This is a genomic window from Bacillus sp. SH7-1 (assembly GCF_008042405.1).
Classification (GTDB): domain Bacteria; phylum Bacillota; class Bacilli; order Bacillales; family Bacillaceae_G; genus Bacillus_A; species Bacillus_A thuringiensis_N.
Genome location: NZ_QNUD01000009.1, coordinates 1 through 57,671 on the forward strand (window position 1 = coordinate 1; position 57,671 = coordinate 57,671).

Genomic DNA, 57,671 nt, shown 5'->3' on the forward strand with positions numbered 1-57,671 from the left:
ACGGGTGCTACCGGCGCTACTGGTGTAGGAGTTACTGGACCTACTGGACCTAGCTTCCCTGTAGCAACAATTGTTGTAACAAACAACATTCAACAAACAGTACTACAATTTAATAACTTCATCTTCAGTACTGCAATTAACGTAAACAATATTATCTTTAATGGCACAGATACAGTTACAGTTATCAACGGTGGTATTTATGTAATTAGCGTATCTATTTCTACAACTGCACCAGGATGTGCACCACTCGGAGTAGGAATATCAATAAATGGAGCAGTCGCAACTGACAACTTCTCTTCAAATCTAATAGGCGACTCGCTTTCATTTACTACAATCGAAACGTTAAGAGCTGGCGCAAACATTTCTGTCCAATCTACTCTTAATGAGATCACGATCCCTGCCACAGGAAACACTAACATTCGTCTAACTGTATTTAGAATCGCTTAAATTTCACTATTTATTGTTTATGGCAAATAAAAAAAGAGCGAGAAACTCGCTCTTTTTTTGTTATGTACAATAATTCATTACTACTCTAATTCAATTGAAACATTTTTTTGTGGAACGAATGTAGAAATTGCATGTTTATAAATAAGCTGTTGCTTACCTTCTGTTTCCAGTAGGACTGTAAAATTATCAAATCCTTTAATTAATCCACGAAGCTGGAAACCATTTAATAAGTACAGCGTAACAAACGTATTCTCTTTACGGAGTTGATTTAAAAACTGATCTTGAATATTGATTGATTGCTTCATGTCGAATCCTCCTCTTTTTCTCTACTTACTATTATTCGACTTTAGTTGTAACTTTCCTTCTATGTATCGTAAAATTTCTGACGTTTTTTCACCGTCTGTAACATCAAACCATGTGACATCCATCTTATTACGGAACCACGTTAATTGACGCTTTGCATAACGACGTGAATTCGTCTTTAATTGTGATACCGCTTCTTCTAAAGAGACACGATCCTCAAAATAATCATATATCTCTTTATACCCAATTGCTTGAATAGATTGACAATCTCGTATCCCTCTATTATACAATCCTTCTACTTCTTCTAATAAACCTTGGTCCATCATTATATCAACTCGTAAGTTAATGCGATCGTATAGCATTTCTCGATCCATTGTCAAGCCAATCAAGGAAACATCGTATAACAACTCGTTTTCTTGTTTTTCAAGTTGATCACTCATTTTTTCACCCGTCGTGTGGAAAATTTCTAACGCTCTAATGACACGGCGTACATTATTTGTATGAATACGCTCAGCGCTTTCTGGGTCTACTTCTTGTAATTTCTTATGTACATATTCCACACCACGTTCTAATGCTAACTTTTCCATTTGTTCTCGGTATATAGCATCACCAGCATCATCCGTAAACTGATAATCGAATAAAACAGATTGTATATACAAACCAGTTCCACCAACGATAATTGGCAATTTACCACGCTCTGTAATCTCTCGAATATGCTTACGAACACGTTCTTGAAATTCGGCAACTGAAAATGACTCTTCTGGATTTTTTATATCGACCATATAATGTGGAATTCCGTCCATCTCTTCTTTCGTCACCTTTGCGGTTCCAATATCCATCGTACGATAAATCTGCATGGAATCTCCACTTATAATTTCACCATTTAACGCTTTGGCAAGATCAATACTTAACTTCGTCTTCCCAACAGCAGTTGGTCCAATGATGACAGCAACTTTTTCACGTTGCACTTCTCCCATATCATTCAACTCTCTTTATGTAATGTACTCCATCTATTGATTATATCCAATCTTACCAATTTTAACGACATGATTGCAAGTTCTTTCATTACGGTACATGAAATTATAAATAAAAAAAGAACATAGTTTGTCCAATTCCGCATATACATGATTAAAAATACCTCCGAGAGGATGAGTTAACTATGAAACAATCCACTATCAATTTTTCATCTTTGACAAAAGACCTCATTTTAGCTACTGCTACAAAAGAACAAAATTGTTCACAGGAAGAATTATACTTCGCCTTAAATTGTTTACTACGTTCTTTTCATTCTACTCTTCAAGAAACAACATTACATCCAGAAAATAAAGATACAGAGTATATACAAAACCAATTTTGCAGTGCCTATAAAATTATTACAGGTAAAACGATTTATCCTTTTCAATAATCCATAAAAGGCGGTTGCTTACATACTTTCAAGCAACCGCCTTTTATATTAATACATATACACTACTCTATAACTTTCACTTTAACAGATTTGCGCCCCCAGCTATTAGCACTACCATCTGAACCAACTAGAACATCAATACGATTTCCTTTAATCGCACCACCAGTATCTCCAGCAATCGCTTCTCCGTATCCTTCTACCCATACTTTTGATCCAAGCGGAATTACTCTAGGGTCAACAGCAATTACTTTCATATTTGGATTCGCTGTTAAATCATGCCCCATTGCAGTTAATACACGACCACCATACGAACCATTCTCACTCGGATCTGCTGTATACGCTGTCGCCTCTACTGTTATTTCACGTCCACCAGCAGGTGCACTTGTTCCATTAGATTTTGCAACTTGTTTCGTAGTTGACTGCTGTTTTGCCACTGATTTACTTGATTCTACATTCTTAACAGACTCTTTGTTCTTAACTACTTTATTATTTTTAACCGGCGTATTTACTCTTACCGGCGCTTCTTCTTGCGTTACAACTTCTTTCTTTTCAATCACTGGTGCCGTTCCTGTTAAAAATGGTACGTGAACATATCCAACTTTTCCATTGTAGTCGAATTGTAACCATTCATTTTGAACCTGATTTGTCGTTTCAATTACATCATCTTTATTCAGTTTACCAAGAATTTCAGAGTCAGTATTCGCTCCGGCACGAACATTTAACACACCTGCCGTTACATAATATGTACTTTTTGTAAATTCAGCACTTACAAACGCTTCTTTACCATTTACTTTAATTTTTGTCCATCCATTTTCTGTATTTATAACGTCTAATTTATTTCCATTTAACATTTTACCTACAAGCTTTGACTCTACAGTTGGGTTTTCTCTAACATTTAATACGTCTGTTGTTACAATCGTTTCTGCTTTCGCAGAACCTGCAAAAATCCCAAGACCAAAAACTGCCGCCGTTGCTATACCTAATAATTTTTTCATGAATAGCCTCCATTTGCTTTGTTTTCGTATTTTCATTATAGCAACGGATTTTTAAGATTTTTAGAAAACACACAATTACAAACCATTCGTAATATACGATTAATGAGTTGTAACATAAATTTCCATATTAATAAATTACATTTCCAATAGAATCCCCAATAGTTTTCATATATTTTCCACATACAAGCACCAGAATTTTTTTCCAAAAAAAATTACAGTATTACTTTTTTGTTACAAAAAAACCAGATTTCATTACATCTTTTACCAAAATCCATCATTCTCCAATTATTATCCTCTTTTTTTGTAATAAAAAGGAGCAGCTAATAAAAGCCACCCCCCTTTCATGCGTTATTTAACTTTCTTTTTCCAAATTCCCATCATAAGAGCAGAAACTACTGCCCCTATCAGTATCGAGAAAATATACAACACTGGTTTATTTACTAATGCGATAACAAACAATCCACCATGCGGTGCCGGTAATGTAATTTGGAATAACATAGATAATGCACCTGCAATACTTGAACCAACAACACAACTTACTATTACTCGAACCGGATCTGCAGCTGCAAATGGAATCGCACCTTCTGTAATAAACGATGCTCCCATAATATAATTTGTTAAACCAGATTTACGCTCCGCTTCTGTAAACTTCGATTTAAAGAATGTAGTGGCTAATGCAATTGCTAGCGGCGGTACCATACCACCAGCCATAACCGCTGAGTGCACCCCAAAGTTCTGTGCTTCTATTGCAGCAATACCAAATGTAAATGCTGCTTTATTAATTGGACCACCCATATCAATTGCCATCATTGCACCTAAAATAAGACCTAGTAATATAGCATTTGTACCGTTCAAACCATTTAACCATCCTGTTAACATTTCATTCAATGCTACTACAGGTGGAATTACTACTTTTTGCATAACAACTCCTGTAATCAATAATCCAAAGACTGGATATAACAAAACAGGTTTAATTCCTTCTAACTGTACTGGTAACCCTGAAAATAATTTTTTTAATCCTAAAACAACATATCCGGCTAAGAAACCAGCAATTAATCCACCTAAAAATCCAGCATTCGCATGTGCCGCTAAAAATCCTCCGACAACACCAGGCATAAAACCAGGACGATCAGCAATAGAACTCGCAATAAATCCAGCTAAAATTGGTACAAGGAATAAAAATGCCCCTGTTCCCCCTCCTCCAATAGACATGAACAATTCAGCTAAAGGACCTTCCGCCTTTATACCACCAAACGAAAATGCTAGCGCTATTAAAATCCCGCCACCAACAACGAATGGAAGCATATTACTTACGCCGTTCATTAAATGCTTATAAATTCCTAATCCTTTATCTTTCTCCGTATTTTCTGCCTTTCCATCCTCTTTTACACCTTTAAAGATTGGCGCATCTTGTTTTACAGCTCGATTAAGAAGCGTTTCCGTTTTTCTAATCCCATCAGCGACTGGCACTTGAATAACATGCTTCCCAGCAAAACGGTTCATTTCTACTTGTTTATCTGCCGCAACAATTATAGCCGTCGCGCGTTCAATATCCTCTTTCGTTAAACCGTTTTTTATACCTGTTGATCCATTCGTTTCAACTTTAATTGCAATTCCTAGCTCTGCTGCTTTTGCTTTCAAGCTATCCGCAGCCATATATGTGTGAGCGATTCCAGTTGGACACGCTGTAACAGCTAATACGTACGGTTCATTCCCTTCTGGTTTTGCAACTTCAACCTCTTCTTCTTTTTCATTTTCTTTTTCATCAAATAAGCGAAGAAGTTCCTCCTCATCCTTTGCTTCTAATAATTGCTTACGAAAACCCTCATCCATTAATAATGTAGAAAGACGAGACAATGTTTCTAAATGGGTATTATTTGCCCCTTCGCTTGCAGCAATCATAAAGAATAAATGCGCAGGCTGTCCGTCAAGCGATTCATAGTTGATACCGCTTACACTTCTACCAAAACAAATCGCTGGTTGCTTAACAGCTTTTGTTTTCGCATGAGGTATAGCAATCCCTTCACCAATACCCGTTGTACTTTGTGACTCCCGCTTTAAAATAGCTTCTTTAAATTCAACTTTACTATTTAAACGATTTGCCTCGTCTAATTTCTCAACTAATTCATCTATGACAGCTTCTTTATTTGAAGCTGTCAAATTCATAATAACTGTATCCCTTTTTAATAGTTCTGTAATTTTCATATGTTGCTTCCCCCTATCGCTTAGTTACAATTACTTGCGACAATAATTCTTCTACTGTTTCCTTTTCACATAAATCTGCTGAAAATGCTGTTGCACTCCCTGTCGCAACACCATATTGAAATGCCTTTTCAATATCTTTTGTTTGTTCATATTTACCTACAAACCCCGCAACGAGAGAATCACCGGCTCCAACTGAATTAATTACAACACCTTTTGGAATAGTTGCTTCATATATACCTTCTGCCATAAATAATAAAGCTCCATCTCCGGCCATTGATACGATAACATGCTCTACACCTTGCTCAACTAATTTTCTTCCATACGGTAAAATATCTTCTACTGTGGAAATCTCTACTCCAAATAACTCACCAAGTTCATGATGATTTGGCTTTATTAAAAATGGTTTATTTTTAACTACATGCTGCAGTGCACTACCACTTGCATCTACTACTACACGAATGCCTTTTTCAGCTCCAAAAGCTGCGATTGATTCATAAAAAGTAGTGGGGATAGACGCCGGTACACTTCCAGCTAGTACAACACAATCTCCCTTTTGCATACTTTCAATTTGTTTCATTAATTGTTCAAATTGCTCATTTGTCACACTTGGTCCTTGCCCATTTAATTCTGTTTCTTCTTTCCCTTTTATTTTCACATTAATTCGAGTATCGTCATTTACTTGAATGAAGTTTGTTATTACCCCTTCATCATGTAATACATCTTTAATAAATTGACCGGTAAATCCACCAGTAAATCCAAGCGCTACATTTTCAACACCTAAACGATGAAGAACGCGAGAAACATTAATACCTTTCCCTCCAGGAAACTTCATATCTTTCTCCGCTCTATTTACTGCTCCTAAATCGAAAGAACTAACTTGCACTACATAATCAATAGATGGGTTTAAAGTAACTGTATAGATCATTGTTTATCAGCCTCAATTACATTGGTTTGTCTTTTATATTTTTCTAAATCAATTTCTAAATAGTTTGTAATAATATTTGCCTCTTCAACATTAGCAATTTTCGCAAATGCAACTTCTGAAAACTTGCTTTCATCAATTAAGAAATATCCTTCGTTTGCCAATGTTAATGCCATTTGCTTTAAAAGTGCTTCTTCTGGATCTGGAGTTGTAAAACCAAGCTGTTCATGTACACCATTCGCCCCTAAAAAACATTTATCAAAACGATATTTCTGCATACTTTCCTGTGCCATTGCGCCAATTAAAGCTTTCGTCCTACTCTTCATCATCCCGCCTAGTAAATATGCACGAATATTATTTTCAACTAAAGCTTCAATATGCATAAGTCCATTCGTAACGACAGTAACATCTTTATTTATTAAAAATGGAATCATTTCAAATGTTGTACTTCCTGCATCTAAATAAATACAATCACCTTGTTCAACTATGTTAGCCGCATACTTCGCAATTTGTTGTTTTATTTGAATGTTTTTGGATGATTTTTCAACCATCGTTGGCTCCTGTCCTTTTCCTGTTAAAACAGCGGCACCACCATGAACTCTTTTTAATAACCTTTGCTTTTCCAATTGTGCTAAATCACGACGAATTGTTGATTCAGAGCTTTCTGTTCTTTCTACTAATTGTTGTAACTTAACAACCTTCTGCTCTTTTACAAGTTGTAATATCATTTGATGACGTTCAGGAGTTAACATTTTATTCACCTCTTCTTTGATTACAGTATAATGAAAATGATCACAAAAATCAACCACAAACATTCAAAAATAATCAAAACCGGTCAAAAACAGTTATAGAAAACAAAAAAGAAACCCATTTGATATAACAATCAAATGGGTTTCTTTTCTCGATTCGCTTATAAAGAAGCTTTATATATGCTTAAAACATCATCTTTATTTAATTTTTTAAAGTTACCAAATTCACCATAAGCCATCGCTTTATCCGCCATTAAATCAATTTCATTTTCTCCAATAGCGTAATCAGATAATGTTACTGGTGCCTCAATTGAAGTCCAAAATTGACGTAACGCCTCAATTCCTTCTAACGCAACTTCTCGATCAGTCTTTCCATCTGTTTCTACATCAAATACGCGAATAGCAAACTGTTTAAAACGACTTACATTTTCATCTAAAACATGCTTCATCCAGTTCGGGAATAGAATTGCTAAGCCGCCTCCATGCGGTATATCATGAACAGCTGAAACTGCATGCTCAATATTATGAGTCGCCCAATCTCCTTTTACTCCCATCGCTAAAATACCGTTTAACGCCATAGTACCGCAATATAAAATAGTTTCTCTATGCTCATAATTTTCTAGATCACTTAAAAGCTTAGGAGCTGTCTCAATTACTGTTTTTAAAACAGATTCACAATAACGATCTTGTAGTTCTGTATTTGTTCCATGATGGAAATATTGTTCTAATACGTGCGACATAATATCTACCATACCGTAAATTGTTTGATCTTTCGGTACAGAAGCAGTATGAATTGGATCTAAAATGGAAAACTGTGGGAAGGTAACTGGGCTACCCCAGCCATATTTTTCATTCGTTTCCCAGTTTGTAATTACAGAACCAGCATTCATTTCAGATCCTGTTGCTGCAAGAGTAAGCACAGTACCAAATGGTAATGCCTCACTAGCAAATGTTTTTTTCGTTACAATATCCCACACATCTCCATCGTACTTACTACCAGCTGCAATTGCCTTCGTACAGTCGATTACACTTCCTCCACCAACTGCTAAAATAAATTCAACACCATTATCTTTACAAATTTGAATTCCTTTCTTTACAGTTGATACACGTGGATTTGGTTCAACACCTGTCAATTCAAATACTTCTGCATTTATATCCTTTAAAATAGAAATTACATTATCATAAATACCGTTTCTTTTAATGCTGCCTCCCCCGTATACGAGAAGAACTTTTTTACCGAACTGTGGAATTTCAGTTTTTAACTGTTCTAATTGACCTTTACCGAAAATAAGTTTCGTTGGATTACGAAATACAAAATTTTGCATATTCCTTTACCATCCCTTCTATATGAAAAGCAACTATACTTTTGTATAACATATTTTTTTCATTTCACAAAAATATTTGCTCAATAAAAAAATCCCAGCCTACTGGCTGAGATTTTTTTATTGGTAATAAGGTGAAATCATTAAGTAAACAATAACACCAGATAAACTTACATATAACCAGATCGGCATCGTCCAACGTACAATTTTACGATGACGTGTTAATTGATTTGTAAAACCAAATACAAGTGCAAACAATGCAAGTGGTACAATAATTGCTGCTAGGATAATATGTGTAATTAAAATAATGAAATACACATATTTAATAAATCCTTCTCCGCCAAAATGTGTTGCTGGCGCTAAGTAATGATACGATAAATACGAAACACAAAATAGCAATGTCGTTGTAAATGCTGCTAGGATGAAACCACGGTGCATTTTCACATTCTTCTTAATAATAGAGTATAAAGCTGCTAATAAGAATACGAACGTAAAGCTATTAAAAATTGCGTTTAACATTGGTAAAATCGTTACATCAAAATGTAATTCTCCTTCATAGCCAACAGGTCCAAAGAACAAAAATAAAATAATCGCATTTACAATTACAGAAAGCGTTATCACAATAGGAGCATAGCTTTTCTGATTTGTTGATTGATCTACCAAAATGGTCACTCCTTCTTCCTTCAAATATGTATACTTAACCTCACTATTTTAACATACTATTCACAGTGTAAATGTGACAATAGTTTGACACAGCAAGACAAAACAAAGAAAAAATCCTTCTTAATAAAACTTCTTAAGAAGGATTTTATCGCTTTATTATTCAAATAGCAACGCGATTAGTTTTTGTTAAAAAATGTATCGCTATATGCTTGAAAAATTTCAGACACTTGATATCCCATTAATGAAATTGCTGTTAATGAAAAGAAACCAATCATAAGAAATCGAAACCACATATAAATCTCCTCCTTGTATTTAGCTTAAAAAACATTCGCTATATTACAAGTTGAGTGGCACTCTTCATCGTCACTTTCCTTTTTCTTTACAATTGCTGTAATAAATCGAATCATAAAGAAAGCTACAAAAGGAAATTGTTCGTAATTTACCTTGGCATAGTTCAGCAACGGCTCGCGTTGCACATCGAACGGGGATGAGAATGAATAGAACATACCTTGCTCTTCCATATATACAATTATAATTTTCATACAAAATACTATTCCTAGAAACGAAACAATATCTTGCCATTCTGTCGTATATAACAGGTTATACAGCTCTAATACGTACTCTTCCATCGTCATCCCCCCTTCCTTTTTTATCATTTTGCTCGCCTTCGTATAAAAAGTCAAGAAAAAAGTTTATATTCACTATGACAATAGTAATTACTCTTTTCTTTACTTATATATGAATCTTTTCTATCAATGATTGGATGTAGCATTTCTTAGAAAACAAGAAATTAGAATCGAACAGATTCCTCATTCTTATTTTTAGTATTCAACACTGTACTATTTTTATTTCTATTAAAAATAAAATAAGAAATGATTATAAGAACCGTAACAAGCGTCGTCAAAAGTGCTTGCGAACGTAAAGATTCAATTGCAAGCATCGCAACTAAAACTGCTATAATAGCCGCGATTGTAACATACGTCACATACGGGAAGAACCACATTTTCACTTTCAAATTTTGTTGTTCTACTCTTCCCATTTTTTTACGAATCTTTAAATGCGAAACAGCTATAACGAGATAAACGAGTAACGCAATCCCGCCAGATGCATTCACTAAAAACAAAAATACTTTATCTGGAGATATGTAACTGAAAACAACTCCAATATAAGCGAAGAACGTTCCGAATAAAACTGCCCGGACTGGAACACCACTACTGTTCAATTTCAAAAATGCCTTTGGAGCATCTCCTCTTTCTGCCATAGAAAAAAGCATTCTTGAGTTTGTATATAAACCCGAATTTAAACAAGAAAGTACGGCTGTTAAAACGATAAAATTCATAATTTGCGCTGCTGCCGGTATTCCAATATGTTCAAGTACCGCTACAAATGGACTTTTTAGTATGTTCGCTGAATTCCATGGAAGAAGTGTAACAACTACAGCAATAGATCCAATGAAAAATACGAGAATACGCCAAATCACGCTATTTGTTGCTGTTTTGACTGCTTTTACAGGTTCAGCAGATTCACCAGCTGCTACTGCAACAATCTCAGATCCCATAAATGAAAATATTACGACAGTAATTCCAAGTAGCACCGAACTTATACCGTTTGGCATAAATCCTCCTTGTCCTACTAAATTGGAAGTGCCAGGTGCTTCCGTTCCTGGTACAAATCCTAAAATAACAGCTAGTCCAAGACAAAGGAACAAAACAATACTTATTACTTTGATAAAAGAAAACCAATATTCAAACTCTCCAAATGATTTCACCGAAAAAACATTCGTCAATGTTAATAAAATCGTTAATATTAGGCTTAATAACCAGAGTGGGATTTCTGGAATCCAGTATTGAATAATACCAGCACCTGCTGTAGCTTCTATTGCAATAACAATTACCCAAAAAAACCAATATAGCCACCCGATTGTATAACCTGCCCATGGACCAATTGCTTCTCTTGCATATGTTGCAAATGAACCACTTGTCGGGTTAATAGCTGCCATTTCTCCTAACATTCTCATAACGAAAATAACTAGTAAACCTGCTAAAGCATATGAAACAATAGAACCCGGTCCTGCAGAATGCACAACCGCACCACTTCCAACAAACAAACCAGCTCCTATTACGCCACCAATTGAAATCATTGTAATATGGCGTATTTTGAGGTCTTTCTTAAGATTTTTTTCCAACTCTTGTACATCCCCTTCCAAACGTAATTTTGAAATTTATGTAAGAGTATTATGCGAAAAACCTTGTCCTATACTTTAAAATATATCAAAATATTCTGAATTTAACAATTGTAATGCAAACTCCTACAGAAATTATTACATTAGGTTTAATAATTTTCCATATACAATTGTTGAGAAAATTATAGTCACCTTACAAAAGAATGAATTTTCAGATATTATTAAACAAACAAGATTATACATCTAGACAACTTTTTGTATAGGAGTGTTGATATGTTAAACAAGTTCAAATTCATTTGTTGTACGTTAGTAATTTTTTTACTGCTACCACTAGCCCCCTTTCAAGCACAAGCAGCAAACAATTTAGGATCAAAACTACTCGTTGGATACTGGCATAACTTTGATAACGGTACTGGCATTATTAAATTAAGAGACGTTTCACCAAAATGGGATGTAATCAATGTATCTTTTGGGGAAACTGGTGGTGATCGTTCTACTGTTGAATTTTCTCCTGTGTATGGTACAGATGCAGAATTCAAATCAGATATTTCTTATTTAAAAAGTAAAGGAAAGAAAGTAGTTCTTTCAATAGGTGGACAGAATGGGGTCGTTTTACTTCCTGACAATGCCGCTAAGCAACGTTTTATTAATTCCATACAATCTCTGATCGATAAATACGCTTTTGATGGAATAGATATTGACCTTGAATCAGGTATTTACTTAAACGGAAATGACACTAATTTCAAAAACCCAACTACTCCTCAAATCGTAAACCTTATTTCAGCTATTCGAACAATCTCAGACCATTATGGTCCAGATTTTCTATTAAGCATGGCTCCTGAAACAGCTTATGTTCAAGGCGGTTATAGCGCATACGGAAGCATCTGGGGTGCATATTTACCAATTATTTACGGAGTGAAAGATAAACTAACATACATTCACGTTCAACACTACAATGCTGGTAGTGGCATTGGAATGGACGGTAATAACTACAATCAAGGTACTGCAGACTACGAAGTCGCTATGGCAGATATGCTCTTACATGGTTTTCCAGTAGGGGGTAATGCAAATAACATTTTCCCAGCCCTTCGTTCGGATCAAGTAATGATCGGACTCCCTGCAGCACCAGCGGCAGCTCCAAGTGGCGGATATATTTCTCCAACTGAAATGAAAAAAGCTTTAGATTATATCATTAAAGGCATTCCTTTCGGAGGAAAGTATAAACTTTCAAATCAAAGTGGCTATCCTGCCTTCCGCGGTCTAATGTCTTGGTCTATTAATTGGGATGCAAAAAACAACTTTGAATTCTCTAGTAACTATAGAACATATTTTGATGCTATTCCCTTGCAAAAATAATAAAAAAACAACAATAGGTTTTATATGACCTATTGTTGTTTTTTATTTATGTAAATTACTTTTTCACTTCTACATGATGAAGAGATTCTTTTCCATATCTTACATAACTATTTACAAGGCTTAAAAGTAATTTACCACCAATTAACATCGCGCGTTCATCAAAATCAAATTGATGATGTGGAATTGAATACATTAGTTACTATTTTGCTTCAATACAAATACTGAAAGTTCAGGTACACTCCAAAATCTAACAGGCATTCGAGTTGTCCCAATACCACGATTTACGTATAAATGTAATGGCTTATTCTTTCCTTCTAATTCATACATACCTTCAACATGACTTTCAGCTAGTTTTGTAGTAATTAATGGACCTATAAAAGGAATTTGAACTTGTCCTCCGTGACTATGTCCTGACATTTGAAAATCAACCGGATAACGAGCTACTTTATCTACAACATCCGGCTCATGTACTAATAGCATATTGAAATCTTGTTGCCTTACATGTTTTAAAGTCGAGTCTATTTGCGGCTTACCTAATAAGAAATCATCCAAACCTGATATTGTAATATATTTGCCGTTTTCCGCTTTAATTTTCTGCACTTCATTGACTAACACAGCGAAACCAGCTTCCTCCATATATTTTTTATAAAATAAACTACCTCCACCGCCCCTGTCATGATTCCCAAACACTGCATATTTCCCTAAGGGCGCATGTATTTTCTGTAAAATATTTTTCGCTTCTTCTCTTTCTGCTTTATACGATCCAAACTTATCTATTAAATCCCCTGTGAAAACTACTAGATCTGGACTTAATGCATTCATCTTCTCCACCAAATTTCCTAGTTGTTTCAATGTGAATTCTGGCCCTAAATGTACATCTGAGAACTGCAATATTTTTTTATTATTAAACTCTTTAGGAATTGTAGAAGCTTCTATTTCATGCCACGTAACTGTTACTAGTTTTCGTTCTATTTCTGTCGCATAGAAATACAAACTTACTGAGATCATTATTATACTTATAAAACTAATAATACATATCTTAACCATTGATTTTTTTGGTTCTTTTTTCACATGATGCGTATTCATGTTCTCACCTCTAGAAATACTTTAAAGCCTTATTGTTACATTAATGTGACAACACGAACAATGTTAGTTATATCCAATTCCATCCCTACTCACTTTGACAAATTTATACAGAAGTCATAACATATTTTTATAATACATAGATTCTTAAAATTGTTCCATTTATTTTTATCATTTTATTAAGGAGAGATTATTCATGTCTGTATTTACACCAGAAGAAATTACGGAACTTGCTGCTAATTCCGGAAGAAAAAAAGCTCATTTATCATTACTCCCTATGCTAATTCTCGGTTTTTTTGGCGGTGCTTTCATAGCATTAGGGTATTTACTCGATATTCATGTTATTGGAACAATGCCAAAGTCTTGGGGATCATTTACTAGTTTTCTAGGTGCTGCTGTATTCCCTATCGGACTTATACTCGTTATTCTTGCAGGCGGTGAGTTAGTAACTGGAAATATGATGACCGTTTCAATGGCGTGGCTTCATAAAAAAATTGACTTATTTCACTTCATTCGAAATTTAGTTATTGTTACGTTTAGCAACTTCATAGGTGCTGTATTCGTTGCTTATTTTTTCGGTCATATCGTCGGATTAACAGAGGGAGCTTTTTTAGCGAAAACAGTTTCTATTGCGCAAGCTAAACTACAAGATACACCACTACAAGCTTTCATTTCTGCAATCGGATGTAATTGGCTCGTTTGTTTAGCTGTTTGGCTCAGTATGGGAAGTAAAGAATTTATCGGAAAGATTATCGGCATTTGGTTCCCAGTTATGACTTTTGTTGCGATTGGATTTCAACACGTTGTAGCCAATATGTTTGTCATCCCAGCTGCAATTTTTTCCGGTCATTTAACTTGGGCTGAATATTTTCCAAACTTCATTTTTGTTTTCTTCGGAAACTTAGTAGGCGGTATGTTCTTTGTAGCATTACCTTATTTCATATCTTATAATAAAAAACTATCTCTAAATAAAGAGAAGACTGAAATAAAGAACAAATCTGTATCGGCTTAAATTAGAGGTCTATAAAGTGACTCTAAAAATATTACAAATTTCATTTTTTTTGCGAATATATGTACGTACACTTGTTCTCGAATGTTTTATACGTTATAATAACAACTTAAATAGCATTATTTACATATGAGGTGAAAAACATGAACAAAACAGAATTAATTAAAAACGTAGCACAAAATGCTGAGATTTCTCAAAAAGAAGCTACTGTAGTTGTACAAACTGTAGTAGAATCAATCACTAACACTTTAGCTGCTGGTGAAAAAGTACAACTTATCGGATTCGGTACATTCGAAGTTCGCGAAAGAGCTGCTCGTACAGGCCGTAACCCACAAACTGGTGAAGAAATGCAAATCGCAGCTTCTAAAGTACCTGCTTTCAAAGCTGGTAAAGAACTAAAAGAAGCTGTAAAATAATGAAAAAATAGCCTTCTCGTTTACGAGAGGGCTATTTTTTTCATTACATAATTAATAAAAATCTGACCATTATGCTGTTTCTTTTGTCCCTTTATGCAACTAAAACCTTTACTTTCAAAGAAAGGTTTTGCTGTAATACTCGCCTCTGTATATATCTCCCTATGGCCCAAGTTCACTGCTTCTTTTTCTAACTTCTGTAATATGGATGAAGCTATCCTTTTCCCTTGATGATCTTTATGTGTAAATAAGCGATCTACGTAATGATTCTCATTATAATCTCCAAATCCGACTATCACACCGTTATGATCCGCTACATAACTACTATTCTTCTCTAAAGAATGTAACCAACTTTCTCTATCTAGTCGCTCTGGTGCCCATGCCTGTAGCTGTAACACGTTATAATCTTTTGCATTAATTGTATGAACTGTTTCATAGAACAACTGTAATACTTGTTCTAAATCTTCTTTATGGAATGTTCTAATGATCATATCTTTTAACATATATGAACCTCCTTACTAAACTATCATTTAACTTTTCTATCATCTAGTATTCAATATTTCCGCTTTATTATTTCTTTGTTCTTTCTATATAAACAAAAAACAATACTTATTTCAAAGTATTGTTTTTTGTTTAAAAGTATATTCAATTACTCTATAGATTTACATTTTTATTATTTTAATTTCACTCTTTGCAATCGTAATGCATTTAATACGACCGATACAGAACTAAATGCCATAGCTGCTCCTGCAACCCAAGGTGCTAAGAAGCCGAACGCTGCAATTGGGATTCCTAAGCCGTTATAGGCTAGTGCCCAGAATAAATTTTGCTTAATATTTCTTATCGTCATCTTACTCATAAAGATTGCATCAGCAATACTATTTAAATCACCACGAATTAACGTAATATCTGCTGCTTCCATCGCTACATCCGTTCCTGTTCCAATTGCCATACCGATATCCGCCGTAGCAAGAGCAGGTGCATCATTTATTCCATCTCCAACCATTGCCACTTTCTTACCTTGCGCTTGAAGTTTTTTCACTTCTTCTGCTTTTCCTTCTGGTAATACTTCTGCAATTACATGATCAATACCAACTTGCTTAGCGATTGCTTGAGCAGTTTGTGTATTATCTCCTGTAATCATAACAACGTCTAGACCCATTTTCTTCAGTCTTGCGATAGCTGCTTTTGAAGTATCTTTTACAGTATCTGCAACGGCCACTATACCAGCATATTCTTTATTGATCGCAATAAGCATTGCTGTTTTTCCTTCTCGTTCTAGCTCTTCCATTGATTTAGAAATTTCTTCAATATCAATATCGAATTTCTTCATTAATCGACGTGTACCAATTAATAGTTGTTTCCCTTCTACAACTGATTCGATACCGAATCCCGGAATCGCTTCAAACGTTTCTGAACTTGGGATATCAATTTTCTTTTCTTTAATTCCTTCTACAATCGCTTCTGCGAGTGGGTGTTCAGAATTTTTTTCTGCCGCACCTACTAAACGTAGTATCTCTTCTTCGTGAAATCCATCTGCTACAATTACATCTGTTAATACCGGTTTCCCATTTGTCACAGTACCTGTTTTATCTAGAATAACTGTATCTAATCGATGCGTTGCTTCTAAATGTTCCCCGCCTTTAAATAAAATGCCATACTCAGCTGATCTTCCTGATCCAGCCATAATAGATGTAGGTGTCGCAAGACCTAATGCACAAGGACATGCGATAACAAGTACTGCTATCATTTTCTCAAGTGCCCCGCCAAAATCACCTGGTGTAACAAATATCATCCACACTGCAAATGTAATAATAGCAATTACAACTACAACCGGTACGAAAATACCTGAAATTTGATCTGCTACCCTTTGAATAGGAGCTTTTGAACCTTGAGCCTCTTCTACTACTTTAATAATTTGAGCTAATGCAGTATCTCTTCCTACCTTAGTTGCTTTCACTTTTAAAAATCCATTTTTATTCATTGTAGAACCGATTACTAAATCCCCAATTGTTTTATCAACTGGAATACTTTCACCCGTTAACATCGATTCATCAATTGCTGATTTTCCTTCTACAATCTCACCATCTACCGGAATTTTTTCACCAGGCTTTACATAAACGATATCACCAGCTACTACTTCTTCGATTAAAATTTTCATTTCTGTTCCATCTCGTACAACTGTAGCTGTCTTTGCTTGTAAACCCATCAACTTTTTAATTGCTTCTGATGAACGTCCCTTTGCTTTTGCTTCAAATAATTTACCTAAAATAATTAGTGTAATAAGTACCGCGCTCGTTTCAAAATATAAATCTGTCATATGTTCCGAAGAACCGATAGATTGAATGCTTAAATATACACTATAGAAATAAGCAGCCGATGTTCCAAGTGCCACAAGAACATCCATGTTAGCACTTTTATTACGTAACGCTTTATAAGCCCCAACATAAAACTGTCCACCAATGATAAATTGAACTGGTGTTGCAAGAGCTAGCTGCACCCAAGGATTCATAAGCATATCAGGTAAATAAATAAACGATGTAAATGAGAAGTGACTTACCATTGCCCACAGTAACGGGAATGATAAAATAAACGAAATGATAAACTTCTTCTTTTGTCGCTCAATTTCTTGTAAGCGATGATCAGTTGATCCATCTTGCTCATCTGATTTCACTTCCAATTTATATCCTAATTTTGTAATTGCACTCTTCATTTCATTTACATTAACTTCATCAGGATTATAATCTACTGTAGCCGATTCCAAAGCGAAATTTACTGTCGCTTCGTTCACACCTTCTAATTTATTTAAACGCTTTTCTACTCTATTGGCACATGCTGCGCATGTCATTCCTGAAACAGTAAATTCAGCTTTATCACTTACAATTCCATATCCTAACGATTCAACTTTTTCCTTAAATTGTTGTGGATTTGTTTTTTGGGGATCGTACATTATTTTTGTTTTTTCAAGTGCAAAATTTACATTTGCATCATGAACACCTTCTACTTTTTTCAGACCTTTTTCAATTCTATTTGCACACGCCGCACATGTCATTCCTGATATTTGAAGATTGACCTCTTTTTGTTCATTCATGTCTCTCACCTCTACATACCCTTATGAGGTATAATTATTAGCAAAATAAATCGTACTTCCTATAAAGTACGATTTATTTTCATATCTAAAAAATAATTATTGAACATCGTATCCTTGATCTTCGATTACAGCAACGATATCTTTTAGTTTTATAGCAGACGAATCGATAGTAACTTCAACTGTTCCTTCTGCCAATTGAACCTTCACTTGTTCAACACCGTTTAACTCTTTCACACTGCTTTCGATAGCATTTACACAATGTCCACAAGACATACCTTCAACTTTTAATGTTAACTGTTCCATTTAAAATCCTCCTCTTGTTTATTCATTGTTTGTTAATCACAACCTCATCTTACCATACCCCCCTAAGGTAATCAATAGTTTTGTGTCATGATTTTTCAATTATTTTCTAAAAGTTTATTTTACACACACTTTTTCACACCAATACCCCGAAATCCTATATAGAGGTAAATAAAAAAACAAGCCAGTTACATACTAGCTTGTTCTTACGCTTTTGAAAAACGTTCAAATACTGTCATTAATTCTTCAATTGCTTCGTCACCATTACCGTTTTTAATAGCGCCCGAAACACAATGACTCGTATGGTTTTTGAGGACACCCATCCCTACTTTTTTCATTGCTGCATTAATCGCTGAAATTTGCACTAAAATATCCACGCAATAACGATCATTTTCAATCATATTTTGAATACCACGAACTTGTCCTTCGATTCTCTTCAATCTATTTATAATTTGCTCTTTTTCTTTTTCTGATCTATGTGTTACTGATTCATGCTCTTTATGATCCATATTATCACCTTCTTAAAAGTTCTCTTCATCCAATAAAACAATTGATTTTATGAGTATACCAATTATAGCATTAAATATCTATGTTTGATACCCCATATGAGTATATTTTCACTTTATGATTATTCTTAACACATTATTAGCTTCTCAGTCTCAATTTTCATGATACCCTTTCCTTTTTGTCAAAAAATCATTATATGTCCGATCAAAATCCAATAAATTAAAACAATAATAAGCGGGGATTATCCATCCCCGCTTATTATTCGTCTACAAATATAAAAGCCTCAATCTTCACATATTTGAATTGAGACTTTTTTCTCCCTATATATAATTATTGCTGATCACATACTTTTGTATCATTCACTACTGAAGTTCCTTCAACGGTTACCGTATGAAAACAATCATTCACTCGAACTGTCACAACATTATCTTGCCGATCAATGATATGATATTCATTAAAATTTTTATTCAGAGCACTGCGAATTTGTTCTCCTTCATAAATTGGGATGCCATGCGATAAAACCCAAATAAGTCCAGCGATAGCAAGAATAGTTTTCATACGATCTACCTCCTTGGGAATATAGTGAACTTTTCATCCATGCTTTTTCAGCTCTACGAATCCTGATTGTAATAAACCAAGCCTTTTGGAAATAAGTTCATTTCGTCTATTTTATGTTTATGCTAATTGTGACCGAATTGTGACAACTTTTTGTCTCTTTAGACGAAAAGTTGAAACAAAACTTTCAAAAAGGACAATTCTACTTGAACAACACAAAAGGCTATGGAGAATTTCCCCATAGCCTTGCGTTTGCATTTTATTAGACAATCACTTTATTAACTAACCTAAAAATGTGGATTCACTCCAATCACTAGCCTTTTAATCACTGGATACATGACTAATAAATCTCAACCCTTTACTTAAAGAAGTCGGCACAACAGATGCATGATTCTCCCCTTCCGCCTCATAAAACGTAAATCTAAACTGATCGTGTTTTACCTGAAGAAGGCGCTTTGATAATTCGTTTGCACCTACAACCATATGCTCTCGTTCTAGTGAACCAACTGTAAGAAATACTCCTGTTTTAACTTTTGCATTGTTTAATTCATTTATAAGATTCTCTTCTTTTTCAAGCACAGATTGGTTATTCCACCAAATAGATGGACTACTAATAAAATAATTTTGAAAGGCATTTACGTTTGTAAATAATATATGTAAAGCAAATAGACCACCTAAAGAATGCCCAAATAGTGTTTGCTTTCCTTTATCAATTTCAAAATTCTTTTCAATTTGCGGCTTCAATTCTTTTTCAATAAAAGTAAAGAAATGATGTGCTCCTCCTGTTTTAGGCCAAGGTTTACCATCTGGTTTTAAAGCCGCATCTTTTGAAATTACGCTAGGCGTAAAATCATAACATCTTTCTTCACCTGAAAATGCCTCTTCAATACGATAACCAATACCTACTATAATGGTTGGTGAAACACCTGTTTTTTCTGCTCTAACTGATTGTATTTTAACTGCTTCATGGAATGTTTGAAAAAAGGCATTGCCATCTAATACGTATATAACAGGATATCCTGACTCTGGTGCTGGCTGTCTCGGCTTTGAAATATGAATTTGATATTCCTGACCTTCTAATTTTGAATACATGTTCCACTGCTCTGTATTAGATGTTATAATCTGCTGTTTTTCAATCGTATTGTTCATCTTATATCCCCCCTTTCTAGCTTGTTACATATATTTCTACTTTTTCTTCTTGAGATACAACGCTATCGTATCCAAAACAAACAGGAGACCCATTATACGGATCAATCATGACACGTGCATCAATATGAAATACTTCTTTTAACACTTCATTTGTAATGATTTCTTCTGGGCTACCAGTTGTAACGATTTCCCCTTCCTTCATTGCAATAATTTCATCTGAAAACCTCGCTGCATGGTTAATATCATGTAGTACCATTACGACCGTACAATTATGCTCTTTGTTTAATTTTTCTACAATTTGTAATACATCTAATTGATGAGACATATCAAGATATGTAGTTGGTTCATCTAGTAGTAACACTTCTGTCTCTTGTGCTAACGCCATCGCTAGCCATACCTTTTGCCGTTGACCGCCTGATAAATTTACAATTTGTCTCGTTCGAAATTCAGAAGTTTTCGTTATATCTAATGCCCAGTCAATCATCTCTTTATCTTTTGAAGTTAACTTATTTACATTATTTCGATGTGGATAACGTCCATAAGAAATTAATTCTTCTACTTTCAGCTCTCCTGGCGCAATTGGAGTTTGCGGGAGTAAGGCTAACTGCTTCGCAATTTCTTTCGTTGGAATTGTATGTAAATCCTGTCCTTGCAAATATACTTTACCGCTCTTTTGCTTTAAAATTCTTCCCATTGTTTTTAACAGTGTCGATTTTCCGCACCCGTTTGGTCCTATAATTGTCGTTACTTTTCCTTCTTGTATTTCCACATTTAAATCGCGAAACACTGTAAGCTTTTCATAACTTGTTTCTAAATTTTTTGCACTTAAAATACTCACTTTTATTCCTCCTCTTACGCTTTCGCCTTATAAAGTAAATATAAGAAATAAGGTACACCGACAATAGAAATAACGATTCCAACTGGTAACTCTACAGGTGTGAAAACTGTTTTTGCAATAAAGTCTGAAGCAATTACAAGGAACATTCCGATTACTCCGCACGTAGGAATGATATGCTTATGCTGAATACCGACAAGTCGTTTCGCTATATGCGGTGCCATTAGTCCAATGAAACCAATACTTCCTGAAACAGCAACACATGCGCTCACAAGTCCAATACTACTTAGTAGTAAAATTGATTTCTCTCTTTCTACTGAAACACCTAAACTTGTAATACTCGTTTCTTCCAATTGAAATAAATCTAATAAATAAGCTTTCTTTTGTATAAGAGGAATTAATATAATAAGCCATGGCAACATAGCAATAATATATTTCCAGTTTGCATTATAAATACTTCCAGACACCCATACTGCAGCCATTTCAAAATCAGTTGACTTCATTTTGAGTGATAAGTACATAGAAAAGGCTCCAAATCCTGATCCAATCGCAATCCCTGTTAATAAAAGACGCTGCGAATCTAACTTACCGTTTTTCCAAGAAAACAGATAAATAATGATAGCTGCACCTAATCCGCCCACTAAACCAAACATTGGCATCATCATAATAGAAACCCAGTCTGTACTTTTTAATTGTCCTTGAAAGAAAAACATAAAAATAACGATGGCTGTTCCTGCTCCGGCATTTACGCCTAAAATACCTGGGTCCGCCAATCCATTTCTCGTAATCCCTTGAATTACAGCACCGGCAACGCCGAGACCTAATCCTACTAATCCAGCAATTACAATGCGCGGAAGACGAAACTCAAAAATAACTAAATCATGGTCTGGCACTGGATCTATTCTAAGGAGTGTTTTAAATACATCTGTAATCGTAATATCAAACGTTCCATTCGTTAAACTTATGTAAATAGCACATAGTATTAAAAATATAATAATCCCCATCGTCATTCCAAAACGTTGACTTGAGCTTTTAAGCATGTCTCTCTCCTCCTCTTGTACGGATTAAATAAAGGAAGAAAGGAATTCCAATTAAAGATGTTACGACTCCGATTGGCGTTTCAAATGGATAGTTTACAAATCTACTTAAAACGTCACATAATGCTAAAAAAACACCACCAATAACACCTGCACATGGTAAAATCCACTTATAATCTACCCCAATTATAAAGCGAGTAATGTGCGGAATAATTAAACCTACAAAACCAACTTTCCCCACTAAAGCAACCGCAGTTCCTGTTAAAAAGATAACTGATAAAATAGCCGTCGCTTTAACTAGTTTTGTACGCTGTCCTAGATTAATAGAAACTTCTTCTCCTAAAGAAAGAATCGTAATAGATTTTAAGATTAACAGAGCTAAAACTATTCCAATTATCCCAAAAGGTATCGTGATTTTAATTATATTAGGATCGACTTGATCTAATTTTGCATTAAACCAAAAACTAACATTTTGAGAAATTTGGAAATATGAAGCCATTGCAGCAGATACACTGCTTAAAAACGTTCCAATAACTGTCCCTATAATTGCTAACCGAACTGGTGATAAGCCATTTTGAAGAAGCGAACCAAAACCAAACACAATACCGGCTCCGAGTGCGGAACCAATCATTGAACATAAAACCATGCCAATTGAGGACATTCCTGGAAGAAAAATCATGCAAAGTGTAATAACAAAGGCTGCCCCATCCGTCACACCCATAATAGAAGGGGATGCAAGATAATTTCTTGTCATCCCCTGCATAAGTGCTCCTGATATGGCTAGAAATGCTCCAACTAAAAGAGCTGCAATTACCCTTGGTAAACGTGAAGTAATAATAATATTATGATTTACATCGCTTGAATCAAAATGAAATAATGCGTTCCACACTGTTTCAGCATCAATACTTTTTGCCCCATACAAAATAGAAAGTATAACTGTAAATAAGATGAGTATGGGTGCTATACATAATATGGTTACTGGTACTGCATTTGTTTTCTGCATATCATTCAACGCACCTTACTTATTATATTATTTAGATAAATTTTTCACTGCTTCTTTTAAGAATGCTGTTTTACTCCAAGCAGTACCACCTTGTGCCATTGGATCAACAACGTTTACAAATACTTTCTTTTCTTTCGCAGCATTCATACTTTGCCAAATTGGATTCTTTTCAATTTCCTCTAGCACTTTCGGATTTTTATTTTCAGTTGTCTCATATTGTAAGAAAATATAATCCGGGTTAAGTTCAGCAAGTTTTTCAAATGAAATTTTCTCTTGTGCTTTTACAGTTTTCAATTGTTCTGGAGCAGTTAATCCAAGATCTTTATAAATTACAGGGTTGAAGTACACTCCTTCTGGATATAAGAATAATTCGTTTGCTCTTAGTCTGATTACAAGGACTTTTTTGTCTTTTAACTTATCTCCTAGTTTTGCTTTTGCTTTTTCAGCATCCGCATTGTAATCTTTAATAATTTTTTCTGCTTTATCTTTTTTACCAGTTAATTCTCCCATTAACTTTAAGTTATATTCCCAATTTGTTGAAACATGTGATACCGGGAATGTAGGAGCTACTTTCGTAAACTTTTCAGCTGTTTCTGCTGGGAATTTCGTACTTGATGTAATAACGTCTGGTTTTAATTGAAGTAATGTTTCGAAATTTGGTTCCATTTTCTCACCAACAGATTTCGCACCTTCTAAATCTTTTTCAAGATACTTCGGTAATTTACCACCAACAGTAATGGCACCAACTGGTTTAATTCCAAGTACTGCTGCATCTTCCATTGACTCTAAACTAGCTGTCGCAATTTTATCTACTTTTGCTGGCACTGTATATTCTTTACCTAAATATGTAATTTTTCGTTTTTCGTCTTTTTTCGTTTCCGTAGCTTTTGTCTGCTGCTTCTGCTCTCCTGAAGTCTTATCCGCACTATTACATGCTGCTAGTCCTACACTTAAAACTGTAACCATCCCTAATGTAAATAACTTCTTATTCATTTATATATATCTCCTCTCGAATTTTCAAAACTATATTCTCAATAAAATTTAACTATATGAAACTTATCTTACATATATATTTCATTAGATTAATAATTCTATCCAGAACTCATTCTCATTCACTTCCCCTAAGCTATAATTCTTTTACACCTCATCCATTGATAATCCTTTTCATTGATAATGATTATCGTTACTAAGTATATATTTAATATGCAATTATTTCAAGAAAGATTTGAAAAATTTTAACAAACTGAATTAAAAAAGAAGTATCCGCCTAACGTTAGGTGGATACTTCTTTTTTTAGAAATTTATATGTAATTCAACTGGGCAATGGTCTGATCCCATTACTTCACTATTAATTTTCGCCTCTGTTATTTGGTCTTTCATTCTTTCGGAAACAACTAAATAATCTAAACGCCATCCAATATTTTTTGCTCTTGCTCCCATTCGATACGACCACCACGAATATGCGCCTTCCTGATCAGGATATAGATAACGATATGTATCAATAAATCCTTCTTCTAAAATACATGTAAACTTCTCTCTTTCCTCATCAGAAAACCCAGGATTTTTACGATTACTTTTTGGATTTTTCAAATCAATTTCTTTATGAGCGACGTTTAAATCACCGCAAAAAATAACTGGTTTCTTCTCACCTAATCGTTTGATATATGCCCTGAAATCATCTTCCCATTTCATTCTGTAATCTAATCGTTCTAATCCTCGTTTTGAATTTGGTGTATATAAAGTTATCATGTGAAAATCTTCGAACTCTAAAGTAATAATTCGTCCTTCTTGATCATGCTCTTCAATTCCTAAACCGTATGTAACAGTAATTGGTTCTTTTTTCGTAAATATAGCCGTCCCTGAATATCCTTTTTTCACAGCATAATTCCAATATGTATAATATCCCTCTAGATTTAAATCGATTTGTCCATCTTGTAATTTAATCTCTTGTAGACAAAATATATCTGCATTAGATTCCTCGAGATATTCTAAAAATCCACCTTTTGCGATAACTGCACGTAAACCATTTACATTCCACGAAATTAACTTCATTTATAGCCCTCCTCTTGATGTTTATTTCCAAATTTCATGCTATCACAAAATAGAAAAACAATCATATTTTCACCTTTGTAATCTTGCTCTTACATTTGTGAATACATACATACGTACATGATTCAGGTTATACTAATTTCAGAGGTGATGTTCTTTGCACAATGAAGGGTTTACGTTAACAAGTGAGCATTGGCAAGCAATTATTCATAATGATTCTTCCTATGATAACAAATTCTTTTATGCCGTGAAATCAACCGGCATCTTTTGCAGGCCGTCATGCAAATCAAGAATACCGAATAAAAACAATGTACGAATTTTTCTTCATGCAAATCAAGCATTAAGTGAAAACTTTCGCCCGTGCAAACGTTGTAAACCACATGGGCTCACTTTACCTAATGAAGAGTGGGTAGAACAAATTAAAAATTATATTGAAAAGCACTTTGACGAATTATTAACTCTCGACATACTTGCGGAAATGTGCCATGGTAGCCCCTTTCATTTGCAACGTACTTTCAAAAAAATAACAGGAATAAGTCCAATAGAATATTTACAACAATTCAGGATTGTTAAAGCAGGAGAATATCTATCAAATACAAATCAATCTATTAAAGAAATTAGTACTGCTGTCGGGATAGAAAACCCGGAGTATTTCGCAACTTTATTTAAAAAGAAAACCGGATTTACTCCTACTAAATATCGAAAAAAGAACGAAATGAAAGAGGGATACAATAATGAGTTCCTACAAAAATAATTATATATATTGGACACTACTTACACATAAAAATTGGCATTTTCATATTGCTGCAACTGAAAATGGACTATGCTTCATTGGATCACAAAACGAAAACTTTGAAGAATTAAATATATGGGCTAGAAAAAAACTACCCCATCATATATTGATCCATAGTCCAGATTACTTGCAAATATATACGAAAGAAATTATCGAGTATTTAGAAAACAAGCGAGAAACTTTTACATTCCCTATCGATGCTTACGGAACTGACTTTCAATTATCTGTTTGGAATACGGTACGTGAAATTCCTTATGGAAACACATATTCTTATACAGAAATTGCTGAAAGACTTCAAAAACCTAAAGCTGTGCGCGCCGTTGCTTCTGCTATTGCTGCTAACCCTCTCCTTATTACTATTCCTTGTCACCGCGTTATTGGTAAGAATGGGAAACTAACCGGATTTAGGGGTGGATTAGAAATGAAGAAAAAATTGCTTACATTAGAAAAGTTACAGGTGGAATTCATATGACAGCAAAATATAATAACGCATTAACTTTAGCAGTTCCAACAGAATTTAGTTTCCAAGAAAATTTGCGCTATCTATCCCGCTCTAACAATGAATGTATGTTTCACATTGAAGATAACAAAATTTATAAAGTTATCCCTGTTCACGATGTAAATCCTTTAGTTGAGATTAGTATGAATACGGATGATACTATTCAAATACGTTTTTTAGGAGAATCCTATATTTCTGAAAAGTGGATATGCAACGCTGTATCTAACTATGTAACTGAATGGTTTGATTTAAATACTGATTTGGCTCCCTTCTATCAATTAGCTAGACTTGATCCACTCCTTCGAGGTCCTATTCAAAAGTTTTATGGACTTCGAACTTTAGGTATTCCTGATTTATTTGAGGCACTTTCCTGGGGAATTATCGGTCAACAAATTAACCTCACATATGCTTATACGCTAAAAAGAAGATTAGTCGAGACATTTGGAAGTTATGTAGAATGGGACGATAGAAAACATTGGATATTCCCTTCTCCTGAAACGATTGCACATTTACATATAGAGGAACTCAAAAGGTTAAAAATGACGACTAGAAAATGTGAATATTTAATCGGGGTTGCAAAGCTTATTACAGAAGGAAAACTATCAAAAGAATCTTTACTACAAATACAAAATATAAAAATCGCTGAAAAACAATTAACTGCTATACATGGCATAGGACCGTGGACTGCCAACTATGTTTTAATGCGCTGTTTACGATTTCCTTCCGCTTTTCCCATTGACGATGTCGGCTTGCACAATGCAATTAAATGCATAACAGGTTCCGAAAGTAAACCGACTAAACATGAAATAAAAGATTTTGCGGCAAATTGGATCAACTGGGAGTCTTACGCAACTTTTTATTTGTGGCGAGTTTTATACTAAAGAACCAAGTAGCACATCCGTACTACTTGGTTCTTTTTTAAGCCTGTTCTTCGAATCGTCTTGCAATTTCTACAATAACTTGAACTGCTTTTTCCATCGTATCTACCGAAACATACTCAAATTTACCGTGATAGTTTTCACCACCAGTGAAAATATTCGGCGTTGGTAATCCCATATATGATAATTGTGATCCATCTGTTCCTCCGCGAATTGGATGAATATTTGGTTCAATGTCTAAACTTTTCATTGCTTCATAAGCAATATCAACAATTTCTCTCACCGGTTCGATTTTTTCAAGCATGTTATAGTATTGGTCATTCATTTCTAAAATGACTGCATCTTTCCCATACTTCTCTTGCATTTGTTTCACAATATTTTCAATGGTATTTTTACGTGTCTCAAAATTTTCACGATCAAAATCTCGAATAATATAATATGCTTTGCTTTGCTCAACATCACCATTTAAAGAGAGTAAATGGTAAAATCCTTCGTATCCTTCAGTATACTCTGGTGCCTCTTCTACTGGTAAATGCCCATTAAACTCCATAGCAAGTTTAGTTGCATTACGCATTTTATTTTTCGCTGTCCCAGGATGTGTATTTGTTCCGTTAAACGTTAACTTAGCACCTGCAGCATTAAAGCTTTCATATTCTAAGCCACCTAATGGACCTCCATCCATCGTATAAGCAAATGATGCACCAAACGCTTCTACATCAAAATGAGCTGGTCCACGGCCGATTTCTTCATCTGGCGTAAATGCCACTCTAATTTTTCCATGCTTAATTTGCGGATTATGTATTAAATAATTCATTGCAACCATAATTTCTGTAAGACCAGCTTTATCATCTGCTCCTAGCAGTGTTGTACCATCAGTTGTAATAATCGTATGCCCTTTATAAGATGGTAATTCTGGGAACTGTTCCGGCGTTAACACAACATTTAGCTCTTCATTTAACGTAATCGCATTACCATCAAAGTTTTCATGAATTTGTGGCTTTACGTTTTTCCCTGTAAAGTCTGTTGCTGTATCTAAATGTGCTAAAAAGCCAATTACGGGAACATCCTTGTCCGTATTAGCCGGAAGTGTTGCCATTACATAACCATTATCATCCATCGTTATCTCTGTTAACCCAATTTCTTGTAGCTCTTCCACTAATAATTTACCAAACTCAATTTGCCCAGGTGTTGTTGGAACTGTATGGCTTTCCTCATTTGATTGCGTATCAATTTTTACATATCTCGTAAATCTTTCAATAAGCTCTTGTTTCAAATTTGTTCACTCCCTTTTATATTTCTTTCTTCATTATAATCCTTAAGACGAAATTTTTTAACTTTTTTGACTCTGAAAGTATATATTCCATTTACATTTTTAAAGATTTAAATAAATCAACAGAAGTCATAACATTTGTACATTTAAACTTTAACATGTAACATTCATAATTATAAAATATAGGAGGTATGAAAGATGAGACTAACCCTCTTTCGCTATTTTCTTTTTTTCTTAGGATTAATTTTCTTTGGCCTTGGAAATGCTCTTGCAGTCAAAGTTAAATTCCTCGGGTTACATCCTTGGGAAGTTTTAAATATGGCCCTCTACCAAAAATTCGGATGGACCATTGGCACGTGGAGCGTCATATGCGGATTATGTCTCGTTCTCATTTCTTTACTAGTAGATCGAAAATATATAAATGTGGGCACATTTTTAAATGCACTACTTATCGGTCCTATTATGGACTTTTTCTTACAATCAAATATTCTTCCAAACGCTACTAATTATTTATGGATAAACTTACTCATTTTATTTTCTGGTATTGCCATTACAGGTATCGGGGGAGGTATGTACGTTGCGGCTGGAATTGGTGCTGGACCTCGTGATGGATTCATGCTTACTATTTCCGACAAAACAGGGTTGTCTATTAGTCGTGCTCGAATCATTGTAGAATGTGTTGTACTAGTTATTGGATTTATGCTCGGTGGTCCTGTTTTTATCGTAACTTTTCTATACACCTTTATTCAAAGTCCAATCTTCCAGCAATCATTTAAGGTGTTTCAAACACTTTTACATACTTTACAAAACAAAGATAAAGTTAGTGAACATATTTAAATTACAACTTAATACAAATCAAACACCCTATTTACGATTCTCACCGCAAATAGGGTGTTTCTTTTTTATTTCATAATTTAAGAATACATACTACTCATTCACAATAAAAGTATATACATCGTCATAAATACAGCCATTTACTTTAACCACATACTTCCCTGGTTTACTAAAACGAATTGTGTATTTATTTAGCTGAATTGCTTCTTTATCTCCAGAAAGAATATCAATGCTTCTGCCACTTAATACATACAATTCATTTAAATTCATCGTTACATCAATTGTATTGAAATTTTCCACTTTCACTTGCTGTGCTTCCGCAACGCTTACACTTGGTTCTAAAAACAGTAGTCCACTTAATCCAATCGTCCCCGCTAAAGCAACTCCCGCAAACTTTTTAATCTTTTTCATCACAATGACCTCCTTATAGATTTTGCGTAAAGGTGATGTCCCCCCTTACACCACAAAGCCTATATGTAATGAAATGAAAAGTAAACGGGGACTGTAAGACAAAATTCTACATCTTTTTCTCCTATTGAATATAAATCCAACGTTTGGAGTTTTGACACATTTAAAATTGTTTCCCTAAACCAATTCCCCCATAATTTATTCAAATACTGAATAATTACTTATTGATTTAACATTCTAAAAATAGTTGATAAAGATGCTTTCTATTGAAATAAAAAAGACTTTGCTATAAAAGTAACTTTTACAACAAAATCCATGCAACTAATTTTATTCAGCTTTCCATAATCTCTCTACATTCATTAATTGTTCTTCTTTAAACTCCATCTTATATATATCCGGTTTTGACGTATTTATTGAAAATTCAAAACCATATTGTTTATCAAAATAGTTCATCATTAATGTCATTACAAGCCCATGTGTGCCAATTACAATTTTTTGCCCTTGAAAATCCATTAATATTTCCTTTAATACTTTCACTACTCTTCTCTGGCAATCTGCATACGACTCTCCTTCCATTCTTGCAAAGTCCGGATTAGAGAACATCTTCTTTACAAGTGGATACACTTCTTTATCTGATATAATCTGATCCTCACTTAAAAATATGCACTCTTTGAGATTTTCATATATTAATACTTCTTTTTCATAGAAATCGGCTGTTTTTTCTATTGTTAACACAGCCCTTTTATACGGACTTGAAATGAAAGTATCAATTTCCTCTGTTTTTAATATATCCGTTACTCTATGAGCGTCTAAACTTCCCTTTTCAGTTAATCCCCGTGTTCTTTCACTCCCTTCTAATTTTGGTGATTCACCATGCCTAACCATATAAATATATGTATTCATACTTCCTCCTTGAAAATATTCATTCGTTTTTTATAAACTTTGCTGATCTGTTCGTCTAATCCATTCTCCTACTAAACTCTCGAATAATTCAGGCTGTTCAATTTGCAAATTATGCCCTGCCCTATCTAACACCGCTAATGTCGCTCTTGGGTAACCATCAATAATTTCTATAATATCTTGATAACCTACCGATATATCTTGTCTTCCGGCTAGTCAACTACCCCCACTGAGATAAAGCGTTTCAGTGGGGGCTTGAGTTCAAACGCTAGGTCTTTTCGTCTATCGCTAGACAGTTTGACGCTCTAGCATTCATGCCACCTTATGGTAACACCCCAAGTATGTTTCTGGTTGGTATTTAAAACGAATAATCGTTCCCCCACTTGCACCACCCTTTCGAAAAAGAGCAATTCTTCCTTACAGAAGAAGCCACCGCTCAGATGAATCTGGCGTGTGCTACAAGCCCCGACAAGTCGAGTACACATGGATGGTTGACGCACCCACTAAGCTATGCACGAAGCAACAGCCTTACGTTTTTGCACTTCTAATAGAATCGGCGTTTTCACTTTAAGACTTTCATCCAATTCTACAACTCTTGATTTTTCCAATGTATTCAGCGCACCATTAATATCAGCATGGATACATGTTCCTGCTTTGCTTTGGTACAGACCACGAGTGATTCGTTTGCCACTAAAGCAATAATGCGTCCTATCATCCTTAGACCAAACAAGAATAGGATCTTTGTCTAGGAAACTAGCTTTAGAAGTATAGCTTTCTTCTTGTTTTAAAAATCGGATACCTTCTTTTATACATTTATTCTCAATTGCCGCAATCAGTTTATGAAAGGGAATTTGAACAAACTTTTGATTATTCTTTTTTCCCATATCAGATTTTTGTTTCCAACCAGTGTTATACCCTACGACAACTGTGTCTATGCCAAATGCTTTCACTTTTTTAAACAACAAGCCTACAGTTTGTGAAATGTAACCATTTATTTGTCGTTCTCGTTTATACCAAAGTGCAGCCATTCTGTTCGTTACAATTCGTTTAGAAAGTCCGTTTTCCACATTTTTCAGTTGGAGATTACGTACCGTTTTGTTGAAGTACTGGTTGATGGATTTTAATTTCTTCCCATCAATTAAGAATGTATCACCTGTATTTGTCACGCAACTTACTAATCTATCTACACCTAAATCGCAACTCAAAGCGTTACTCGTAGTCGTGGATGGTTTCTTCATTTGAGAAACGTGCATCTCATATGTGTAATGCACCTCAAAGAACCGACCTTTTTGCTTCGGTACAATCTCAATATAGGAGATTTTTTTATTTCTTAAGTTTTTAGGCATACGTATTCTAATAGAACCAAATTTTTTTCTGAATGCAACATTCATTGGAATGATCCAATATCCGTTCTCATCCACTTTTGGCACTTGATAGATTTCAATAATTCGTTTGTCAGTGGAACGAGAATAATGCGGGAACTTCGGACGACCTGTGAAAGTTTGAGGTTTTTTCTTCCACTGTTCCAACCCTTTAAAAAAGCTCTTCACTTCTGCATATAAGGCTCTACGAATCGCTTGAACAGAGTTTGATTGCATGCCCCAGTAGTTCATATCAGCTTGCATGGCGGTGTCCACTTCTTTTACAGTAGCAATCTTGTTATTTTTCAGATAACTTTGTTTAATGGTATACAGTCCTACATTTCGCAATGCTTTTGAACTATGCGACATGCGCTGAAGTAAACGAAATTCTTTTGCAGTCAAGCAAGCTCGTCCGATATTTTGTTTCTGCGTGAATCGTTGCATAGTTTCTCTTTTCTTTTGTTTACGTAATACTTTCACTGCTTTCTTTCTAGCCATTGTTTCACCACCTTTCTCAGAGGGATTATTAAAATTATTTTTGCCAAATCAATATTTGGAACGAAACGGGACAAAATGTGAACATGGTCTTCATCATAATTCCTTTTGGCTGAAGTAACCGAATGATTATGATTATCTAATTTCGTTATCTTACAATATACTCCCTCCTTATCTAAGGGCAGATTATATCGCAAGACAAAAAACGAACGTTCGCTATCGAAAAATTGTTATGAATGAAAAAAATGTTTGGTCTGCCTTCTGACGGCAATTCATCTCCACCTGAATTATTTGGTTTCACCCGTAACACAAATCAGATGGAGTCTTCTTGCCGAAAAGGGTAAAAAACCCTCCCTATTTATACATTCCTTTTGAATGGCAACACTATCAAATTTATAAGAATACACGTTCTCAATTTACATCCCCTCATAATTGATTGTCAAATCAAAATTTTCAGACCAAAATAAAAAGCTTCCTTCTATTTTTATTACATAGAAGGAAGCTACTTTAATTTTACCTTATCATAATTTGAAACCTTGTTCTTCTATTTTCATCAACACAATTCTCCAACCGTCTGGATCCTCTATTGTTATCCCCTTATCTTTCCAATATGGGTTTTCTGGTTCGACTTCATCATATCCCATTTCCTGTAGCCTTTTACTCACTTTTTCTATTTCACTATCTTCACTCATATAAAATACAAGTAAATTATCTTTTGTCGGAGCTGGACAAGGACTCCCATCTATATGTCTTGTAAATTCTAAATGATACTCTTCATCTGGGAGTCCAAACATGACCCCATCATAACCTTTATGATCGTAGAATTCACCTATACGTTTTAAACCTAATCCTTTTTCATAAAATGTTGTAACCTCTTCAAACTGATCAGTTGGACGTGCGATTCGAAACTTCACCCAATTCTTCATGCTTTTCCTCCCATACTAAAGATTTCATACATGCTTACGTATTATTGTATATACGTAACGTCTTTTTGAAATCCCTCATTAGTATGAGAATAAATGCATACTAAAGTTTAGTTCATACTTTATAACAAAAACATTTTATATAAAATTGAATGTAGTATCTTTATGCAATTATGCATATTCACTTGCGAACCACTAAAAAACCGTTAATATTCAAAGGATGACTAAATATACAATTTCCATTTAAAATCTTGATGTAATACATACTATCAAACACAATAATTTTTCAATTTTAAGAAGTATTAAACTCTTTATCACTTTCATTATACGCATGATTTTTATAAGGAAATCTGATACAATTCTTAAATAATATTATTATGTATAGATATTACGAATATAGTGCATAATTAAAGAAGGTGATTTCATTGAAATTAAATAAAAATTTACAACTATGTATATTAATTGGAACATTAATATGTTATTCAATCTATTTTATGTTTTTCTATCTGTTCCCCACTCATTTTTCAAATTCAGATGTACGCTTCGCTTCACTTATTGTTGAAGCTATTACATTTGTTTCACTCATTTACTCTATATATTCTAAAAAAGTCAGTTCAAATCCGTTTTGGATATGTATCACAATAGCAATTGGTAGTTTTTTATTAGGGAAAATAGTATATACATATCAAGATAGCTTCTTCGAAATTCCAATACATCGTTTTACTATTTCTGATGTATTTTACATGTTTTTTCTACTCTTCTGTCTTATCGCTTTCTGCTATAAAATCTTAAAAGAATGCGATAAATGGGAAAAAGCGTTCTTTATTTGTGATATATGCATAGTACTTACTTCCATATTCACATTGGAGTGGTATTTATTTAATCAACCAAATTTAAATATATTCTCTCTTTCACTAGGAGATGTTTTCCTTTCATTTCTATATCCAATTGCAGATTTATTATTTCTTCTACTAGGTGTAAGTCTCTTTTTCCGTCCAACAATTTTTAATTCCAAACGGAAAATTTACATCTTTATTTTTGTATTAATAAGTTCTGCAACTTTTAACTATATTTATTTTTACCTAAATAACCATTTATCAACAGAAACAATAACATTATTACGTCTTTTATATAGAATACCTATATTACTTATTGCAATAGCTGGATCTATTTCAGAAGATCATAATAGCCATAAAAATTATTTCATTGTTAACCCTATAATAGGAAAAAAGGCTCTAGTTGTATTTCCCTATCTTGCCGTTGCAATACTAATCGGGTTTACGTTAAAAGAACAAACATCGTCTTCAACTCTCATTACGGGAAATTGTATTACTTTTATTTTCGTACTCATTCGTCATTCTATTGTACGTATGCAAAATAATTCCCTAACCAAACGTTTACAGGTATTTAATGCCCAATTAGAAGAAAAAGTTACTTTACGGACTTCAGATTTAGTTCATAAATCAGAGGCTCTATCTCAAAAGCAACAAAAATTCAAATCATTATATGAATATCACCCTGATCCTATTTTTACAATTGATTTAAATGGCGTATTCTTAAATGTAAATAAAGCTGGAAGTATACTACTTGGAGCACCAACAGACGAGTTACTTGGTGAAACTTGTTTTTCGATTATTTTAGATGAAGATAAACATAAACTAATATCAGCATTAGAAAAAGTGAAACAACAAGAATCGGCATCCTTACAACTTAGTTCTCAATATAAAGATGGCTTTACTTATTTTTTATACGTTACCATCGTTCCTATTATGATAGACGGTCAAATTTCAGGAAGCTATATTATGGTGAAAGATATTACTGCACTAAAAAAACAGCAAGAAGAAATAAAATATTTAGCATTCCATGATACTGTAACGAAAATTGGGAACCGTGCCTTTTTCCATAAGAAATTAAAAAAGGTTATAAAAAGTACTGAAAAAACAGAAAGCGAGTTTGCATTATTATATTTAGACTTAGATCGCTTTAAAGCAATCAACGATACACTTGGACATTCGGCAGGAGATTACATATTAGAAGAAGTTGCAAAGCGATTCCAATCATGTCTTCCATCACATACTCATCTGTCAAGAATCGGTGGTGATGAGTTTACAATCTTAATTGAAAATTATACTGACGAAGATGCTTTATTCGAGTTATGTAACCAATTATTTAAAAGCATAGAAAAGCCGTTTGTCATATATGAGCATACATTAACTTTATCACTGAGTATCGGTATCGCTATTTATCCACACTCCGGAATCGATACCGCTACACTTTTAAAAAACGCTAATGTTGCAATGTATGATGCAAAGACAAAAGAGCTTAACGCTGTCTCTATTTATGACGATGTAATCGCTAAAAAAATTGAAAGACGATTACGATTAGAAAAAGATTTATCAAATGCAATACAAAATGAAGAATTGTTCCTTTTGTATCAACCTCAAGTTGATAGTGAATCTAATAAAATTATCGGTGCAGAAGCTCTAATCAGGTGGAATCATCCTGAATTAGGCGTTATTTCTCCATACGAGTTTATTCCGATTGCAGAAGAAACACTACAAATTATTCCAATAGGAAAATGGACATTAGAGCAGGCTTGTGCGCAAATGAAACGTTGGCACGTACTCGGGTATTCACATTTAAAAATAGGTGTAAATTTATCCGCTAAAGAATTTGAACAAGAGGATTTTGTAAAGTCTATTTCTTCTACTTTAGCAAATACAGGTTTACCAGCAAGTTCTCTCGATCTTGAGTTAACAGAGCGAATTGCAATGATGGATGAGCGAGAAACATTGATAAAATTGCGTACACTAAAAAGTTTAGGGATTCATATTTCAATCGACGACTTTGGTACAGGCTATTCTTCGCTAGCTTACTTACCTTTATATCCAATCGATACATTAAAAATCCCAAGAGAATTTATTACAATGTCTGAAACATGTGACGATGGAATGGAAATTATTAAAACAATCATCACATTAGCAAATACATTAGGAATGTCTGTTATTGCTGAAGGTGTAGAAACGAAAGAACACGTGAATTTCCTTCAAAAAAATAAATGTCAGTTTATTCAAGGTTACTATTATAGTAAACCTATCCATACTAATGCATTTACTGAGCTATTAGAAATCGGGATTCACCCATAGTACATAGCCAATCTGGATAAGTACTAATGAATTTGAACAACTATAGTAAAAAGGAAAGAAGATATCTTCTTTCCTTTTGTCTTTTATTTACATTTCTATTACTTCACGACTTCATTGATTATATCTATTAATTGATGAATCCCCTCATTATTGGTTTTCTTATATCCATTCATGTTTTGAATATATCTCTCCTTATTTGTATACAACTTATTTACTGCATGTATAAATGTATTCGTACTTACTCTGTCTTGGAGTATAACTTCCGCATATCCTTGCCGAGAAAAATATTCAGCATTTAAAACTTGATCTCCCCTACTGGAACTGTTAGTTAACGGGATAAGCAACATCGGTTTCTTCAAGAATAGCAATTCAGAAATAGCAGTAGAACCTGCTCTGGAAATTACAACACTCGCCATATTTAGTATATGCGGCAACTCTTCCCCTATATATTCGAATTGCATATAACCTTCCACGCCAATAGATGAATCTATCTTCCCTTTACCGCACATATGAACAATATTAAAATTTAATAACAATGTTTCCAAACTTTTTCTTACCATATCATTTATCCATTGAGCCCCTTGACTCCCACCCATAATTAACAATACTGGTTTATCTTGCTTAAATTTACAATAGCTTCTTCCCCGTAATACGTTGCCTCTCTCAATTTCTTCCCTTACAATTGGTCCTACATAAACCTTCTTCTCATTACTTACATTTTCTCCTGTCTGAGGAAATGTTGTACATAGTTTTGTAGTAAAAGGTAATGCTATTTTATTTGCTAATCCTAACGTACTATCTGGTTCACGTATTATTACGGGTACTTTATTCATCCATGCTCCTATTACTACAGGAACGGAAACAAATCCTCCTGCCGAAAAAATAACATCTGGTTTTATTCGTTTCATTAATTTATAACTTTGAATACAACCTTTTATTATTTTAAAAGGATCTTTAAAGTTCTCCAAATCCCAATATCTCCTAAGCTTCCCTGTTGAAACAATATTGTATTTAACATTTTGAACTAATAGTTTTTCAATTCCATTTTGAGATCCAATATACTCAACTCCCCATCCTTTTTCCATAAATTTAGGAATCAATACCATATTAATCATTACGTGTCCGGCTGTACCGCCCCCAGTAAAGAGAATCTTTTTATTCATAATTTATATCCACCTTTATTATTAAAAATCTTATTTTGTACTAATCTATTAAATGTAAGTAAACTTACTATTATTTATATAAACCTTTAACTCGAATCCTATATCTTGCAAAAAATTTTTAATGAGGTCATAAAAATCATTTCCATACTCACTACATTCATACTGAGCAAAAATTCGGATTACAAGCCTAGTTCCTTCATCTATTACTGGATTTTTCCGCTCGCCCTTTTTCCCTTCCACATAGGCTCGACATTTATTTATCGCCTCATAGATACGCAAAGCATGCTCTTCTTCACCCTTCCAGTCCAGCGTATCAACAATTAAAAGAAATAGGTTATTTTGATTATTTATTGTTTCATAGCCATTCATGTATTTCTTACACCCTTTTTTATTTTTCATTGAATGCAAATGTCACTACACTTCGCATACTCAAGTACATCTTTTAATGATTGATGAAATTGAATTTCCGGGATCCAACCTAACCTTTTTATTTCCTCTATTATTAAACTCTCATTTGAGTCGCTCCCACTTTTCTCTGTTTCTTCTATGAAAAAATTCAGCTGAGTTAATTCTTTATATTGTTCTAGTACATTTAATAAAGATCGTTTCACTCCTGACCCGACATTATATTGTTTTCCACTTATTCCATCTCGTAATAGCACGTGATACGCTTTAACCGCATCACGTACATCTAAAAAATCCCTGCTATCTTTCAAACTATTCACTTCAATAATGGCTTTACTTCTCCCTAATTCTATATCTATCATTTTCTTTGCGAGAATCGAACAAATGCCATTCGATACCCCTGGACCAATTAAGTTTGAGGGCTTTGCAATGATAATATTTGAATCCATTAATCCGCCCCAAGCCTCTGCAATAATGACTTGCATCGTTTTACTTAAACTATATGGATTTGAAATTTTTATTTCCTTTATACTATCTACTTGCAAAGCAGATCCTATAACTAACGTTCTACAATGTGGTGCTTCTTGCTTAATTGCTTCTAATAAATATAACGTCCCTATTACATTAATCTCTACATATTCAAGTGCAGCTGTCCAAGACTCTATGACCGAATTCCTTCCTGCTAAATGCAATACATAATCTGGCTTTATATGTTTAATCACCTTCATTACTTCGCTCTTATTTGTTAAATTACAAGTAATACCATTTTCATTTTTCTCTCTATGTGCATGATTTTGAAACATAGGAATTACATGAAAGCCCTGCTTAAAAAAATATTCGTAAGCATGACGTCCTGTAAAACCATTTGCACCCGTTATTAAAAGGCTCGCATTTTTTTTCATTGTAAAAAACCTCCTTTTAATAACATTTGTTTCACCTCATGTTTTGCAAGTAAGTCTTGTTGAGAACTAAAACTCTTTACATCTACAATCGGATAACTAGCATAATATTCTTGAAGCCCTTCTATAGGAATAGTAGGTAGTACCACAAAATAATTTTGATCAAAACTTATACTCGTTTTACTCTCTACCTCAGATAAAAGCATTTCACTTAATTTTTCACCCGGCCTTATCCCTACCTCTTTTAATTTCACATTTTCTTTTTTTGAATCTTCAATTAACACTTCTGCTAAATCTGTTATTTTACATGCCGGCATTTTCATAACAAAGATTTCCCCACCTCTACCTTGATATACGGCTTTAAATAACAATCCAACAGCATCTTCAATTGTTAAGAAAAATCTAGTCATATTTGCATCGGTAATCCCTACTTGTGAAGATTTTTTAATTTGTTTTTTAAAAAGCGGTACCACACTTCCACTCGTCCCTAAAACATTTCCACCACGAACACAAATAAATTTTGTTTTCTTCGTTTGTACATTCGCATGAACCATTAACTTTTCACCAATTGCTTTTGTCATCCCATACGTATTTGATGGATCGGCTGCTTTATCCGTTGAAACATATATAACTTTCTCAACTTGCATCTGTATAGATGCTTCGATTACATTTTGCGTACCATGTATATTAGTTTTTATAGCTTCATAAGGATAATACTCACATACTGGAACATGTTTTAAAGCTGCAAGATGGAATACATAATGTACACCTTGACATGCATAAACTAATTGATCCTTGTCACGAATATCTCCAATAATAAATTTTAATCTATCATCATTTATAAACTGTTGCTGCATTTCAAACTGAACCGTTTCATTTCTTGAAAAAACCCTAATTTCTTTCGGTGATTTTTCTAATAGTTGTTTTATAAGTTCATGTCCCCACGAACCTGTGCCACCTGTGATTAAAATTATTTTATTTAGCATTCCTTTTCCTCCTACCAAGCATTTCAATTAAAATTTATTGAATTATTTTCAATTGATTCAAATCATAATCGTCGTTTGTTACATTTAATTGACAAAATAAAAAAACGAAACTATTAAATATAGTTTCGTTTTTTCATTTCACCTTACAACAGTAAGATTTTTTATACTGTTTGCATGATAACTAAATTCCCAGTCAAAAACACCGCTCATTTATTTCTTATACTCGTAATAAAATAAATAGAATGATTCATATCCAATAGTCATGTTTAAATTTATGAAAAAGGGAGGTAACGGAATGTACCGAAGTAATTCAAATCATACATATAACGGACCTTCCAAAGCACTGCCTCTCTTCCTATTTGATGTAAAAAATGAATTGAAACAAAAAAGCAACCTCATTCATTCTGGCACAATGTATAAATTAACGAAAGAAGAGCAGCTCATTATCAACAACATAAAAATGCAGACAGAACAGCTAAATAAAAATAATGTTACAAGAACACGTGCATACTACCAATTTTACGTTCAATATCCAGAAATACATTGGGCACTACTTGGGCATATGGTTTCACGTAACGGCGGTTGGAATATGACTGATTTAAAGGGCGATTTATATACAAAAATTTTATCAGAGAAAGATCAAATCACATTTTTTTCTTTTTTAGAAAGAGGGAATTGGCTTATTTTTCAAGATGTATATCCTCAATTTCTGCTTTATGAACAAAGTGTAAAAAGATCACAAAAACTATTTCACCTTCTCCCTCACCTAAATGTTTCTACATTTATGGAAACGATGTGGAACGATTTTTGGAAAACAGGTAATAAAAAAACATTAGCAATTGCAACTATTATTAATGAACAAAACTACTTAGAAAAAAGAGTGATTCAAAATGTACACTTTAAAAAGACTGTACTAAATAGTATTGGATTTAAACTATTTGATTTCTTTCAGTTTAATCATATCCTTTTCCCATTCTACGCAAATGATAAGAAAGAAAAAGTATTACTATTTGGTGATACAATGAAACATTTCACTTCCTTACATGAACGGATCTTAATTGGAAAAAGGTTGTATTCATTATTATTTCGGGATACACATGTTTTATCTCAAGTAATAAGCTGGGCCCAACACCATCCTCATACAGGATCAAGGAAAGATTACTGGCCTCATTTATTTTCAAGTGTGAATGAATCTTTTTCTCGTGAGTTTTATAAACGCCGAATAAAGAAATGCCAGTTGCGTAATGGCGCTTATCGTATATACAGTCCTGCACTCATCTACGCATGGCGAGATATAGAGCATGAAGAAGTTGACAATGAAGATTGGTTTACGGACTGGCAAGTCGTAAATTACTTAGTGGATAAGGAGGAAAATATAAATGGACAAATTACAGAAGACTACTGTAAAACACTCGAAAAAATTGAACTTGCCATTCTTGCAAAGAAAAATGTTCTCCTTCGAGAAGACGAATAACCTTTTCGCATTAGTCATTACAATCTTACTCTCTTCTATTATCGGAACTTACTTAGATGCATTTTTTGTTGCAAAACAATTATATTCCTTTCCGGTTAGACCCTTTCCCTCCATATTTTCAGTTAACATCGGCTTTACTCTCTTTGTACTACCGATTTTAACAACGATTTTTATACAAATTTCAAAAAGATTATCTACAGTTTCTAGAATTCTTTTTATTATTTCAATCGGTATTTGTGCTAGCATTTTTGAACAGATTGCTGAAAGATTCGGTTTCTTTATTCATAGCTTAGATTGGAATCATACATATTCTTTATTTGGCTATATGATTTTCTTTTCTTTTATTTGGAAAGTATATGATTTCATACAAAAATAAAGAGATCCTTATAGATCTCTTTATTTTCAATCAATATTTTCTACATTTAAATACTTAGTTTCACAGTAATAGCCTTTGCCGCCAACATAAACTTTTTCTACTTTATTGTTGCTATTGGTTGCTAATTTAACTAATATTTCAGAAGGCGCGTGTAAAGAATAACCTTGTTCAAATACATAGACTTCTTTTTGCAAGTTGTGCTGTTCATAAAGGTAGCAAGCTAATGCACCGTTTGAAGTCCCAGTCGCTGCTTCTTCATTGATGTCGTATAGTGGAGCAAAATTTCTGCATATAATTCGATTGTCATTAAAAGTATATAGATGCATTCCGACAACATTATAATACTTGCTAATTTCTTTAATTTTTTCAAAATTAGGTTGCAGTGTATGTAATCGTGTTTCGCTTTTTATAGGAATTAAAATATCTTTTAAGCCTGTGGAGACAATTTGAATTGGATATGTATTGTCTATAGCTTTCATATCAAAACAGTCGATGAACTCGTTTGGAGATACAACATCATAGAATATCGGTTTGTTTTGTTCCATGAATATGATGTCATCTTTTATGGTAATAGTAAGAACACCGCTGTTCGTTTCAATCGTATAGCGATTCCTGAAAAGTTTATTTAAATGCATTAGTATCGCGAAAGAGCCAATTGTGGCATGACCACATAAATCAACTTCTTCTTTTGGTGTAAAATACTCAAATTTATAATCAGCAATTTCAGATTCTGATATAAATGCGGTTTCCGCATAGCCCAGTTGTTTGGCTATTGCCATTTTTTGCGTAGTGGTCAATGTATTCTCAATAAATACCACTCCTGCTTTATTTCCACCTTTATGATCCTTGCTAAATGCACTTGCAACATAGACGGATATTTTCATAAGACACCTTCCTTCCTCACTTGTAGTAAATTGTAGCATAGAAAACACTACGTATAAATGTTGTTGGATAAATTTTCTATAAAGCAAGAGACAAATTATTTTTTAGCATCTGCACTCTCAAAAAATAGTTTGTCTGCAGTCTGAGAGATCCTTATAGATCTCTTCTTAAGCATAATCTTCGGTTACCATTAATGATGTAGGGTTTTGAAGACTTTTTGAACGTAAACGATAGGCAACGATTTTCTTTTTATATTGCTTTATTACATCAACATGTTCCTCATGGCTATACAGAGAAAACCTAATCTCTTTATTCCCTTTCTTCGTGTTAATAACGATTGGTGTTCCTTCCCCGCGTGGTGGAAAATAATGTTTATCTAAAAATAGAGCCTCATTAAATTCATGAATAACTTGAAGTTTCGTCTCTCCCTCTATATTTCTTCCATCTATCGATATAGAGGTATTCTCTTCCTCAAGCTTTTGATGCAATTCAAATCTACTAATAATTGATTCTACAACAGAAGTGGGCATACTAGAAACTAATACTTTGATAGCTCCAAAAATAAATAATGTAACTATAAACCATGTTGTCATTTTCATCATCTCCATTACATTTTAAAATATAAATTTCGTTCCATACGGTATGACTATACTAATAAGTATTCCGGTTACAATCATCGTCACCGAACCGATCGTCGCTTCTTTCTCGCCTTCCTTCACGAGACGGCTCACACCGATAATATGTGAGGCGCAACCCATTCCCACTCCTTTTCCAATCGTGCTCGTTATACGGAAAAACTTAAGTACTGTTGGTCCGATAATAGCACCTGTGATTCCTGCAACAACTACAAAACTAGAAGTCATAGATGGAATACCACCAATTTGATCCGCTAATGAAATAGCAATAGGCATCGTCGCTAATTGTGGGAGTGTTGTTAATATGAGTTCCTTATCTATATTTAACATCTCACCAATCACTACATTCATACTCGTTAAAGCCACTATGCCTACCGCTACACCGATAAGTATCGAAAAAAAGTTTTTCATTAGTATTCTTCGCTCTTTAAATAAAGGTATCGCTAATGCTACAATTGCAGGACTCAATAAACTAGAAAGAATATCTCCACCATTTTCCCTATACTCATGATGAGAAATATCAAAAATCAGAAATAAACAAATCATAATTGCCGTAGCTGTTAACACCGGTAACATAAATGGAAACGTAAATTTTTTATATAACTTTGTCGCCAATACATACATTACTACAGTAATAATAATGAAGACCATTTGCATCGTGCACCTTGTCGATTTTATTTTTTTGATGTTACTAATAATTGACTTATATACCCTGAAATAATCAAAGTTACTACCGTACTTGCAACTACTAACATGAATATAATACTCCCCTTACTGAAAAGAAAAGACCCGTATTCCATCAGACCTGTTGTCGAAGGAATGAGAAATAACGGTAAAAATACGATTAATTTCTTCGCACCTAACTCAAACCATCTTAATGGCAAAATCCGAGTAGAAAGGAGCAAGAACAATATTAACATCCCTATTAAACTTCCTGGCATCGATAGTTGAAATACTTCCTGAATCCATAGACCAACTAAGCTAAATATATACAGCACGCCTACTTGAAGTAAAAGTGTCACGTACTTCATTTCTTTCCCTCTTTTCACTATCTCACATTCATATTATGAAATCTCATTTAACGTATCAGCAAACCGTGCAATTCCAAATTGAATTTGTTCTATATTCGCTCTCCCAAACGTAAATCGGATATATTCATTTTTAGAGCCTAAAACACTTCCCGGAACAAATGCGACACCATTTCGTATAGATTCACCTAACAAGTGGTATTCATCAAACGTTCCCTTCACCTTGCACCATACATGTATTCCACCCTCTGGAACGAAACATTCAACTCGGTCTCCCAATATTTCGTCAAGCATTGCAATTAATACATCTCTTCTTTGCTTCAATTGTCCACGCAGCATCGTAATGTGCGTATGAAAATCCTCTGATTCTAAAAATTGATTCGCTACCCACTGCGTAAATACACTATGACCAAAATCAACTTGTTGCTTTGCATCTGCTAAACGCTCTATTACACGCGTAGGACCAATTACCCATCCAATACGTAATCCTGATGCAACAACTTTTGATAATGAACTTATATAAAGAACATTCCCGTTTTGATCCATTGATTTTAATGTTGGATTCACTTCTCCATTAAATGAAGTTAAACTATACGGATCATCTTCTACAATTGGTATCCCAAATTCAGAAGACAGTTCTAAAATCTTTTTACGTCTCGCTAATGAAAGCACAGTTCCAGTTGGATTTTGATAATCTGGATTTAAAAATACCATACGAATACGATGCTTTTTATGCAACTCAATTAAGTCATCTGGATTCATTCCATGCTGATCAACAGGTAAATGGAATATTTTTAACCCTGCAGATTTAAACATGGGAAGTGAGAAACAATAGGAGGGATCCTCAATTGCAATCGCATCTCCAGGCTTTAATAAGCATTGAACGATAAGATTAAGTGCCTGCTGTGCTCCTGATGTAATAAGGATCGAACTTGAATCCGCTTCAATTTGTTTATATTGCTGAACATGTGCTGCAATTGTTTTTCTCAACATTTCATTTCCAAGTGGATGGTCATAACCGAGGTTTTCCATAAATGTTTTCTCCGACAAAATCGTTCGGAATCTATCACTCGGAATTAATTCTGGTGCCAATTCACCACTCGCTAAATTAATTAAGTCATCTTTTTGTGTTTCTGTTCTAATTTGTTGAACGAGTGGTACATTAGGTAAGAACGATCCATCCTCAACGTACCTACCCCAGTTCGGTATTCGTTTATGTGAAACACCCCATATGTCTGTATTCACCCTTGTTCCGCTTCCTTTTTGCCGTTCTACTACTCCAAGTGATTTTAGTTCTTCATATGCAGCTACTATTGTACTCCGGTTCACCTGTAACTCTTTTGCTAACATCCGCTCAGAAGGTAACTTGCTATCAGAAGGAAACTCACCTGAAGAAATACCCCTTTCAATATAATCCGCTATTTGTTTATATACAGGCGTTTTATCTGCACGATTTGGTTTCCATTCCACCCTGTTGCCTCCTCTCAAAACTAACTATACTTTACTCACTAATGACAGTATTCACTGTAACAATAGTATTAATTAAGCGCATGATTTAAAAATGTTTCTACCGTAGCATTAAAGCTAAGTGGCTGCTCTAAATAAGGTAAGTGCCCGCTATTTTTAAACTCAATGAAAGTTGTATTTTTTATATATTTTTCAAACTCTCTTACATATTTTTCTGGCACAAAATCATCATATCTCCCTCTTATAATTAAAACAGGACATGAAATATTTGAAAGAAACAGTCTTTGATCATAATCAACTAATTCAGCAAATAACATTTGAATATGACCCGGATTAATAGACTGTAAAGATTGATAAAACCCCCTGACAATCACTTCATTACTGGCTACTCCCATCGCCTTCAACAATGTATCCGCCCATGTTTTTCCGTTATCATGTAAGCTAAGTAAATCATATACTTCAAGTCGTTTTTTTCGATCTTCAGGCTCCAAATAGGGAAATGCATTTACAACAATTAAGCTAGAAACAAAGTCTGGATATTGAGTAGCAAAATCGATACCGACTCTAGCTCCCTTTGAAAGACCACAAATGACTATTTTTTTTAACTTTAAATAATTGCATAACTCATACAAAACATTTAGGTAGTCTTTAAAAGGGATTTCCAGCCCTTCAGATTTCCCATGCCCTGGTAAATCAAGTGAGATCACTGTCCATTTTTTCTTAAAATATTGCCTTTGATATAACCAATTATTTGCGTTTCCTCCAAGGCCGTGTAAAAACAATATGACAGGACCCGATCCTTCTATATTATAAAAGACCTTTCGATTCTTATATTTAAAATACACATTCATCACCTTCAGCTATAGCATTACTTATTCTTATCTTTGAATGGATATATCCAAAACGGTTCTCTTTCTAACCACTCAATTGTTTCCGGCACACCTTCTTCATACTCTCTTTTCAGTTCCTTTACTTTAGTCGCAAATTGTGATGCATGTGCTTGCAATGCCTCAAGCTTTTTTGGAACATAATCTTTCACTTCATTTTTTAAATGCGGAGGACCTATTTCCGCTTCATGATTATTTGAAAAAGCTACCGCATAAAATGTTGGCCTTTTATTTGCCGGAATAGTAGCTAACGCCTCAGCCACCGCTTCTCCTGTTGCATCATGATCTGGATGAACAGCATATCCCGGATAAAAAGAAATGACTAACGAAGGATTCAATTCTTCTACACATTTTTGTATTACACGTCTTAACTCTCCGGGAGTTTCAAATTCAAGAGTTTTATCACGATATCCCATCATACGTAAATCTTTAATACCTAAAATATTTGTAGCCCTCTTTAGTTCTTTCTCTCTTATAGCATATAATGATTCACGTGTTGCAAAAGGAGGATTTCCCATCGCTCTCCCCATTTCACCTAACGTTAAGCAAACATAAGTTAGAGGAACCTTTCGCTGCGCATAAGCTAAAATTGTACCTGCCACGCAATATGACTCATCATCTGGGTGGGGAAAAACAATTAAAACGTGGCGTTCATTTTTTATCAAAATCATACTCCTCCATCATATACAATAATAATTTTTTTCTTTCAAAACTATTAAATCACTACCGCATACCACGTTACCCCAACAAGTAGTACGAAAAGTAGGAGAATATAAATAGTTGATAAATTTTTCACATTTCTCTTTGTAGACTTTCCGTAATTCTCCTCCACATTTCGTGCAACTAGTACGGTCCCAAACAGCGATACAATTACAATAATAACGACTAGTGAAATCGCAAAGCTCATTGTATATTCACCTCTCTAAGGCCAGTCTATTTTAATTAAGAATTTCCCTTTTAAAACATTAATAACATACTACCTTTCTTCTCTTATCATAATAGATGTTTGTAAAAAACGGACCAACCACTTTTATGTTTTTTTGCTCATCCACTTTAATAATAAAAAACAACTGATCACTTATGATCAGTTGTTTTTTCGTAAAGTTAATTATATTCATTTTTCACTTAAAATTGATCCGATTTAAAAGTTTGGCCTTTTCATAATGAAACATCGATTGAGATAATTCGAAAATTGTCCCGTTTACAAGACAAACTGTATTTTCAATAAGAAGCGCCGGATCACCTTCATTCAATTCTAAAAGCTGGGCATTTTCTTTATTTACTTTTTCACAACTAATAACTTTATCGGCAAAACCAATATTTAATCGTAAATCTTCAATAAAATAACTGTATACAGAACTTAATGCTATTTCTTCATTCAAATATGGAATAATATCCTTTTTGAAATAACTTACTTCAATAGAGAATGGTTTTCCATCTACAATTCTTAAGCGCTTCAAAAAATATATCCTAGTTCCAGCTTCACATTGCATCCGCTTTGCTATCTCTTCGTCCGCATCTATTACTTCAAGCTCTAACACTTTCGTTTCAATATTTTGCGAAACAAGATTCTTCGTTAATCCACGTAAACTTCCTAAATTAATATAATCTGTTACAGAAGTTTCGCGTAAAAACATACCACTACCTTGCACTTGAAAAATATAGCCTCTATTTACAAGCTGACTAATTACTTTACGTATCGTATTACGGCTTACTTCAAATCGATTCATTAACGCTTCTTCTGTAGGGAGTTTTTTCGTTTCATTAAAAAGCCCATCTCGAATGTTTTGCTCTAACACATCTGCAATTTGTTTATACTTTGCACTCATACACTTTCTCCTAAAATACTCTTTTATCTGTTATAACTCTTCTCCTCTCGTTTCAATCACATGTTTATACCAATGAAACGAAAGTTTCTTCTTACGTTTTAAGTTATCATTATGATCGACAAAAATAAAGCCATATTGCTTTTTATATCCATTTAACCAACTTAACAAATCAATCACTGACCATGCATAATAACCTTTTAAATTGATTCCCTCTTCAATTGCACGCTTTATTACTTTTAAATGCTCTTCAATAAATTTAATTCTCGGAACATCTACAATTTCTCCGTCAATGATTGGATCTTCATCACCAAGTCCATTTTCCGTTACATACATCTTTATGTCACCGTAACGCTCTTTCAATATATGCAATCCATCTAAGAAACCTTCGGGAGATATTTCCCATCCCCATTTTGTATATGTTTTATCATCCATTTTAACTGTTCGATAAAAACCATCAAAAGAAGGACTACCTGGAGCAAGTGTTGAATTTTCCCGAGAATGCTCTTCGCTCTTTATATTCATATCGTATCTTTCTACTCGTATTGGTTGATAATAATTCAAGCCAATAAAATCATTCTTCTCAGCATTTTGTTTAATGATTTCTAATTCTTCAACCGTCCAATTTGGCGTCCACCCTTTTTCCTTTAATTGTTGTACAACATAAGACGGATACTCACCTTTTAAAACTGGATCATAATACCAATACGTTTCATATTCATTCGCATGCTTTGCTGCCAGTATATTTTCTTTTTGACCATCCACACTATAAGCAGGTAAGAAAACATGTGTAATCCCAATTTCCCCATATTGTTTCAGCTGCTTGTACACCGCAACTGTTTTCGCATGCGCATAAAATACATAATGCGTCGCTTGAAAATACTTTGGAACATCATTTTGTATTCCTGGTGGATGTGCACCTTTTAAATAACCTAATCCACAAAACATTACTGTCTCATTAAAAGTAATCCAATGTTTAACTCTATCACCAAATGCCTTAAAACAAATTTCTGCGTATTTTACGAAAGCTTCTGCTGTTCGTTTATTCGTCCATCCACCATCTTTTTCTAATGGTAATGGTAAATCCCAATGATATAAAGTGACAAACGGTACAATCCCATATTTTAAACATTCATCAATTAAGTTGTTATAAAATTCGATTCCTTTTTCATTTACCTCTCCATCTCCAGTCGGCAATATTCTCGCCCAAGAAATAGAAAAACGATACGATTCTAACCCCATTTCAGCCATTAAGCGAACATCTTCCTTATATCGATGATAATGATCAACAGCTACATCACCATTTGTTCCATTGTATGTTTTGCCAGGAATTTTTGAAAACTCATCCCAATTCGTAACACCTTTTCCATCTTCATTCCATGCACCTTCTACTTGGTAAGAAGCTGAAGCAGCTCCGAATAAAAAATCATGTGAAAACTTCATAGTATATACCTCCATTTCATTACAATAAATCAAATTCATTCATACATATAAAATTTGTAGGTACAAATTTTATATGTATGATTATATCGTATGTTTTTATTTTTTTCTATCATGAAAGTATGATATCCAATGTTGGTTTTTGGAAAACAAAAAGAAGCGACATATTTTATCGCTTCTTACTCTCATCATCTTTATTCTTTTATAAGTGACTCGTTCGCTCTTATAACTTCTTGATACAGCAATGGTGACCACTTTTCATTTATATAATCTTGAATGATCCAGCCTACTCTTGTAGGATTCTTTTGTTTTATATAGTTTGCAATTTCAGGATTTATATAAGAGGCGTAGTAATATGGACTATTCCATGCTGTACCACCAGAAGACAAACTTGTAAAATTTATATATAGATGATGTAAATCCTCACTATTATTCATCGTTTCATCCATCGTATCTTTAATAGATTTTACTTTCTCATCATAACCCACTTTATATTTATCTTGTACCGTTACATTTACGCTTTGATTTACAGTTGTCGTAAACGTCTCATTATCTGGCCAATAAAAATTATTATATCCTCCAGATTCATTACTACCACCATATCTTTTTAGTAGTACAATTTTCCCACGAGCATCTCCCAATTTTATATTTCCTTCTGTTTTTAAAAAGATAGGATCAACAAAATAACTTTTTTCAAACGTACTACTAAAGGAACCTTCTGCCCCTTTCATATCCTCATACTCTTTTTTTAAAGACATAATAATCGTTTCACTTGGGTTATCTTTTAGAAATTGTTTCGCTTCGTTTATGAATTCACGCAGTGTTACATAAAGATATAATGGCCCATGATGAAGAACTACCGTATTATCATCTGTTAAACGTCCTCTTATATCAAAAATGCGAGCTCCATGATCCATTTGGTAACGAAAATCATATTCTTGCGTCATTCCCCATACTTGCTTAATTGGATTTTGCAACTTGAACGTTCCACTATCATGTGTTCCTGGAATTGAAATTCGTGCTAACGGGATATTATCAGGTATAGGTTGCATCCATTTTGACCAATTTTCAAGATCATTAACAGAGCTAGCCGCAACGACTCTCTTATCATGTAAAGCAAATACAAATGTGATAAATATCGTACTACATATGAATAATTTCAAAAGTAACTTCTTATTGCTCATTATTATCCCTCTCTTTTTCCGTTTTTACATCAAACTTATTGAATATAATATAAGCTAGTTCATAAAAAATAAATAACATTTCGTAAGTATGAAATATTGCATAGAAGTAAAGTTGAAAAATCATTCACATATACTAAATTAGAAAAATTCAAAGGAACTTCATCTGAAGTTCCTTTTGCTTATTTTATGTTCAATACATATGAACCATCTTTATTCTCATATTTATAGACGTATAAATAATATTTACCTGGCTTTGCATTATAAGTTCCTTTAACTACATTCCCTTCATTTTCACCATATGCTACATAGTTATTTAAATCTGATTCATGATGAAGTACCCATGTCATTCCGATATTTTGTTCATTTAGTAGAGATATATTAATATTTTCCGGCGAGTCAATTTGGAAAGTAAACACATCTACTCTATCACTATTATGTAGCGTTCCTTTCACCGGTGTATGAAAGTTAACTTTATTTGCCTGTCTAGGCTCATTATTTGGTTCATTTTCTATTACTTGTAACTCATTCCCACCGTTTGGTTTTCTTTGTTCATAGCCTAAGTTAACTAGTATAGACTTCAAATCTGGTAAAACACCAATTTTATCTGCATATGGATCTTTAGATTTTGTTCCTGTGTTCTGGTTGCTTAATATTGCTCTTAGTTCACTCGGTCTATATGGTTGTCCTAAATTTTCTTTAGCAATGCTTTGTACTAAAGTCGCTGCTCCGGCAATAATAGGCGAAGCACTCGACGTGCCACTAAAGCTAGGTGTATAAAGATTTATAGCACTTCGACTTTGCTCAGCTGTAGTTGTATCTACGTTTTCTCCCCAACCATACACATCAATACGGCTTCCATAATTCGAAAACCACATACGCTCATGAGGGAAAGATGAAGAGCCCGCTCCTACCATAATTGCACCTGAATCTTTAAAATCTTTACTATTACGATTTAAAATTTGTTTACCATTTCTATCTTTAAATTGATCTAAATCATTCCAACCATTTGCTCCAGCTTCTATAATGACAACACCTTTATCTGTACCAGCACGAATCGCATCAAAGATATCTGGTTGTACTTCAACAGGTAAATATTTATCACCATATCCATCGAAAGATGCTTGTGCCTCTAACAATAAAACATCCCCAGCTTCTAACTGATTCACAGCACTTAATATTGCATCAGCTGTATTATACTGTCCGTTATCTCTTATTTGAGAAATCACCTTTGCTTTCGCTTTTGGCGCAATCCCAATATTCCCAACTTTATTGTCCTCAGAGGATACAATTCCTAGTACAGACGTCCCATGACCGACATGTTGATCTATATTTTTTCCAGACATTAATTCAATATTTTGATGTACTAAATCTTCATGATTTAATAACCATCCATATTCCATATCAACAAAGGTGACATCGCTTCCCTTACCGCCTTGAACTCCCCAGGCGAAAGGCGCATTAATACCGTATGGTGCTGCTTCAAGATAACCTTGTTTTTCATATCTAGGATTGTTATTCGGATTAAAAGATACACTTAATGGTTGTACCTCCGGTGGTGTTATTTTTTCTTGTTTCTTCATATACACATCTTCTATTAAAGAAGATGTCTTTAACTTATCTACTAGTTCTTCTTCATGCCCACTATTTTGAGTTTGAAGAATATAGTAGTTTAATAAACTGGTAGATACATGATTGGGTGCTTTCACTTCAAGGTCTTGTATTTGTTCCGGGCTTACAGATGTGAATAAACGAGTAAATGTTACACCTGGATATTCTGTCAAAAGATCTTTTATTACTTTATCATTCGTTTGAGATTGTATTTGTTTTTCAATACCATCTTCATATGGCAAATCCAAATCCGCTTTAAATTTTACAATGATTTGCTTATCTGTTTCTTCTATCCCTAATTTACTCTGCTGTTCTATAGAATCAGCATGTACACTATTGATAGTGCCTCCTATTCCTAAAAGTGTTGTAATGATTACAGTTGACGCACACATTTTTTGAAATATTTTCATTACTTCAATCCTCCTATTAATAATAATTAATCATTATATTAATCTATAATGATTAATTTTCTATAACATATTCCCTTTCTACTAAATAGATTATAGTAATCAAAAATATGAACTTCAATGTATTTTCATATGCAATATTTCATATTCGGACTCTACACTACATGAATAAGAAACTTTTGATGATTATTTATTTTATATGTGCTAATATACTTACATTAATATATACCGTATATAAACATTTCAAACTACATTACTTAACAGTTTCACCTTAATTTTTTCTTAGGAGGATTTACAATGAAATTATTAAAAATAAAACATATAATCCCTTTATCTGCAGCTGCAATTACATTTGTATGTAGTCAAAGTACAGCTGAGGCTTCTACCATTCATACAGTAAAAAAGAATGATACACTTTGGGGCATTAGTAAACAATACGGCGTTTCAATACAATCCATTAAACAGGCTAATAATAAAGGAAACGATCAAACTTTTATTGGTGAACAGTTACATATTCCAGGGTCCGTCAACTCAAATGAAATCACTGTTCGCCAAAACGCCAAGCCTACGAACATTTCTGGACAAATTATTTATCAAGTACAACCGGGAGATTCATTAGAAATGATAGCAAAGCGTTACAATGTCACTGTCCAATCTATAAAACAAATTAACAATACAGTCGGAAACAAGCTTTATACAGGACAACATTTAAAAATCTACTCAAGCATTTCACAAAAAGAAAAAGACTTAATGGCACGCTTAGTTACCGCTGAAGCAGGTGGCGAATCGTATAAAGGAAAAGTTGCAGTAGCGAAAGTTATACTAAACCGTGTAAACGCAAAAGGTTTTCCAAATACAATAACAGGCGTTATTTATGAACCTATTAAATACGGATATGCATTTACTCCTGTTACAGATGGAAGAATTAATCAGCCTGCAAGCGCAGAAGCAAAAATGGCTGTAGAAGAGGCTATCTCCACAAATGGGATACATTCTGATTGGCTTTATTTCTATAATCCGAAAACATCAACAGACAAATGGATTACGACACGTCAAACAGTAGCAGTAATCGGTAACCACGTCTTCGCTAAATAAAATTTAAATTCATTAACAGACCTATCCACTTAAAAGGTCTGTTTTTTATATGTAAGATTTTATTAATCATATGACATAGTGACCTTTTAAAACTATCTCTTCTTTCAAATAAAAACATTTGTATTTACTCCACCAGTCGAAGAAATTAAAAAGCATCAAGTTCAAAAACTCCCTCTTTATTAATAAAAGCTATTTCTTACCTTCATAAAATTGTTATACACTAGAAAAATAAACTATTCGTTAGCAGGTGAAAGAATATGTATGATGTTACAATTATCGGCGCTGGAGTAAGTAGCATTTTTATGGCTTATTCACTAGCTAAAAGTAACAAAAAGGTTTTAATTCTTGATAAAGGTAAAGCGCTAGGAGATCGCTATTGTCCTTTAGACGAAGGAAAAGCGTGTAATTGTACTACATGTGATAAATATTTCGGATTTGCTGGTTTAGGAAAATCTGAAGGGAAATTTAATTATACAAACGGATTTGGTGGAGAACTTGAGCAAAAAGTTGGTAAAGAGGGTTTTATACAACTTATGACTGAAGTAGATGAAATTCTATGTCATTTCGGAGGAAGTTCCGTTTCAAAATATTCTACAGAAAATCCAACTCTTAATAAGAGAGCTGAATCGTGTGGTTTACAAATGCTAACAACAGAAGTACGGCATCTCGGTACTACCCTTTCAAGTGACATTTTTCAACAACTCTACGAATTTTTACTTACGAAAATAAATATACAATTTCATATAGATGTACAACATATTATGAAACAGAAAGATCATTTTACTATAGATACAAATGAAGGAACATTTCAATCTAGGCAACTAGTATTTGCAACTGGGCGTTCCGGAGCAGATTGGTTAAAGAAGATGTGCACTTCTCTACATATTTCTCAGGAACAAACTCGTGTAGATTTAGGTATTAGGGTTGAGATGAAAGAACACCAATTACGTTCTATATTAAAAGATACATTTGAGACAAAACTTTCGTATGAGCATAAAGGTTTCACAGCAACTACGTACTGTATGAATCCAAAAGGACGCATTATTAGAAAGTACGAAGAAGGTCTAGTTATGCCTGACGGTCAAAATTTTCGAGAGAAAGGAACTGGTACACCTAACTTAAATTTCACTTTATTTATCCCGCGCTATTTTTCAACTCTCAAAGAAGCAAATCTGTATGCAAGCTCAATTATTAAAAATATTAACCAAAGACGAGATCGGATTGTTATACAGCGCTTAGAGGACTTACTAAATAAACAACCTACAACGAATAACCGTATGAAACATAACCGTATACAACCTACACTACAAGGAGATTATGGAGATTTGAATACAGAAATTCCTCCATTATATATTGAAGGACTTAAAGAATTTTTATTACGCTTAGAACAATTTATCCAAGAACCGATCGATAAAGATACTTTATTATACGGAATTGACGGAAAGTTCTATGCTCCTACGATAAAAATCAATAACCATTTTGAAACAAGTGTGCATGGACTATTTTTAGTTGGGGATTGTTCAGGCGTCACTCATTCATTATCTCAAGCCGCTGCAAGTGGGTTGTATGTTGGAAAATATTTATCTGACATCTAATTGCATAATTAAGATACTAATCAAATATTTTAAGTTTCACAACGCTTTATTTATGTAGTAATAGCATAAATCACTATCCTCCCCCCGCTAACGATTATCCCACAAGGAATCGGGATTTTATGAGATACATATGTAATATAAACGTGTATATAAAACTATTGACATTCAATAATTGAATGTCAATAGTTTTAAAAGCCTCTATTCAGTTCCCCCTTCATTTGTTCGATATTTTGTAACATCACCATAGTGTTTAATATTTATGAGATACATATGTAATATAAACGTGTATATAAAACTATTGACATTCAATTCTAATAAATTGAATGTCAATAGTTTTAAAAGCCTCTATTCAGTTCCCCCTTCATTTGTTCGATATTTTGTAACATCACCATAGTGTTTAATATGTTAGGATGTCTATAAGTATTTTTTACTACAACTATGACTTTTTCTGCTCTGTTCTAAAAAAATAGATTTATGCTTTAAAATTCCCCATTGTACGTATGTGAATACTTCATATTATTACCTTTAGAAACCATTAGCTAAATGGTTCATTACACTCTAATAGTTATGAAAATATAATATATAACACAAGTTAAATAAATTGTATAAAGAAGGAGTAAAAATGAAAAATAAAATCAATTTACAAATGCAAAATATAAGCTTTGTTTTAATAATTGCTTTAGCAGTATGGTTAAAAACATATCTTATTACAAGATTCAATTTTGATTTAAAAATTGAATCTTCTACACAAGAGCTTATTTTGTTTATTAGCCCTCTCGCTGCATCATTAGCTTTTGTCGGATTCGCATTATTTGCAACCGGTGAAAAGCGAAATTATATCGCGCTATGTATTAATTTCTTATTAACAATTGTACTTGTTGGTAATGTAATGTTCTATGATTTTTATAGTGATTTCGTTACGTTACCAGTACTTGGACAAACATCAAACTTTGGCCAATTAGGCGGTAGTATTATAGAAATATTGAACTACAAAATTATACTCGCATTCGTAGACATTATTTTCTTCTTTATTTTATTAAAGAAGAAGGCACTAGTCTTCCAAACAGGGCGCGTAACTCATTCGGCACGATTGATATATTTTCTCTTAACGATTGGTGTATTTTTTGCAAATCTACATCTTGCAGAAAAAGAACGACCTGAACTATTAACGAGATCATTCGACCGAGTCATGCTTGTTAAAAATTTAGGACTATACACACATCAAGT

General features: G+C 33.8%; 59 protein-coding genes and 1 pseudogene (1 of these 60 running past the window's edge). 15 read left to right on the forward strand and 45 right to left on the reverse strand.

Annotated features, from left to right (window positions below):
- A partial coding sequence (locus tag DN390_RS08960) for a Gly-Xaa-Xaa repeat protein (RefSeq protein WP_147807198.1) occupies window positions 1-447 on the forward strand: 447 nt, incomplete at its 5' end.
- Between the two features lie 80 nt (window positions 448-527).
- Here DN390_RS08960 and hfq read toward each other — a convergent pair.
- On the reverse strand, window positions 528-752 hold the full coding sequence (hfq, locus tag DN390_RS08965; RefSeq protein WP_000813896.1) for an RNA chaperone Hfq: 225 nt from the start codon (window positions 750-752) through the stop codon (window positions 528-530).
- Window positions 753-773: 21 nt separating this feature from the next.
- Window positions 774-1,727, reverse strand: a complete 954-nt coding sequence (gene miaA / locus DN390_RS08970) for a tRNA (adenosine(37)-N6)-dimethylallyltransferase MiaA (RefSeq protein WP_147807199.1) — start codon at window positions 1,725-1,727, stop codon at window positions 774-776.
- Between the two features lie 182 nt (window positions 1,728-1,909).
- Between miaA and DN390_RS08975 the strand changes: the two genes are divergently transcribed.
- Entirely contained in the window at window positions 1,910-2,155 is a 246-nt protein-coding gene (locus DN390_RS08975; RefSeq protein ID WP_000814418.1) for a hypothetical protein, read from the forward strand.
- Between the two features lie 62 nt (window positions 2,156-2,217).
- On the opposite strand, the gene entD is transcribed toward DN390_RS08975, so the two are convergent.
- The 8 genes from entD to gabP all read right to left on the reverse strand — a co-directional run bounded on the left by entD (window position 2,218) and on the right by gabP (window position 11,196).
- Window positions 2,218-3,150, reverse strand: coding sequence for a cell wall-binding protein EntD (entD, locus tag DN390_RS08980; protein ID WP_147807200.1), 933 nt, complete (start codon window positions 3,148-3,150; stop codon window positions 2,218-2,220).
- 348 nt (window positions 3,151-3,498) lie between these two features.
- Window positions 3,499-5,355: a PTS fructose transporter subunit IIABC gene (locus tag DN390_RS08985; RefSeq protein ID WP_097949814.1), complete on the reverse strand. Its 1,857-nt coding sequence runs from the start codon at window positions 5,353-5,355 to the stop codon at window positions 3,499-3,501.
- 13 nt (window positions 5,356-5,368) lie between these two features.
- A complete protein-coding gene (gene pfkB, locus DN390_RS08990) occupies window positions 5,369-6,280 on the reverse strand; it encodes a 1-phosphofructokinase (protein ID WP_147807201.1) in 912 nt (303 codons plus the stop codon).
- Window positions 6,277-7,029: a DeoR/GlpR family DNA-binding transcription regulator gene (locus tag DN390_RS08995; RefSeq protein ID WP_060631894.1), complete on the reverse strand. Its 753-nt coding sequence runs from the start codon at window positions 7,027-7,029 to the stop codon at window positions 6,277-6,279. Before DN390_RS08995 ends, pfkB begins: the two co-directional genes overlap by 4 nt.
- 158 nt (window positions 7,030-7,187) lie before the next feature.
- Window positions 7,188-8,351: an iron-containing alcohol dehydrogenase gene (locus DN390_RS09000; RefSeq protein ID WP_147807202.1), complete on the reverse strand. Its 1,164-nt coding sequence runs from the start codon at window positions 8,349-8,351 to the stop codon at window positions 7,188-7,190.
- Between the two features lie 117 nt (window positions 8,352-8,468).
- Complete coding sequence (locus DN390_RS09005) at window positions 8,469-9,011, reverse strand: DUF420 domain-containing protein (RefSeq protein WP_000228314.1); 543 nt, start codon at window positions 9,009-9,011, stop codon at window positions 8,469-8,471.
- A 317-nt stretch (window positions 9,012-9,328) separates the two neighbouring features.
- Window positions 9,329-9,667 (reverse strand): hypothetical protein, encoded by a 339-nt coding sequence (locus tag DN390_RS09010; RefSeq protein ID WP_147807203.1) that lies wholly within the window; start codon window positions 9,665-9,667, stop codon window positions 9,329-9,331.
- A 134-nt stretch (window positions 9,668-9,801) separates the two neighbouring features.
- The gene (gene gabP / locus DN390_RS09015; RefSeq protein WP_147807204.1) at window positions 9,802-11,196 is read right to left on the reverse strand and encodes a GABA permease; all 1,395 of its coding nucleotides are present in this window, start codon (window positions 11,194-11,196) and stop codon (window positions 9,802-9,804) included.
- A 270-nt stretch (window positions 11,197-11,466) separates the two neighbouring features.
- Here gabP and DN390_RS09025 point away from each other — a divergent pair, with 270 nt between their 5' ends.
- The gene (locus tag DN390_RS09025) at window positions 11,467-12,549 is read left to right on the forward strand and encodes a chitinase (RefSeq protein WP_147807205.1); all 1,083 of its coding nucleotides are present in this window, start codon (window positions 11,467-11,469) and stop codon (window positions 12,547-12,549) included.
- A gap of 55 nt (window positions 12,550-12,604) precedes the next feature.
- Here the strand turns inward: DN390_RS09025 and DN390_RS09030 are convergent, their stop codons facing one another.
- Complete coding sequence (locus DN390_RS09030; RefSeq protein ID WP_088116284.1) at window positions 12,605-12,742, reverse strand: hypothetical protein; 138 nt, start codon at window positions 12,740-12,742, stop codon at window positions 12,605-12,607.
- Window positions 12,742-13,635 (reverse strand): metallophosphoesterase, encoded by an 894-nt coding sequence (locus DN390_RS09035; protein WP_147807206.1) that lies wholly within the window; start codon window positions 13,633-13,635, stop codon window positions 12,742-12,744. The genes DN390_RS09030 and DN390_RS09035 overlap by 1 nt, the downstream gene beginning before the upstream one ends.
- Window positions 13,636-13,828: 193 nt before the next feature.
- On the opposite strand from DN390_RS09035, the gene DN390_RS09040 reads away from it, so the two are divergent.
- Window positions 13,829-14,644 carry a formate/nitrite transporter family protein gene (locus tag DN390_RS09040; RefSeq protein ID WP_147807207.1) on the forward strand — a complete coding sequence of 272 codons (816 nt, stop codon included), beginning with the start codon at window positions 13,829-13,831 and terminating at the stop codon, window positions 14,642-14,644.
- A 140-nt stretch (window positions 14,645-14,784) separates the two neighbouring features.
- Window positions 14,785-15,057 (forward strand): HU family DNA-binding protein, encoded by a 273-nt coding sequence (locus DN390_RS09045; protein ID WP_001043904.1) that lies wholly within the window; start codon window positions 14,785-14,787, stop codon window positions 15,055-15,057.
- Between the two features lie 20 nt (window positions 15,058-15,077).
- On the opposite strand, the gene DN390_RS09050 is transcribed toward DN390_RS09045, so the two are convergent.
- From DN390_RS09050 to DN390_RS09100, 11 genes are all read right to left on the reverse strand, one after another.
- Window positions 15,078-15,557 (reverse strand): GNAT family N-acetyltransferase, encoded by a 480-nt coding sequence (locus DN390_RS09050; protein WP_147807208.1) that lies wholly within the window; start codon window positions 15,555-15,557, stop codon window positions 15,078-15,080.
- 170 nt (window positions 15,558-15,727) lie between these two features.
- Complete coding sequence (locus tag DN390_RS09055; RefSeq protein ID WP_147807209.1) at window positions 15,728-18,145, reverse strand: heavy metal translocating P-type ATPase; 2,418 nt, start codon at window positions 18,143-18,145, stop codon at window positions 15,728-15,730.
- Window positions 18,146-18,241: 96 nt separating this feature from the next.
- Window positions 18,242-18,448 carry a copper chaperone CopZ gene (copZ, locus tag DN390_RS09060; protein ID WP_147807210.1) on the reverse strand — a complete coding sequence of 69 codons (207 nt, stop codon included), beginning with the start codon at window positions 18,446-18,448 and terminating at the stop codon, window positions 18,242-18,244.
- Between the two features lie 203 nt (window positions 18,449-18,651).
- Window positions 18,652-18,954 (reverse strand): metal-sensing transcriptional repressor, encoded by a 303-nt coding sequence (locus DN390_RS09065; protein WP_000349642.1) that lies wholly within the window; start codon window positions 18,952-18,954, stop codon window positions 18,652-18,654.
- A gap of 328 nt (window positions 18,955-19,282) precedes the next feature.
- Window positions 19,283-19,510, reverse strand: a complete 228-nt coding sequence (locus tag DN390_RS09070) for a hypothetical protein (RefSeq protein WP_000849103.1) — start codon at window positions 19,508-19,510, stop codon at window positions 19,283-19,285.
- Between the two features lie 318 nt (window positions 19,511-19,828).
- Entirely contained in the window at window positions 19,829-20,656 is an 828-nt protein-coding gene (locus DN390_RS09075; protein ID WP_147807211.1) for an alpha/beta hydrolase, read from the reverse strand.
- 16 nt (window positions 20,657-20,672) lie between these two features.
- Window positions 20,673-21,494 carry an ABC transporter ATP-binding protein gene (locus DN390_RS09080; protein WP_147807212.1) on the reverse strand — a complete coding sequence of 274 codons (822 nt, stop codon included), beginning with the start codon at window positions 21,492-21,494 and terminating at the stop codon, window positions 20,673-20,675.
- A gap of 14 nt (window positions 21,495-21,508) precedes the next feature.
- On the reverse strand, window positions 21,509-22,531 hold the full coding sequence (locus DN390_RS09085; protein WP_029439532.1) for a FecCD family ABC transporter permease: 1,023 nt from the start codon (window positions 22,529-22,531) through the stop codon (window positions 21,509-21,511).
- Window positions 22,524-23,531 carry a FecCD family ABC transporter permease gene (locus DN390_RS09090; RefSeq protein WP_147807213.1) on the reverse strand — a complete coding sequence of 336 codons (1,008 nt, stop codon included), beginning with the start codon at window positions 23,529-23,531 and terminating at the stop codon, window positions 22,524-22,526. Before DN390_RS09090 ends, DN390_RS09085 begins: the two co-directional genes overlap by 8 nt.
- Before the next feature lie 27 nt (window positions 23,532-23,558).
- Window positions 23,559-24,524, reverse strand: a complete 966-nt coding sequence (locus DN390_RS09095; protein WP_147807214.1) for an iron-hydroxamate ABC transporter substrate-binding protein — start codon at window positions 24,522-24,524, stop codon at window positions 23,559-23,561.
- A 300-nt stretch (window positions 24,525-24,824) separates the two neighbouring features.
- Window positions 24,825-25,583 carry an exodeoxyribonuclease III gene (locus DN390_RS09100; protein ID WP_147807215.1) on the reverse strand — a complete coding sequence of 253 codons (759 nt, stop codon included), beginning with the start codon at window positions 25,581-25,583 and terminating at the stop codon, window positions 24,825-24,827.
- A gap of 154 nt (window positions 25,584-25,737) precedes the next feature.
- Here DN390_RS09100 and DN390_RS09105 point away from each other — a divergent pair, with 154 nt between their 5' ends.
- The 3 genes from DN390_RS09105 to DN390_RS09115 are packed head-to-tail and all read left to right on the forward strand — an operon-like array spanning window position 25,738 to window position 27,753.
- Window positions 25,738-26,334, forward strand: coding sequence for a bifunctional transcriptional activator/DNA repair enzyme AdaA (locus DN390_RS09105; protein ID WP_147807216.1), 597 nt, complete (start codon window positions 25,738-25,740; stop codon window positions 26,332-26,334).
- On the forward strand, window positions 26,315-26,845 hold the full coding sequence (locus DN390_RS09110; protein ID WP_147807217.1) for a methylated-DNA--[protein]-cysteine S-methyltransferase: 531 nt from the start codon (window positions 26,315-26,317) through the stop codon (window positions 26,843-26,845). Before DN390_RS09105 ends, DN390_RS09110 begins: the two co-directional genes overlap by 20 nt.
- Entirely contained in the window at window positions 26,842-27,753 is a 912-nt protein-coding gene (locus DN390_RS09115; protein ID WP_147807218.1) for a DNA-3-methyladenine glycosylase family protein, read from the forward strand. Before DN390_RS09110 ends, DN390_RS09115 begins: the two co-directional genes overlap by 4 nt.
- A 37-nt stretch (window positions 27,754-27,790) precedes the next feature.
- Here DN390_RS09115 and pepT read toward each other — a convergent pair whose 3' ends face one another.
- Window positions 27,791-29,023 carry a peptidase T gene (gene pepT, locus DN390_RS09120; RefSeq protein WP_147807219.1) on the reverse strand — a complete coding sequence of 411 codons (1,233 nt, stop codon included), beginning with the start codon at window positions 29,021-29,023 and terminating at the stop codon, window positions 27,791-27,793.
- A 195-nt stretch (window positions 29,024-29,218) separates the two neighbouring features.
- Between pepT and DN390_RS09125 the strand changes: the two genes are divergently transcribed.
- Window positions 29,219-29,857 carry a YczE/YyaS/YitT family protein gene (locus DN390_RS09125; RefSeq protein WP_147807220.1) on the forward strand — a complete coding sequence of 213 codons (639 nt, stop codon included), beginning with the start codon at window positions 29,219-29,221 and terminating at the stop codon, window positions 29,855-29,857.
- Window positions 29,858-29,947: 90 nt separating this feature from the next.
- Here DN390_RS09125 and DN390_RS09130 read toward each other — a convergent pair whose 3' ends face one another.
- The 5 genes and pseudogenes from DN390_RS09130 to DN390_RS09160 all read right to left on the reverse strand — a co-directional run bounded on the left by DN390_RS09130 (window position 29,948) and on the right by DN390_RS09160 (window position 33,944).
- Window positions 29,948-30,265, reverse strand: a complete 318-nt coding sequence (locus tag DN390_RS09130) for a hypothetical protein (RefSeq protein ID WP_147807221.1) — start codon at window positions 30,263-30,265, stop codon at window positions 29,948-29,950.
- Window positions 30,266-30,589: 324 nt separating this feature from the next.
- Window positions 30,590-31,165 (reverse strand): histidine phosphatase family protein, encoded by a 576-nt coding sequence (locus tag DN390_RS09135; RefSeq protein ID WP_147807222.1) that lies wholly within the window; start codon window positions 31,163-31,165, stop codon window positions 30,590-30,592.
- A gap of 30 nt (window positions 31,166-31,195) precedes the next feature.
- A pseudogene (locus DN390_RS09140) lies at window positions 31,196-31,378 on the reverse strand (alpha/beta fold hydrolase); the annotation flags it as partial.
- 287 nt (window positions 31,379-31,665) lie between these two features.
- Complete coding sequence (locus DN390_RS09150; protein WP_147807223.1) at window positions 31,666-33,021, reverse strand: RNA-guided endonuclease TnpB family protein; 1,356 nt, start codon at window positions 33,019-33,021, stop codon at window positions 31,666-31,668.
- Window positions 33,022-33,539: 518 nt separating this feature from the next.
- Window positions 33,540-33,944, reverse strand: coding sequence for a VOC family protein (locus DN390_RS09160; RefSeq protein ID WP_147807224.1), 405 nt, complete (start codon window positions 33,942-33,944; stop codon window positions 33,540-33,542).
- A 422-nt stretch (window positions 33,945-34,366) separates the two neighbouring features.
- Here DN390_RS09160 and DN390_RS09165 point away from each other — a divergent pair, with 422 nt between their 5' ends.
- Entirely contained in the window at window positions 34,367-37,087 is a 2,721-nt protein-coding gene (locus DN390_RS09165; RefSeq protein WP_147807225.1) for a sensor domain-containing phosphodiesterase, read from the forward strand.
- A 98-nt stretch (window positions 37,088-37,185) separates the two neighbouring features.
- Here the strand turns inward: DN390_RS09165 and DN390_RS09170 are convergent, their stop codons facing one another.
- The 4 genes from DN390_RS09170 to DN390_RS09185 are packed head-to-tail and all read right to left on the reverse strand — an operon-like array spanning window position 37,186 to window position 40,540.
- Window positions 37,186-38,250, reverse strand: coding sequence for an undecaprenyldiphospho-muramoylpentapeptide beta-N-acetylglucosaminyltransferase (locus tag DN390_RS09170; protein WP_147807226.1), 1,065 nt, complete (start codon window positions 38,248-38,250; stop codon window positions 37,186-37,188).
- Between the two features lie 48 nt (window positions 38,251-38,298).
- Complete coding sequence (locus DN390_RS09175; protein WP_147807392.1) at window positions 38,299-38,649, reverse strand: DUF6572 domain-containing protein; 351 nt, start codon at window positions 38,647-38,649, stop codon at window positions 38,299-38,301.
- A complete protein-coding gene (locus DN390_RS09180) occupies window positions 38,646-39,557 on the reverse strand; it encodes an NAD-dependent epimerase/dehydratase family protein (RefSeq protein WP_147807227.1) in 912 nt (303 codons plus the stop codon). The genes DN390_RS09175 and DN390_RS09180 overlap by 4 nt, the downstream gene beginning before the upstream one ends.
- A complete protein-coding gene (locus DN390_RS09185) occupies window positions 39,554-40,540 on the reverse strand; it encodes a UDP-N-acetylglucosamine 4,6-dehydratase family protein (RefSeq protein WP_147807228.1) in 987 nt (328 codons plus the stop codon). The genes DN390_RS09180 and DN390_RS09185 overlap by 4 nt, the downstream gene beginning before the upstream one ends.
- 295 nt (window positions 40,541-40,835) lie before the next feature.
- Between DN390_RS09185 and DN390_RS09190 the strand changes: the two genes are divergently transcribed.
- Window positions 40,836-42,014, forward strand: a complete 1,179-nt coding sequence (locus DN390_RS09190; protein ID WP_147807229.1) for a DUF2515 domain-containing protein — start codon at window positions 40,836-40,838, stop codon at window positions 42,012-42,014.
- Complete coding sequence (locus DN390_RS09195; protein WP_048550015.1) at window positions 41,920-42,390, forward strand: CBO0543 family protein; 471 nt, start codon at window positions 41,920-41,922, stop codon at window positions 42,388-42,390. Before DN390_RS09190 ends, DN390_RS09195 begins: the two co-directional genes overlap by 95 nt.
- Before the next feature lie 26 nt (window positions 42,391-42,416).
- Here DN390_RS09195 and DN390_RS09200 read toward each other — a convergent pair whose 3' ends face one another.
- The 12 genes from DN390_RS09200 to DN390_RS09255 all read right to left on the reverse strand — a co-directional run bounded on the left by DN390_RS09200 (window position 42,417) and on the right by DN390_RS09255 (window position 53,757).
- Entirely contained in the window at window positions 42,417-43,274 is an 858-nt protein-coding gene (locus DN390_RS09200) for a PhzF family phenazine biosynthesis protein (protein ID WP_147807230.1), read from the reverse strand.
- Between the two features lie 165 nt (window positions 43,275-43,439).
- The gene (locus tag DN390_RS09205) at window positions 43,440-43,865 is read right to left on the reverse strand and encodes a YfmQ family protein (protein ID WP_147807231.1); all 426 of its coding nucleotides are present in this window, start codon (window positions 43,863-43,865) and stop codon (window positions 43,440-43,442) included.
- 21 nt (window positions 43,866-43,886) lie between these two features.
- Window positions 43,887-44,558: an LrgB family protein gene (locus DN390_RS09210; protein WP_147807232.1), complete on the reverse strand. Its 672-nt coding sequence runs from the start codon at window positions 44,556-44,558 to the stop codon at window positions 43,887-43,889.
- 23 nt (window positions 44,559-44,581) lie between these two features.
- The gene (locus DN390_RS09215; protein WP_147807233.1) at window positions 44,582-44,938 is read right to left on the reverse strand and encodes a CidA/LrgA family holin-like protein; all 357 of its coding nucleotides are present in this window, start codon (window positions 44,936-44,938) and stop codon (window positions 44,582-44,584) included.
- Between the two features lie 33 nt (window positions 44,939-44,971).
- Complete coding sequence (gene pdxR / locus DN390_RS09220; RefSeq protein WP_147807234.1) at window positions 44,972-46,405, reverse strand: MocR-like pyridoxine biosynthesis transcription factor PdxR; 1,434 nt, start codon at window positions 46,403-46,405, stop codon at window positions 44,972-44,974.
- 68 nt (window positions 46,406-46,473) lie between these two features.
- The gene (locus DN390_RS09225) at window positions 46,474-47,247 is read right to left on the reverse strand and encodes an alpha/beta fold hydrolase (protein WP_147807235.1); all 774 of its coding nucleotides are present in this window, start codon (window positions 47,245-47,247) and stop codon (window positions 46,474-46,476) included.
- A 23-nt stretch (window positions 47,248-47,270) separates the two neighbouring features.
- Entirely contained in the window at window positions 47,271-47,951 is a 681-nt protein-coding gene (gene bshB2 / locus DN390_RS09230) for a bacillithiol biosynthesis deacetylase BshB2 (protein WP_097949905.1), read from the reverse strand.
- Between the two features lie 53 nt (window positions 47,952-48,004).
- Window positions 48,005-48,196, reverse strand: a complete 192-nt coding sequence (locus DN390_RS09235; RefSeq protein ID WP_000006469.1) for a hypothetical protein — start codon at window positions 48,194-48,196, stop codon at window positions 48,005-48,007.
- Window positions 48,197-48,410: 214 nt separating this feature from the next.
- Window positions 48,411-49,118 carry a GntR family transcriptional regulator gene (locus DN390_RS09240; RefSeq protein WP_098593849.1) on the reverse strand — a complete coding sequence of 236 codons (708 nt, stop codon included), beginning with the start codon at window positions 49,116-49,118 and terminating at the stop codon, window positions 48,411-48,413.
- A gap of 30 nt (window positions 49,119-49,148) precedes the next feature.
- The gene (locus tag DN390_RS09245) at window positions 49,149-50,558 is read right to left on the reverse strand and encodes a glycoside hydrolase family 1 protein (RefSeq protein ID WP_147807236.1); all 1,410 of its coding nucleotides are present in this window, start codon (window positions 50,556-50,558) and stop codon (window positions 49,149-49,151) included.
- Window positions 50,559-50,749: 191 nt separating this feature from the next.
- A complete protein-coding gene (gene plcA / locus DN390_RS09250; RefSeq protein ID WP_147807237.1) occupies window positions 50,750-51,739 on the reverse strand; it encodes a phosphatidylinositol diacylglycerol-lyase in 990 nt (329 codons plus the stop codon).
- A 179-nt stretch (window positions 51,740-51,918) separates the two neighbouring features.
- Window positions 51,919-53,757 (reverse strand): S8 family peptidase, encoded by a 1,839-nt coding sequence (locus tag DN390_RS09255; protein WP_147807238.1) that lies wholly within the window; start codon window positions 53,755-53,757, stop codon window positions 51,919-51,921.
- A gap of 294 nt (window positions 53,758-54,051) precedes the next feature.
- Between DN390_RS09255 and DN390_RS09260 the strand changes: the two genes are divergently transcribed.
- The 3 genes from DN390_RS09260 to DN390_RS09275 form a co-directional block, all read left to right on the forward strand.
- Complete coding sequence (locus tag DN390_RS09260; RefSeq protein ID WP_147807239.1) at window positions 54,052-54,849, forward strand: cell wall hydrolase; 798 nt, start codon at window positions 54,052-54,054, stop codon at window positions 54,847-54,849.
- 257 nt (window positions 54,850-55,106) lie between these two features.
- Window positions 55,107-56,444 carry an NAD(P)-binding protein gene (locus tag DN390_RS09265; protein ID WP_147807240.1) on the forward strand — a complete coding sequence of 446 codons (1,338 nt, stop codon included), beginning with the start codon at window positions 55,107-55,109 and terminating at the stop codon, window positions 56,442-56,444.
- 622 nt (window positions 56,445-57,066) lie between these two features.
- On the forward strand, window positions 57,067-57,671 hold the beginning of the coding sequence (locus DN390_RS09275; RefSeq protein ID WP_147807241.1) for an LTA synthase family protein. 1,315 nt of this gene lie beyond the right edge of the window; 605 of the gene's 1,920 nt are visible here — the first part of the coding sequence; it begins with the start codon at window positions 57,067-57,069; the stop codon falls past the right edge of the window.

What these genes read in the sequence shown, in the direction of transcription:
- hfq (WP_000813896.1), bottom strand. Translation starts at nt 752, where the DNA reads ATGAAGCAATCAATCAATATTCAAGATCAGTTTTTAAATCAACTCCGT.
- miaA (WP_147807199.1), bottom strand. Translation starts at nt 1,727, where the DNA reads ATGGGAGAAGTGCAACGTGAAAAAGTTGCTGTCATCATTGGACCAACT.
- DN390_RS08975 (WP_000814418.1), top strand. Translation starts at nt 1,910, where the DNA reads ATGAAACAATCCACTATCAATTTTTCATCTTTGACAAAAGACCTCATT.
- entD (WP_147807200.1), bottom strand. Translation starts at nt 3,150, where the DNA reads ATGAAAAAATTATTAGGTATAGCAACGGCGGCAGTTTTTGGTCTTGGG.
- DN390_RS08985 (WP_097949814.1), bottom strand. Translation starts at nt 5,355, where the DNA reads ATGAAAATTACAGAACTATTAAAAAGGGATACAGTTATTATGAATTTG.
- pfkB (WP_147807201.1), bottom strand. Translation starts at nt 6,280, where the DNA reads ATGATCTATACAGTTACTTTAAACCCATCTATTGATTATGTAGTGCAA.
- DN390_RS08995 (WP_060631894.1), bottom strand. Translation starts at nt 7,029, where the DNA reads ATGTTAACTCCTGAACGTCATCAAATGATATTACAACTTGTAAAAGAG.
- DN390_RS09000 (WP_147807202.1), bottom strand. Translation starts at nt 8,351, where the DNA reads ATGCAAAATTTTGTATTTCGTAATCCAACGAAACTTATTTTCGGTAAA.
- DN390_RS09010 (WP_147807203.1), bottom strand. Translation starts at nt 9,667, where the DNA reads ATGATAAAAAAGGAAGGGGGGATGACGATGGAAGAGTACGTATTAGAG.
- DN390_RS09025 (WP_147807205.1), top strand. Translation starts at nt 11,467, where the DNA reads ATGTTAAACAAGTTCAAATTCATTTGTTGTACGTTAGTAATTTTTTTA.
- DN390_RS09030 (WP_088116284.1), bottom strand. Translation starts at nt 12,742, where the DNA reads ATGTATTCAATTCCACATCATCAATTTGATTTTGATGAACGCGCGATG.
- DN390_RS09035 (WP_147807206.1), bottom strand. Translation starts at nt 13,635, where the DNA reads ATGAATACGCATCATGTGAAAAAAGAACCAAAAAAATCAATGGTTAAG.
- DN390_RS09040 (WP_147807207.1), top strand. Translation starts at nt 13,829, where the DNA reads ATGTCTGTATTTACACCAGAAGAAATTACGGAACTTGCTGCTAATTCC.
- DN390_RS09045 (WP_001043904.1), top strand. Translation starts at nt 14,785, where the DNA reads ATGAACAAAACAGAATTAATTAAAAACGTAGCACAAAATGCTGAGATT.
- DN390_RS09050 (WP_147807208.1), bottom strand. Translation starts at nt 15,557, where the DNA reads ATGTTAAAAGATATGATCATTAGAACATTCCATAAAGAAGATTTAGAA.
- DN390_RS09055 (WP_147807209.1), bottom strand. Translation starts at nt 18,145, where the DNA reads ATGAATGAACAAAAAGAGGTCAATCTTCAAATATCAGGAATGACATGT.
- copZ (WP_147807210.1), bottom strand. Translation starts at nt 18,448, where the DNA reads ATGGAACAGTTAACATTAAAAGTTGAAGGTATGTCTTGTGGACATTGT.
- DN390_RS09065 (WP_000349642.1), bottom strand. Translation starts at nt 18,954, where the DNA reads ATGGATCATAAAGAGCATGAATCAGTAACACATAGATCAGAAAAAGAA.
- DN390_RS09070 (WP_000849103.1), bottom strand. Translation starts at nt 19,510, where the DNA reads ATGAAAACTATTCTTGCTATCGCTGGACTTATTTGGGTTTTATCGCAT.
- DN390_RS09075 (WP_147807211.1), bottom strand. Translation starts at nt 20,656, where the DNA reads ATGAACAATACGATTGAAAAACAGCAGATTATAACATCTAATACAGAG.
- DN390_RS09085 (WP_029439532.1), bottom strand. Translation starts at nt 22,531, where the DNA reads ATGCTTAAAAGCTCAAGTCAACGTTTTGGAATGACGATGGGGATTATT.
- DN390_RS09090 (WP_147807213.1), bottom strand. Translation starts at nt 23,531, where the DNA reads ATGCAGAAAACAAATGCAGTACCAGTAACCATATTATGTATAGCACCC.
- DN390_RS09095 (WP_147807214.1), bottom strand. Translation starts at nt 24,524, where the DNA reads ATGAATAAGAAGTTATTTACATTAGGGATGGTTACAGTTTTAAGTGTA.
- DN390_RS09100 (WP_147807215.1), bottom strand. Translation starts at nt 25,583, where the DNA reads ATGAAGTTAATTTCGTGGAATGTAAATGGTTTACGTGCAGTTATCGCA.
- DN390_RS09110 (WP_147807217.1), top strand. Translation starts at nt 26,315, where the DNA reads ATGAGTTCCTACAAAAATAATTATATATATTGGACACTACTTACACAT.
- DN390_RS09115 (WP_147807218.1), top strand. Translation starts at nt 26,842, where the DNA reads ATGACAGCAAAATATAATAACGCATTAACTTTAGCAGTTCCAACAGAA.
- DN390_RS09125 (WP_147807220.1), top strand. Translation starts at nt 29,219, where the DNA reads ATGAGACTAACCCTCTTTCGCTATTTTCTTTTTTTCTTAGGATTAATT.
- DN390_RS09130 (WP_147807221.1), bottom strand. Translation starts at nt 30,265, where the DNA reads ATGAAAAAGATTAAAAAGTTTGCGGGAGTTGCTTTAGCGGGGACGATT.
- DN390_RS09135 (WP_147807222.1), bottom strand. Translation starts at nt 31,165, where the DNA reads ATGAATACATATATTTATATGGTTAGGCATGGTGAATCACCAAAATTA.
- DN390_RS09150 (WP_147807223.1), bottom strand. Translation starts at nt 33,021, where the DNA reads ATGGCTAGAAAGAAAGCAGTGAAAGTATTACGTAAACAAAAGAAAAGA.
- DN390_RS09160 (WP_147807224.1), bottom strand. Translation starts at nt 33,944, where the DNA reads ATGAAGAATTGGGTGAAGTTTCGAATCGCACGTCCAACTGATCAGTTT.
- DN390_RS09170 (WP_147807226.1), bottom strand. Translation starts at nt 38,250, where the DNA reads ATGAATAAAAAGATTCTCTTTACTGGGGGCGGTACAGCCGGACACGTA.
- DN390_RS09175 (WP_147807392.1), bottom strand. Translation starts at nt 38,649, where the DNA reads ATGAAAAATAAAAAAGGGTGTAAGAAATACATGAATGGCTATGAAACA.
- DN390_RS09180 (WP_147807227.1), bottom strand. Translation starts at nt 39,557, where the DNA reads ATGAAAAAAAATGCGAGCCTTTTAATAACGGGTGCAAATGGTTTTACA.
- DN390_RS09185 (WP_147807228.1), bottom strand. Translation starts at nt 40,540, where the DNA reads ATGCTAAATAAAATAATTTTAATCACAGGTGGCACAGGTTCGTGGGGA.
- DN390_RS09190 (WP_147807229.1), top strand. Translation starts at nt 40,836, where the DNA reads ATGTACCGAAGTAATTCAAATCATACATATAACGGACCTTCCAAAGCA.
- DN390_RS09195 (WP_048550015.1), top strand. Translation starts at nt 41,920, where the DNA reads ATGGACAAATTACAGAAGACTACTGTAAAACACTCGAAAAAATTGAAC.
- DN390_RS09200 (WP_147807230.1), bottom strand. Translation starts at nt 43,274, where the DNA reads ATGAAAATATCCGTCTATGTTGCAAGTGCATTTAGCAAGGATCATAAA.
- DN390_RS09205 (WP_147807231.1), bottom strand. Translation starts at nt 43,865, where the DNA reads ATGACAACATGGTTTATAGTTACATTATTTATTTTTGGAGCTATCAAA.
- DN390_RS09210 (WP_147807232.1), bottom strand. Translation starts at nt 44,558, where the DNA reads ATGGTCTTCATTATTATTACTGTAGTAATGTATGTATTGGCGACAAAG.
- DN390_RS09215 (WP_147807233.1), bottom strand. Translation starts at nt 44,938, where the DNA reads ATGAAGTACGTGACACTTTTACTTCAAGTAGGCGTGCTGTATATATTT.
- DN390_RS09235 (WP_000006469.1), bottom strand. Translation starts at nt 48,196, where the DNA reads ATGAGCTTTGCGATTTCACTAGTCGTTATTATTGTAATTGTATCGCTG.
- DN390_RS09240 (WP_098593849.1), bottom strand. Translation starts at nt 49,118, where the DNA reads ATGAGTGCAAAGTATAAACAAATTGCAGATGTGTTAGAGCAAAACATT.
- DN390_RS09245 (WP_147807236.1), bottom strand. Translation starts at nt 50,558, where the DNA reads ATGAAGTTTTCACATGATTTTTTATTCGGAGCTGCTTCAGCTTCTTAC.
- plcA (WP_147807237.1), bottom strand. Translation starts at nt 51,739, where the DNA reads ATGAGCAATAAGAAGTTACTTTTGAAATTATTCATATGTAGTACGATA.
- DN390_RS09255 (WP_147807238.1), bottom strand. Translation starts at nt 53,757, where the DNA reads ATGAAAATATTTCAAAAAATGTGTGCGTCAACTGTAATCATTACAACA.
- DN390_RS09260 (WP_147807239.1), top strand. Translation starts at nt 54,052, where the DNA reads ATGAAATTATTAAAAATAAAACATATAATCCCTTTATCTGCAGCTGCA.
- DN390_RS09265 (WP_147807240.1), top strand. Translation starts at nt 55,107, where the DNA reads ATGTATGATGTTACAATTATCGGCGCTGGAGTAAGTAGCATTTTTATG.